We start from the raw sequence: 57,671 nt of genomic DNA on the forward strand, positions 1-57,671 counted from the left end.
GATCGTAGCTTCTTGATTTAGTTCCATCGAATTACGCAACAAAGCCTTGGAAAAGCGCCAAAATCAGCCCGATTTACAAAAAATCATGACAACTGCTATAATTGAGGTTCAAAAAGAGAAATTATTAACCTAACCCACTGTTAAAGATAAAATTTATCAATAATCGTCAAATTTTTTGTCTCATGAAATTTCCAAGGGTAGAAGTTCATGGGTCGTGAAAACATGGGCGTTGTAAGAACAAGCTTCCTGATTGATGAGTCTGGCAACCTTGAGCATGTATTCAACAAGTTCAAAACCAAAGATCACCATGAAGTTGTATTGGACTACCTAAACAGCAAATAACCGTCCATGAACTATTAACTCTTCGACTTGGGGGCAGGCATGATTGGTTACATTCGAGTATCAGATTCACAGAGAGCCGATGGTGAATCTCAAAGAGAAGCTATCAAGGCTTACGCCGCTAAACATGGTATCCAAATATCAGATTGGATCGAAGAGCATGTGTCTGCCACCAAGACAGAACTGGGTGAGCGGAAGTTATATTCCCTCATCACCTCGCAACAAAACATCATCGTATCGGATATCACTCGGCTGGGTCGCCATAAGGTGATGGAGTTGGTCGGCGCTATAGGCCAGATAGCCTCCTACGGTGAACTGCATTTGGCATACAGTGACACCATCATTAACTCAGAAAACGTTGATAATGCAGAAATCATTTTTACTGTTATTGGGCAGTCCTTTGCCAGTGCCGTCGAGGCCCAGAAGCGCTCTGATCGAGCCAAGGCAGGTCATGCTAAACGTAAGGCCAAAGGACTATCATCTGGCCGCCAGAAGGGACAGAAGGTTAGATCCAAGCTTGATGAGCATACTGCGTTCATTTTGAATATGCTTGATTCTGACAAGTCAAAGGCAGAAATTTTAAGGAAGCTTAGTGACAAAGGGGTAGAAGTATCTCGAAGTCGTTTCTACTCTTGGCTGGAAGACCGTGGCCTGCATAACAAGAAAGCAGAGTTTCAGGCTGACATGTTCACTGAGTAGCCAACTCGATGCTGAGTTAGCCCTTAAGCATACTTGGCTAGCTCATTTTTGCCCCGAAGTTGCTTAGATCTTTTACTCATTCGCATCCTGTTAATAAGCTTTTGCCATACTAAAAGTTATCCATTCTTATCATGCGGTTAATCCCCGTGATGTATCACGGGGGTAAATTCCACCTTTCCTTCAGTGTTAACTAGTCTTAAGTTCTTTTTCGATCTGTTTGTAGATGTTTGAGGTAATCTTTAATTTCATCAAAATCGGCTACTACTTCATCGATCGTTGGACAAGGACGTATACCTGCGGCTGTGTCGTGACCAACAAAGTCGATACAGCATTTATCATACGCAAGGTGAATACGCTCTAAATCAACATTAGTAATATCGTCTACTCGATTTAATCTTTGCAGATGCACACCTCTTTCGAACCTATTAACGACTTTATTTAATAGTTTCTCTTCAACCAATCGCTCCCATGCTTCACGCAGAAAACTATAGAAAACCGCAGCAGCTTCTCTAAATTCAGTCTCTGTTCCTGTCTCATCAATCTTTCGAAGTTTTTGGAGCTTAGTAGTTAAAACTCCAATTCGCTTCGATGTAGGAAGCGCATCCCACGGAGGATTGGTTCTTACAAGGCCGGAGTTACTTCTAGATCTTTCTAGGCTGATGCAATTGACCTTATCTTGCTTTAGGCTATCTGAAGCTTCTAGTAGTAGCTTGTAGAATACTATGTCGTGAGTAAACACAATGACTTGGCGTTCTAGTGATTCCTCTACTAATCTTTTTGCGACTTTTGCACTCCATTGATGGCTAAGCGAGTTCACTGGATCATCAAATAGAACAGCAGATCTTCTAGAGTCAGCTTTCATTTCTGATAAAAAGCTCGCAATTGCAATACACCTTTGTTCACCTTCACTAGCAACTTTACCAACAACAGATTCGTTTGAGTTGGCTAGCTCTAATTTAAATTGCTGTTGTCCGGCTTTATTTCTAGTTTTAACTTTGATGTCAAATCTATTAAAACCAAAGGATTTAAGCTCTTTCACAAAAGACTCTTTTAGTGGCTCTATAACACCTTGTGAATAAATCCTAGCTGACAACGTTGATATACTTCTCGTAGCGCACTGACTTGAGATCTCATTTAACTTAGCTACTGTTTTTGACCGTCTTACGTTAGTTATGATGTTTGCTTTGTGTTTGGCAATGTAGGCTCGATCTGTTAATTCGGTCAGTCTTGCTTGTTTCTTAGCCACAAATTCGTTGTTACTGCTTTGCTGTTCAAGTTCTCCGATTTGCGTGAACAGATCTTTATCTATTTCCCGCAATGCTTGGAAATGAGACAAGCTAACTCCGTCTAACGACTCGGGTAGCACGGAACCTGATAAAACAGTCTGCCTGTTTACTAAATTCTGGTTTAATTCCTCAAGCCCAACTTTTAACCCAGGTTTTATTATGTCAAGGTCGTTCAATACACCTTCAAATTGGGCAATATTCAAACTCAAAGACTTAACGGCAACCTTAGCCAGAGTTAGTGCTTTCAGTGCTTCAGCTGTATTTCTTGCAGCCTTATCATTAAGAAAAGCTTCGAGTTCTTGTAATTTGTCGGCCGATGTCTCTTGGATGTCTTGTAAGCAAAACGGACAGGAATCACCTTTTGTTGGAGGGAATTGTTGGCCTTTATTTTCTTTTACCAAGAAGTCTTTTGCTGCTCTCCAAAGGACAGTCCATTGTGTATCACCAATATTATCAAACGGTAGATCACTTAGTGTCTTTTGTCTCAACGCGTCAGATACTCGTTTCTTTTCTTGATAGTCGAGTTCTAAACCTTTTAACACATCGAAATTACTAGAACCGAGTACTTCTATAGGTCTTTTGTAGGACTCAAGTAAAGGGGCAATATAACTACGCTGCTTAATTAAACTCTTTCTGATTTGTTCTGGCGATTTGGCCATGTCACTAACCAGCTCGTCCTGCAATGGTTTTATAGATTCAATTTCTTCCTTAGTTGCGCAGTGCAATTCAATATCAGCTTCATTTGTTAACTCTGAAATTTGATTAAGAAACAATGCAGCTTTACTTTGTGAATTTAACGATGGAATAGCAACAAAACCGTTACCACCCATGACATCTTCACTTATTCTATTTTTTATGCTTTCCACAACCTTTGTAAGCTCTGTGATTAAGTTCAAACCTACTGGTTTATAACCTAAAGCATCTTCATTAGATAAATAGTGGTGTGCTGAAGATGAATCGAATACACGAATAGACTTGGCAGCATTATTGTTTGATGCCCCATTACTCCATGTTAATTCTGTCGGTGTGTCATCAATCTCGAGTGTGAGTAAAGCTTGAGGAGGTTTAGGTGCAGAAGTGAAAACATTACCCGCAATAGGTTTCAATGCTCCCCGAGTCAAACACGCATGTTTTAAAATTGACGTATAGCTCGACTTACCAGCCCCGTTGTCTCCATATACGATAGTTAATCCATCTTTTCTAAAATCTAATTTTTGATCTTCCGCTAACGCAGCAACACCTTCAACTTGAGACAAGCTAATCAGTCGAACCGAATTTTCTTCGGCCATGTAGCCCGATATATCAATCGGTGATAACAACTGCTCATGGTTTGGGTGTTTCGGTTCCAAGCCCTCAACACTCTTCGCAAAATTGAAAATAAAATCGATATGGTTTTGGTTTAGCTCTCCTTCTTCAAGAGCAACCTTTAGTGCTAGATTCCACCATACGGGCTTATCCTTGGACCACTCTACTATTGATTCTACCGCATTCATCATCATTAACCTTAACACGCCAAATAAGAGTCTAGTGTAATAGAGTTCAGTTGCATTCAGGTGTAAAAAATTGGTTTATCGTCTAACAACGTGCGTAAAATCAACAAGTAATAGAATTATTCATAATATTTATTATCTTCTCGAATCATTTCTTTGATAACTCATAGAGCCCAGATGTAAAAAAGCCGAACTCATGAGTCCGGCTTCTTTTTGATTGATATGATCCAAAAGGAGGACTGGCTAATCCAACAAACAAGGTTTCTCCCTAATCCCAATTGTAGTTGATGAGTAAATTTAGCCACTGACTAGAGGTTTTGTAATACCCAAGATAATCCGTTAAATGCTAATTTAGTAAAACTACTAACAAGCTTATGTCCAAAATCTTTACGACCGGAGCATCTTAACTAGCTCGAAAGAAGTTATTCATTTGTCGCAGGTTAGCTAGAGTATTTACTTTCTTAGGTTGCCCTTCACATGAAGCGAACAGATAGTAATCGGCGTTATCTGTGAGTATGAAACGTGGCTTCAAAAACAAAACACCACTATCGAGAAACTGATACACTATAACTTGGAGTAAGCATGTTAAGAGTTACTTGTATGAGATCAAAGTAGATATGGATATTGAGACTTTATTAAGCATTACATCCGATACTCCTGATGAGTTAAGAGCAGCTTTGCTTGAAATGTTGGACGAAGCTGACCGTTACTTTGGTAATCGTGATTCAACGATCGCTTGGCTAACTAAGCCTAATGTTGCTTTTAAGTTCTGTACGCCGGCATCTGTATGTGATGATACTGAGGGGGTAAAATTAGTTATGGAGCAAATTAATCGTTTGAAGTTCGGGTATCTAGCATAGTCTACACAAGACTCATATGATAACTTGCAATATCACCCCAAGGCTAGTTGATCTATGCAAGTAAAAAAACCTTCAAATATTATACTCGAAAAGTACTGATTGATTTTTATGGGAAAAAACGTCAAATATTTAATCTTAATTAACAATGAGTTATAATTTGGGTGTTATAGCTTAACAGCTTTGCCTCATAAATAATCTAAGTTTACTCCTCTTGATATAAGCAAGTTAAAAAACGAATAGAGACGTCGAGTTTAAAGAACCGCATCTTAAATAAAAGAGGCCATAAATTCCGTATGCTGAAAACAGGCCTGTTAATATTTGTCTGATTTTATTGTATGTTTTAGAGAAAGATGGGGCTGGGGAAAAACGCCCGAAGGGCGTATTTAGTTAAAAGATACAGCTATCTTCTAGATTAAAACTCAATGCTTCCAAAAAGGTAGCAAAACTATAAAGCTCATCCCACGACACACTATCAACAATAACAAACTCCTTGCTATAAAGGTTGAACGCTATCCTAGTCGTTGACTCTTCACTATACGCGAAGTACTTCCTTAACGACTCTTCTTCCCAAAATTCCAAATTCGCATCGATAATACCATCCAAAAAATATGGTTCATTTTTTTGCTCACTGCCATATAAGTTAAAGCCATTACACGAGAAGCCGTTTGTTTCCTTTAGGATTGAAAGGTAATCACTATCTAGCTTCAGATTGAACAGCTCTTCAACTTTCCTTTTGCATTGTTCAACATCTGCGTCATTTGCAGAAGGAACGAAAAAACCGACACCGAACATCTGATGTTCTTTTTCATTTTGGAGCTTTAGCATCTCCAACATATCTCTATCTGACATTTTCATCCCTACTTCTTGGGGTAAATAGTGCCATCAGGCACAGGCCACTGAACTTCTACAACACTACCAACTGTGAGGTTTTTTGTCGTTTGTTTTTGATAGGTAGTTAGTGCCGCATGTTCTGGAGCTTTCCTAATCAAAACCAAGTTTGAAAAATCATTTGTACCACTATCATCTAACGGCAGTTTGTGGTGCACTTCAAAAGATGCAGGGACTCGACCAAATGAGAGTTTGTTTATTTCCTCTTGAGGTACATTTAATGCTTTTAGCTTCTTTGTCACTTCGCTGTCTTTGGAGAGTTCTATTAGGAAGTTTTACCTCACTCCGTTGTTGAATTCTTTTCTCAGCTTGTTGAGTTCATCTCTGCTTCTTTTTAGGTAGGAAATGTCGAGCATTTTCATATCATCAAGGGTGATATTCTTACCTTTGTATTTACCAACGAAGCTCGTTAGGTCATCTGCAAATTTACCCGGAATGGCAATTGCAGCCATTGATGCAGCACCGAGCAGTGTAGGGTTTTGGATGAAATTTTTCCCCTCCTCTGTCAATGATTCAATATCATCCGCAAGCATTGAGGCTGGATCTAGCTTAACTGGCTTAATCGCATCAAGCTCAGGATTAGCTAATGCTTCTCCGAGATCGAAACTAGGCACCTCAACTTTTTGTCGGTCACTAATAACTCTTTCTCTGTTTTTAGACCAACGGGCTTCATCTTCTTTTGTATAAGTAAGCTCAACCTTGCGCGCCAAGCGTTGCCGCTCAGCTAGTTCCTTTAGTGTTTCTCCGAGCGTTTGTGTTTTGGGGTTAAACTCTTCATCGAGAAGAGGCTTATACCCCCCACCACTACTCGTCGCTACCTTCTTCTTTTCAATATCGTCGCTATCCATAGATGAGAACTTCTCCCATGAAGCCAAGAGCTCATCATATAGCCGCATTTTTATACTGGTAATACCTTGAGATGCAAACCGTCACTTTCACTATAAAAAAGAACGTATTAACGCACATTACAAACCAAAAGACGCCCCCACAAGGACGTCTTTTCTAACAAGCTTAGGTGTTTCACTGAGCTGATGATGACATTCACTCATAGCCATCCTCAATAAAATAATTTGCTACCGTTCATCTGCCTCATTTCTGCCCCAAAATCAGTTAGAGCAGAATTGATATCAGTGTAGTAACGACAGGAGAAAAAGGGATGAATGTTTCATCCCTTTGTTGACTCTTTGGCAACAGGATTAGTCTCCTGGCTCTGGCTCTGGCTCTGGCTCTGGCTCTGTTGGTTGTGGGATCTCACAGCTTTGAGGCTCAGCCTTGACCGAGTCTAGACTTTTTACGGTAACTAAGAAGCAAGTACTGGTTGTTTCAGGAAGAGTTTGCTCTGTGCTCATATTGCGATCGGCATGCCAATTTTTCAGAACAATGCCCCCTCCGACTAAAGCTGCACAGATAGTAAGAGTTAAAGACAAAGGTAGTTTGTCCCTGAGTAGTGAGAAATTTTTCTGCTCGTCTACCCACTCAATCTGGTGTTGCCAGAAAAACTTATAGTGTGCGTACCAATCGCTAAAGAGTATCTGCTTACTAATGTTGCCGCTGTAGTAGCTAGACTCTATATCAGATAGCTCTTGCTCAAAAGCAGAGGTGTCAGCGCCACTATCTGCTTTCACACGAAAATATAAGTCTCTCAATTTGTTGTAATATTGAGTTAGTTTTACGCCTGTTTCTTCGTATTTATCTTTTTGTGAGTCATACATAGCAATGTACAGGCTGACAATGCCAAGGATGATGAATGTAGCAGATAAAAATTTAGTTGATAGCTCATCTAAGACAAGAGCATAGATACCAAATGCCATGGAGAAAAAGCTGATCAATCCAGGGGTTTTGCTCACAATGTCATAAGTGGCGAAGTGCTTTTTAGCCCCAAAACCGACGTTGTAGCCTGTTGTGGCAATATTCTTTAGTAGCTCATCTTTGTTCATAAATGTCTCATTGAATCGGGACGTGAATACGGTCTTTTGCTACAACGATACCATTTTTAATGGCATAGCATTCAACGATATGCTCACCTTTGAAACTGGTTGATTCATTGCGTCTTTTGTAACCGTCGTCATCTAAAATTTGACCACGAATACAGTCTTTTTTCTGTGCTTCAGCACCACGATTTAGAACTTTCCATTTAAGTTGGTATGGCTCTGGCACTTGGATGTCAGAAACAGTGAACAAGAGCTTTTTATTTACGAGGAGGGGGAGCTTGCGAGCCAGCATGTCCGTTAAAAAGTGCTCCCTATAACCTCTTTGAGACACTTCGCACTCAAGGCTTAGTGGGTAGCGAATGTCAATTGGGAAAAGGTCTTCGATAAATTGCTCTGTATTTCGCCATGTGGAGCGGCTTTCGAAAGCTTCAGCAACTGCTTTAGTGGCTGTTGCTGCGGGGAATGGACAGCCATAAACTTTCTTCCATTTATCGTGAGAAGCATCACCTGCATCAATGGCTTTAAGGCATAATTTGTAAGCTTTTTTGGCCTTACGTTGAAACTGCTTTTTCACTTTTACATGCTGGCCACTACCTAATGCAGCGAAGCGATCTTGCTTGGGGAGCTTTGAGAGGTATTCAAAGAAGTCTCGGCTCATATAGTCATAGTAAAGAAAGCCTTTGTCATCATAGTAGTCTGTAGATTTCAGAAAGTTATGAGCAAGCGTATCGATAAGTAGCCCACCCATACCAACACCATGCTTATTCTTCCAGGCTCGGGCAATCCTGCATAAATTACGCAAGTTGTTGTTCTTTTCTCTACTAAACTCCGTCATAGCTGCGATTTCTTCACGGGGTTTAGTGGTTTTCCAACTTCCGCCATTATAGGTATCAGGATATTTAAAACTGCCGTCATCCTGTTCAAACACTGGCTGAACCTCAATATGAAAGTTTGTATATGTTACTGTAACAACGAGTCTATCTACGCGAACATCAGTTGTCGGGTATCTTGCTTTGATTGCACTACGAACATCACTGAGGAGTTGGGACTGCTTTCCATCTTCATAATGACCCCATTTTCCTTTGGGCATGATATACAGCATATCTAGGTCAGAAATGCCTTTGATAGCTGTCCAGCGTCCATATGAACCTACTTGGAGGCTATTAGCTTTTTTAGATTCAGTATCACGAAATTTCTTGTTGAGGCTGGCTGTGATTTCGTCGTAACGGTTACTGATCTTATCTGAATTATCGACCTTCAAATTCTGCAAGAAATCACGGAACATCTCTGTAATAGCCATATCTCCTCCTTACTTCTTGTCTTTCGGTGGATGAGGGTCGTTTCCATAGCTATTGCCAGCTCTAATCTTTCCATCTCGACCGTGAATCTTGGTATCAGTGCGTTGATTACGGGCAATTTCTTCCGCTCTCTCAATAGCTTCCTTTTGTGTTTTAGTAACTTTCGTCGCTTTGTTGTTTCCTGCGCCTTTAACTGCCCATCCGTCTGGGTGCTTGACAACATGCTGGTTCTTTCTCGTAGACATATAGTTATTCCTTTTTTGATACAGATACAACCTTTTCGTAATTCTCCAGTACGCTGTTTGCAAATCTATATATGCGCACAGAGATAGCCATAAACACAATATATAGTGCTTAAATTAACCATTCAAGCAGTGTGCGTATTATTGCCCTGAACTTGATAGAAAGCTCGCGAACTTCAAACTTTAAAAGCCGATTATTGAGTGGGGAGTCAGTAATTAATGTAATGGATAAGATAATTTGGCCACTCGATTTGAAGGTTTTGCCATACATCTAATAATTCATCATAAGCTAAATTAGCAAAATCACTGACACGTTTTTGTCCAAAAGTGAGTTGGGAGACAAGTGTATATGTAATCACCAAGCGCTCCCATCGGAATGACTATCAACTTATAGTAACGCCTTAGTTTTTATGACAAGTCTGAGCTTAGAAAAACGTCTAATTCAGCCCGATTTACAAAAAATTATGACAACTGCTATAATCGTGGTTCGAAAAGATAAATTATCAACCTAAATCACTGTTAAAGATAGAGTTTGTTAGAAATCGTCAAAAATTGAGTCTAAAAAAATTTCCAAGGGTAGTTTGCTATGGGTAAAGTCTACGATGGTCTTCACCGCATCAGCTTCTTGATCAATGAGGAAGGTGTTATCGAACACGTGTTCAACAAGTTCAAAACCAAAGACCACCATGAAGTGGTTGTGAACTACTTGAAAGAAAACGCGTAAACCTAGCTTTCAATCAAACATCAAAAAGCCCAGCGATCGCTGGGCTTTTTATTGGATTCAATTTCTATTCTTGTATTGGTTCGCTTTCTTCCGTACTTGGTAGCGCGTTCCATACTGCTTTTACAAGCGTCGCCAATGGGATAGCGAAGAAGACCCCCCAGAAGCCCCACAAACCACCAAATACCAACACGGCAACAATGATCGCTACTGGGTGAAGGTTAACCGCTTCAGAGAACAGTACCGGAACCAACACATTACCGTCTAGCGCCTGAATAATGCCGTAGGCAACAAGTAACCAATAGAACTGAGGCGTTAAGCCCCATTGGAACAAGCCGACAATCGCGACCGGAACCGTCACCGCAGCCGCACCGATGTACGGGATAAGCACTGACAAACCCACCGCTACAGCAAGCAATGCAGAGTAGCGCAGGTCAAGAATCGCAAAAGTCACGTAACTCACGCCACCCACGATCAAGATTTCCAGCACCTTACCACGAATATAGTTCGAGATTTGTTCGTTCATCTCGTGCCATACTTTGTTCGCCAGCTTACGGTTCTTCGGTAAGATGCCACTTGCCATGCTGAGCATCTCATCTTTGTCTTTTAGTAAGAAGAACACCAATAATGGAACAAGAATCAAGTAAACCGCTAGCGTTGCTAAACTCACTAGAGAAGCCAGTGAGCCTTTTACGACGCTCTCACCTAAGCCAATCGCTTGGTTCTTCGCGTTAGTCACCACGGTTTCAACAATTTCTAGGTTCGCCAGCTCAGGGTAACGTTGTGGCAAGGTTGCAATGAACTTTTGTAGTCCAGCATACATGTTCGGAATATCGTTGATTAAATTCCCCACCTGAGTCCAAATCGTTGGCACTAAACCAAATACCGCGATCAACATTAAGCCAATAAAAATCAGTATGACAGTAATGACAGAAAACGTACGTGGGATACCCAAACGGCACATCTGCGTTACTGGCCATTCAAGTAAATATGCAAGAACAATGGCCACCAGCAATGGCGCAATCAAATGCCCGAAAAAGTAAATTGTAATAAAGCCGAACAGCAGTATCGCCACGAGGCTCACTGCATGTGGGTCTGAAAAGCGTCGCTTATACCAACGACTTACCATTTCAAGCATCGTACGAAGATTCCTTATTGAATACGGTCAAAGTGAAGTGTTCAGGAGAAGCTTGGCAATCCACTGTGTAGCCTTGGTTACGCAAATACTTCACGATATCGTGCTTAGAGCTTTTATCCACCACTTGAATAACAAGCTGATGATCTTGTTGTGTTTCTTCCGGAAACACCTCAGCAGCGTGACGCTTGGCAAGTAACAGTGCCATAGGGCAGCGTTCCTTACGCAAATCAAGTAATATGGATTCCATTGTATTGCTCTGCACTTGTGATAGGGTTGTATTGTAACGGCTTTTTGCGCTGGTGCTAGCATTTCTCACATGATTTAAGAGTAGACGCGCAGGACTTTTAGATTGACAATTTACGAAACCAATTCGTTTATCTTCGGTCTTATTGCTAGCATATTCATCCCACAAGGATGACCATAAAGTCTGTGCTGATGTTGAATGGATTTCGCCCCTCAAGCACACACTCGGTATTTTGGAGAATCTTTAAACCGTATGTTAAAACGCACTCGCTCGCTAGTTTGTTTATGCCTTGCTGCTGCATTGAGTACACCAACGCCAGTTTATGCCAATAGTCCCGACCTCCCAGATATTGGTACGGCAGCCGGAGGCACTCTAACGATAGATCAAGAGTTGATTTATGGTGACGCCTATATGCGTATGCTTAGAGCCAGCAAACCTATCGTCAATGACCCTGTTATTAACGAGTACATCGACTCACTGGGTCACCGTTTGGTCGCGAATGCCAATGACGTAAAAACCCCATTCCACTTTTTCATGATCCGAGATCGCAACATCAACGCTTTCGCTTTTTTTGGCGGCTACGTTGCCCTGCACTCAGGTCTCTTTCTCCATGCCCGCACTGAAAGTGAGTTAGCCTCCGTTGTTGCTCACGAAATCGCGCACGTTACTCAGCGCCACCTTGCACGAAGCATGGAAGAACAAGCTCGTCGTTCACCAGCAACCATGGCAGCACTTGCTGGCGCTCTTCTGCTTGCGATAGCCTCTCCTGAGGCTGGTATGGCAGCGGTGACGGCAGCAACCGCTGGCAATATGCAAAGCCAAATCAACTACACTCGCTCCAACGAGAAAGAAGCAGACCGCTTTGGTATCGCGACACTGGCAAAAGCGGGCTTTGATGCACAAGCGATGCCACGCTTTTTTGGTCGCCTAGCGGATGAATATCGATACGCGAGCAAGCCGCCACCAATGTTGCTCACTCACCCGTTGCCTGAAGATCGTATTACAGACAGTCGTGCTCGTGCTCGTGCTTACCCACCAATGCGGGTGATGCCTTCTATTGATTACCATTTAACCCGAGCTCGCATCGTCGCACGTTATGCCGGAATTGATGGTCAAGCAGCAATGAGTTGGTTTGACCGAACTCAAAAGAAAGCCTCACCTGATATTGTGCCATCATTTGATTATGGTCGAGCCTTGGTACACCTCGACAACAAACGTTTGAGTGAAGCGGAACCTTTATTGAAAAAGCTCCTTCAGCAAGACCCAGGTAACCCATTTTATCTGGATGCAATGACCGATCTTTATATTGCTCAAAAGCAACCACAAAAAGCAGTGGATATGTTGAGTAGCGCACTCAAACGCAACCCACAAAACAAAGTCCTGACCATCAACTATGCAAACGCATTACTTGAGGCGAAAAAGGACCAAGAAGCGGTGCGTATTCTGCAGCGCTACACACACGATAACCCAGAAGACACTAATGGCTGGCACCTGCTTTCACAAGGCAGTCATGCGCTGGGTAAAAGTGATGAAGAACTCGCCGCACGTGCCGAAATTTTGGCATTGCGAGCCAACTGGAACAAAGCCATCCAGTATTATAGTGAAGCAAGTAAAATTGCTAAGTTAGGTAGCTTACAACAAGCTCGATATGACGCTCGTATCGACCAACTGATGATCCAAAGAGATCGATTCATGGCATTACAATAACGAAATGGAGAAAACCATGTCAGTCGTGATTTATCACAACCCTCGCTGCTCAAAGAGCCGTCAAACACTTGAACTGCTTGAGCAAAATGGCGTAACACCGGAAGTGGTTAAATACCTTGATACACCGCTTAATGTTGAACAACTGAAAGCGCTTTATGCTCAACTTGGTTTCTCTTCCGTACGCGAAATGATGCGTACCAAAGAAGACATCTACAAAGAGCTGGCACTGGGAGAAGCCTCTGTCAGTGATGAGCAACTGTTCGAAGCCATGGCACAAAACCCGAAACTGTTTGAACGCCCAGTAGTAGTTGCAAATGGGAAAGCAAAAATCGGTCGCCCACCAGAACAAGTTTTGGAAATTCTGTAAATGGATTGCCAGATCCTCATTTTGTATTTCAGCCGTCATGGCTCGACAAAGCAACTGGCAAGACAAATAGCAAGAGGAGTCGAGTCGACTCCTCATTGCGAAGCGATTTTACGTACAGTTGAAGAATTGTCACCTCACTCACATACCCCTTCTGATCCAATTGCTACTCTAGATGAGTTGAAGCAGTGCGATGGTCTCGCGTTTGGCAGCCCAGTTTGGTTTGGCAACATGGCAGCGCCGCTCAAGCACTTTTGGGATCAAACCACACCTTTGTGGGTGAATGGCGACCTTATCGATAAGCCAGCTTGTGTGTTTACCTCGTCGTCTTCCATGCATGGCGGTCAAGAAACCACGCTACAAAGCATGATGACCCCATTATTGCATCACGGCATGATGGTATTAGGAATCCCTTATTCAGAGCCAGAACTGCACACCACGCAATCAGGAGGCACACCCTATGGTGCAAGCAGTGTAGGACAAGAGCCAAGTCTCACGGCAGAAGAGATTCGTCTCGCACAACAATTAGGAAAACGACTGGCAACCACAGCGAAAAAGCTCAAAGGAAGTCAGTAAGCTCAAGGATAAGTAAATCGATGTCTGACATTATTGACCAACCACCTCTTAGCACACGCACTCAAACCTATCGCTACATGGCGCTGTTTGGCAATTTGGCGTTATTGGCTTGGGTTGCGATTTGGCAACTGGCGTTGTCCCCTCACCCACATCTAAGCAGCACTACATTGGCGATTGCTTGGTGTATTCCTCTATTGTTACCACTTCCTGGCATTTTAGCGGGCAAACCCTACACACACGCTTGGGCAAACTTCGTTCTGATGCTGTATTTCTTGCATGCGTTGACGATTTTGTATGTTGACAATGGTGAGCGTTGGTTGGCCGCAGTAGAGTTGCTCCTTACCTCACTCGGCTTTGCAGGTAACATTTTGTTTGCCCGAGCACGTGGTAAAGAGTTGGGTCTGAAGTTAAAACGCTTATCTCAAGTCGAAAAAGAAGAAAAAGCGAAGTTCAATAAATAGAAGCGAAACAATTACGGGGACATGGCGCTTCAAGCTGAACCAGCTTCATCACATCTCCAGCCATAGAACCACTAAAAAAAGAGTCGCACTAAGCGACTCTTTTTTGTTTTGAATAAACCTTAACTTAGGTTTTCAACCACATCCGTTTCCAATACTGGCGCGATTTCAGAATTTTGTTCTACTGGCTCGGCTTTCGTGCGAACTGGAGCATTCCATTTGTAGATCAGATCGTACTGCTTTGGCGCTGGTTGTAGTGCAACAGCAGGTGTGATTGATGCCGGCTCAGTTGCCACATTTGTTTCCGTTGCCGTATCGAGCTCAACGACTTGAGCGGTTTGATCTTCTGTTGTTTCCGCTGGCAATTGCGCTGGTTGAGCAACTTCCTCAGGAAGCTGGGCTGGTGCTGACGGCTCTACATTCTCAAGCGGGTCTTCGGTAATCTCAAGTGAACGGATAGAAGACGCTTCTTGTTCAAACGCTTGTTGAGATGCCAACAAGTGAATCGTTAACGTCACTTGATTGCCTTGAATTCGTTTGATTTCAGTACCCGCCACTGAGTTTAGCTTCGTCAATGAGTTCTCAAGATTAAAGAAGTCCACCGCTGATGCGACATCTAATACCTTCACATCAATCGCTTCAGATGATTTGCTTGATACCACAACAGCACTCTTCTTCGCGTAGTAGTCTGCGATACCACCCATCATGGCGGAGATTGCATTTGCACCAGACGCTGAGCCACTGCGAGGTGACTGTTGCGATTGAGCAAGTTGCGCTGGTGATTGGTCATATAGCGTCCAGCGAATTTTATCGCCTTGCACACGCACCACTAGCACAGCATCAACAGGGTAACGCTGACTCGCTTGGCTGATTGGGTCTACAAAGCCCCCCCACAAATCAGACACGTTAACACCCGTAACATCATCAAAGTCCCCCACAGGCATAGTGACTGGTAGGCCTCGAGATTCAGCCGCAGCGCGCAGTGCAGCAGCACTGGTTGAGTCTGAATGCTCCCAAGTGATCGTACGATCATAGCCCTGCTCTTCTACCATCCAAACTAAGATGTTGGCACGGTTTGGAGACCATAATGGTAATTGTGCTTGAGTCAGTAGTGAACGAATCTGACCACTATTAAACAGCATCTTTAAACTGCTTTGACCATCAAGCTGACCATAACCAAGCTGAGAAATGTAGCGAGAACTTGAACCCACTGCTTTCTTTATTACCGGGTTGCTAAGGGAAGATTGGCTACCTGTCGCACGCACAATCACATCTTGCATACCTTGTTGACGAGCGAGCTCTTCGCCGTCTTTTTGCTCACCGTCGATCGCCACTTCGGCACGATAGATATCTACCTGAGTTAATGCATAAACTGGCAGAGACAACCAACCTATCAATAAGAGAGCTAAATAGCGCATAGTTTTCATAATCCTCTGAACAAGAACCCGCATGATAAGCAACTATCAAACCGTGAGCAAGAAGAGTACTGAGTGAATTGTCTGTATTCTGACCAAGTTAAAACACGGAAGTGAAACTAAACATTCGTCGACCTTATAAATCCACACAAAAGTTTGATCTAGGCAACATTGCAATCGATTGCCAGATGATAAGATTCGCCGGATTTGTCTGCGTATCTTTGAAATAGGGAATTATTATGAAAAACGCGTTACAAGGCGCTCAGATGCTCTTTGTCGCTTTTGGTGCTCTCGTATTAGTACCACTTCTTACTGGTCTTGACCCAAACGTTGCTCTGTTTGGTGCTGGTGTCGGTACTCTTCTTTTCCAACTAATAACTAAACGTTCCGTTCCTATCTTCCTTGCCTCTTCTTTTGCGTTTATTGCTCCTATTATGTTCGGTATCCAAACTTGGGGCATCGGTGCGACTATGGGCGGCTTAATGGCGGCGGGTTTGGTTTATGTCGCGCTTGGTGCGATGATCAAAGTGCGTGGTGTCGGCTTCATCCATAAAATTTTACCACCAGTTGTGGTAGGTCCGGTGATTATGGTCATTGGTCTTGGTTTGGCACCAACAGCAGTAAACATGGCGGTAGGTAAAACCGGTGACGGTGCCATCCAACTCGTAAATGGCGATGCTGCAGTTATCATTTCAGCAGTGTCATTGCTAACGACCATAGCACTGAGTGTATTCGCGAAAGGCTTCCTAAAACTGGTGCCTATCGTCGGCGGTATCTTAGCGGGTTACTCTGTTTCGCTTTTCTATGGTGTGGTTGATTTCACTCCAGTAGCTCAAGCTGCTTGGCTAGCCATGCCAAACTTCACGGCGCCAGAGTTTAACATCAACGCTATCTTATTCATGATCCCAGTTGCGATCGCACCAGCGGTAGAGCACGTAGGAGACATGCTGGCTATCTCAAACGTAACGGGTAAAAACTACCTGAAGAAACCTGGTCTTCACCGCACGATTGCGGGTGACGGGGTGGCAACAATTGCGGCTTCTATGGTTGGTGCTCCACCAAATACAACTTACAGCGAAGTAACGGGCGCAGTGATGCTGACTAAAGCCTTTAACCCTGTGATCATGACATGGGCGGCGATCACGGCAATCGTACTTGCCTTAGTGGGTAAGCTCGGAGCCATTCTACAAACGATCCCTGTTCCGGTCATGGGTGGCATCATGATCCTATTGTTCGGTTCTATCGCAACCGTCGGTCTAAACACGCTCATCAAAAACAATGTGGACCTGCACAAATCACGTAACCTAGTGATCGTCGCCGTAACACTGGTATTTGGTATCGGTGGCATGGCTTTCGGTATTGGCGAGTTCAGCCTACAAGGTGTGAGCCTGTGTGGTATCGTGGCTATCATTCTTAACCTTGTGCTACCACACGATCTTGGTGAAAACCACGTGGTGGATAATGCACAGATGGAAGAAGACAACGCGAAGTAATTTATCGTGCGGCTTAATTGATTTGAGTCGCGCGGTTATCACTTTCATATCTAGCTTCTAGCTTCCACATAGCAGAGACAAAAAAGGCTTGGTTTTCACCAAGCCTTTATTTATTCAATTCAGTAAAAGCAATAACGCTTATTTAGTACCGAAGATCTTGTCACCAGCGTCACCTAGACCAGGAACGATGTAACCTTTGTCGTTTAGCTTCTCATCGATTGCAGCAGTGTATAGCTCAACGTCTGGGTGGGCTTTTTCTAGCGCTTCGATACCTTCAGGAGCAGCGACAAGAACAAGTACTTTGATTGCCTGACAACCTTTCTCTTTTAGAAGGTCGATAGTCGCGATCATAGAACCACCTGTTGCAAGCATTGGGTCAACAACTAGAGCAATACGCTCATCGATGTTAGAAGCAAGCTTGTTAAAGTATGGTACTGGCTCTAGTGTTTCTTCATCGCGGTAGATACCAACAACACTGATACGCGCGCTTGGCATGTGCTCTAAAACACCATCCATCATGCCTAGACCTGCACGCAAGATTGGCACTACTGTTACTTTTTTACCCTTGATTTGGTCAACTTCTACAGGACCATTCCAACCTTCAATGGTTACTTTCTCTGTTTCAAAGTCTGCAGTCGCTTCGTAAGTAAGTAGGCTACCGACTTCTGTAGCTAACTCACGAAAACGCTTCGTGCTGATGTCACCTTCTCGCATTAGACCGATTTTATGTTTTACTAGAGGGTGTTTAACTTCAACAACTTTCATTTCCATCTCCGGCTTTATTGGCAATATTTAAACAAACCTTCAGATTATACATGATTTTTGCAGGGATATCAGGATAGATCACTAAAGAAAAAAACCGACGCAAACGTTTGCTATCTGTATTTAACCACTGGTAGAATAGCGCCGTTTTCATATCCAACTTAAAAACCGAGGACTTCCCTGTGAGTGGTAACAACTCTTCTCTTAGCTATAAAGACGCTGGTGTAGATATTGATGCAGGCAACGCGCTTGTAGATCGTATTAAAGGTGCGGTTAAGCGTACTCGTCGCCCTGAAGTGATGGGTGGTATCGGCGGTTTTGGCGCATTGTGTGAACTACCAACTAAATACAAACAGCCTGTACTGGTTTCTGGTACTGACGGTGTAGGTACAAAACTTCGCCTAGCGCTGGATATGAACAAGCACGACACTATTGGCGTTGACCTAGTGGCAATGTGTGTAAACGATCTAATCGTTCAAGGTGCAGAGCCATTATTCTTCCTAGATTACTACGCGACAGGCAAACTGGATGTAGACACAGCGGCAGACGTAGTTTCTGGTATCGCTGATGGCTGTGTTCAAGCAGGCTGTGCACTTATCGGTGGTGAAACCGCTGAAATGCCAGGCATGTACGAAGGCGAAGACTACGACGTTGCAGGCTTCTGTGTTGGCGTAGTGGAAAAAGAAGATGTGATTGATGGTACTAAAGTAGCCGCTGGTGATGCACTTATCGCAGTTGGCTCTAGCGGTCCACATTCGAACGGTTACTCGCTTATCCGTAAGATTCTAGAAGTTTCTGGCGCAGATAAGAACGAAGAGCTAGCAGGTCGCACTATTGGCGAACACCTTCTAGAACCAACTAAGATTTACATCAAATCAGCACTTAAGATGATTGAGAAACACGATATCCACGCGATCTCTCACATCACTGGTGGTGGTTTCTGGGAAAACATTCCACGCGTACTGCCTGAAGGAACCAAAGCCGTTATCGATGGTAACAGCTGGGAATGGCCAATCATCTTCAAATGGTTACAAGAGAAAGGCAACGTTGAAACACACGAGATGTACCGTACGTTCAACTGTGGTGTTGGTCTAGTCGTTGCACTACCAAAAGAGCAAGCGGACGCAGCAGTTGCACTTCTTAAAGAAGAAGGCGAAAACGCATGGGTGATTGGTGAAATTGCTCAAGCAGAAGCCAATGAAGAGCAAGTCGAAATCCAATAACTTGCGAATCAAGCTCAAAAAATAAAAAGAATGGGGATGTTATCCCCAAATAACTTCTAAATACTGGTTCAGCGAGAATGAATTGGTTTGTAGGCGCGACAACGATTTGAAGATCTAGTGGTTCTAAATCAAAAATCGTTAACAAAGTATACAAGCCAATACAGCTCGCCCTTCGGGAGCATGTCACCAATACGATTTCATCGTCAAACAACTTGGAAAAAGCTTACTATTCCACTGCGTTGTTTTCCTTGAACTAGAATTGGTGACAAAGCTCTGAATCCAGCCTTATGAAGTCATTTGGGGATATAGTCCTCATTCTGCTATCTGGAACATCGAAAACCATTCTAATAGTAGGTAATTTAGCAATTACGCACGTCAAACCTACAGTATCAAGGCAGTCTCAATATCATGAAAAACATAGTGGTCCTCATTTCAGGTAACGGCAGTAACCTGCAAGCTATCTTGGAAGCTTGCGAAGACAACATGCCAAATGCACAAGTCGCAGCCGTATTCTCCAACAAAGCTGACGCTTATGGTTTAGAACGTGCAAAGCAGTTTGATGTGAACGACCATTTTGTCGATCCAAAAGCATTTGATTCACGCGAAGACTTTGATGCTGAACTGATGCAGCAAATCGATGAGTACCAACCAGACGTCATTGTGCTCGCAGGCTACATGCGTATTTTGAGCAGCGCGTTTGTTTCCCACTATCTGGGCAAGATGATCAACATCCACCCTTCTCTTCTGCCAAAGTACCCGGGGTTACACACCCACCAGCGCGCGATTGATGCAGGCGACAAAGAACACGGCACCAGTGTTCACTTTGTGACAGAAGAATTAGACGGCGGACCTGTGGTATTGCAAGCAAAAGTGCCAGTATTTGAAGACGACGATGCCGATATTCTAGCCGCTCGCGTTCAAACTCAAGAGCATAAGATCTACCCAATGGTGACTAAGTGGTTAGTAGAAGAGCGCTTAACCATGAAAGATGGCAAAGCATTTCTTGATGGTTTTGAGCTTGGTGAACACGGCTACGCTGACGAGTAATTCTGAATACCAAATTCCAAACGCAAAAAGGCAGCCATCAGGCCGCCTTTTGTTATTTTAAATCTTATAAGCTTGGCTCAATGAAGCCGTTGTCAAACTAGAAACCAAAACTAACAACCTAAAAAGTCCCTGACACCACTTTAGCAATACAACACTCGGATAGTAGATTCTGAATCTGACTCGTTCCTCGTCGTTCAGAATGACGCTGCAGGCAAAGAAAAATCAATTCCACTTCAATCATTTACGTCATTCCAGCGAGCCTTAGCGAGACTAGGAATCTATTATCAATACGCTAGGAAGTAAAAATGCTCATCTGTACCCGCCTTCGGTTTAAGACGCATAAAAATAAAGCTCGCGATTAAGCGAGCTTTATCTAGATGTTCATTGTCAAAAACCATCACTCCAGCGGCTCAGTTGGTGCTTGGTTACCTGGCTTCGGTGCAGCAAATGGAACATCTTCCAGAGCTTTGGCATTGTTCAATACCAATTCCCCAACGTGAAACAAACCGTACTCGCCCGGCTTCATGCGATGCCATGTTTCATTGCCAGTAAGCGGCTGAGTTGCAATCACAGAAACCACATCATTTGGTGTCGTCTCTTCTTGGAAGTTGATTTCTACATCTTCATCCAACAGAGCGGCCTTGCCAAATGGAGCTCGACGGGTAATCCAATACAAATGGTTGGTACAGTAAGTCATCACAAACTCACCGTCGCTGAGCAGCATATTGAACACGCCTTTCTCTTTTAGCTTGTCGCAACATTCAGCGACATAGATAAAGACCGCTTCCATATCCTGAGGAGGCTCAGGATACTTATCTTCCATCTGCTTTAATAGCCAGCAAAATGCCATTTCACTGTCAGTTTGCCCTACCGGACGGTGACGCCCTGTGTACAAATCTTGGTAATCGGTCAGCTGACCATTGTGTGCAAAAGTCCAGTAACGCCCCCAAAGCTCACGCGTAAACGGATGGGTGTTTTCCAGATTCACACCACCTCGGTTAGCTTGGCGAATATGACTCACTACTGCGCGACTTTTTATCGGGTAGTTTTGCACTAATTCAGCAATCTTTGAGTCACAACTTGGGTTTGGATCTTTGAAAGTGCGGAATCCCTTTCCTTCATAAAAAGTGATTCCCCAACCATCACGATGCGGACCAGTACGACCACCGCGCTGCATCAATCCAGTAAAACTGAAACAAATATCGGTTGGAACATTTGCGCTCATGCCGAGCAATTCACACATGGTTTAACGAACTCCTTACCTTAAAACACAACTAAGCCATCATTCAGCTTAGTTGTAAATCTTATTCCATCTCTTTTTCGATCAATTGAATAATGATGTGAATGATCTTGATGTGTACTTCTTGGATACGGTCTGCATAACCGAAATGCGGTACGCGGATCTCGATGTCTGCAAGACCGGCCATCTTACCGCCATCTTTACCCGTTAGCGCAATCGTCTTCATGCCTTTTGCTTGGGCTGCTTCAATCGCTTTTAAGATGTTACCTGAGTTACCAGAAGTCGATAGACCGAACAGAACATCACCTTTGCGACCCACTGCTTCTACGTAACGTGAGAAGACAAAGTCATAGCCAAAGTCGTTACTTACGCAAGAAAGGTGGCTTGGATCTGAAATAGCGATGCCAGCATAACCTGGACGGTTTTCACGGTAGCGACCTGTTAGCTCTTCTGCAAAGTGCATTGAGTCACAGTGCGAACCACCGTTACCACACGACAGCACTTTACCGTCTTGCTTGAAAGAATCAGCAATCATTTTCGCTGCTGCTTCGATTTGCGCGATGTTGTGATCATCACTTAAAAACTTGTTCAGAACTTCAGCAGCTTCGTTTAATTCACTTCTAATCAGATCTTGGTACATAAGACGTTCTCTTTATTATTTCGGCCAAAACAGTGAGGTTGAGCCTCTCGCTTAGCAAATTGTGCTGATGAGGCAATTGCCTTGCACATTTCATTACTCTGAGTTTACCCACAAACGAGAATTAGTGTCGATAGCGAACCACAAGATTTGGATTCTTCACGGTAATAAACTTGCTAACTTGCTTATGAAATCATCACCCAACTCTCAACTTTAGAATTTTAACTCTACTTAGATCACTTTTTGCTCAATGTTGTGTTTTACATTTCTTTAATATTTTGATTACACTTATGAGAACTGGTTAGACCTCTTACCAAAATACAGACGTACAACATAATTAAAGTCTGAGAAGGAAAAAACATATGGACATCTTGCTCTCAATCGTAGCGATGACAGTTGTGTTAGGCATTACGCTTTACCACAGAATGTCACTCGTGAAATCCGTCAGCCTGCTAACAGCTGCCATGCTAGCACTGACTATCGCAGGCTCAGTTGGTTTTATTGGCTGGGTACTTTACGTTCTTGCCGTTGCAGTGTTCGCGGTTTCTAGCATTCGCCAATCCCTCATTAGCCGCAAAGCACTTGCTCTGTTTAAGAAAGTCCTACCTGCTATGTCTCAAACCGAAAAAGAAGCATTAGACGCAGGTACAGTGTGGTGGGAAGCAGAACTATTTAAGGGCAAACCTGAATGGCAAAAACTTCATGCCATCAAAGCTCCTAAATTAAGTAAAGAAGAGCAAGACTTCTTAGACGGTCCTGTAAACGAAGTGTGCGCCATGGTTAGTGACTTTCAGGTAACACACGAACTTGCAAATTTACCACCAGAAGTGTGGCAATACCTTAAGGACAATAAGTTTTTCGCCATGATCATCAAGAAGAAATACGGCGGTCTTGAGTTCTCTGCATACGCTCAATCTTTGGTATTACAAAAACTAACCGGCGTTTCTGGCGTTTTGTCATCTACAGTTGGTGTTCCAAACTCGTTAGGTCCTGGTGAACTACTGCAACACTACGGCACTGAAGAGCAGAAAAACCACTACTTACCCCGTCTTGCTGAAGGTAAAGAAATCCCATGTTTCGCATTAACGAGCCCAGAAGCAGGTTCCGATGCAGGCTCAATCCCAGATTACGGCATTGTATGTAAAGGCGAATGGGAAGGCGAAGAAGTGCTTGGTATGCGCTTAACATGGAACAAGCGCTACATCACTCTTGCTCCTGTCGCAACGGTACTTGGTCTTGCTTTTAAACTGCGTGATCCTGATGGCTTGCTAGGCGACCAAAAAGAGTTGGGCATCACCTGTGCGCTTATTCCAACGGACCTAAAAGGCGTTGAGATCGGCAATCGTCACTTCCCGCTTAATGTACCATTCCAAAACGGTCCAACCCGCGGTAAAGACATTTTCGTTCCGATAGATTTCATTATTGGTGGCGAGAAAATGGCAGGTCAAGGCTGGCGTATGCTGGTTGAATGTCTGTCAGTTGGTCGAGGTATAACACTGCCTTCTAACTCAACAGGTGGCATCAAAACTGCCGCGATGGCGACAGGCGCTTACTCGCGTATTCGTCGTCAGTTCAAACAACCTATCGGTCATATGGAAGGCGTAGAAGAACCATTAGCACGCCTAGGTGGTAATGCTTACGTTATGGATGCGGCAAGCAACTTAACTGTAGCTGGTATTGACCTTGGTGAAAAACCTTCGGTTATCTCGGCTATCGTGAAATATCACTGTACTCACCGTGGGCAGCAAAGCATCATCGACGCGATGGACATCGTAGGTGGTAAAGGTATCTGTATGGGTCCTTCTAACTTCCTAGCGCGTGGTTACCAAGGTGCGCCAATCGCGGTAACGGTAGAAGGTGCAAACATCTTAACTCGTTCAATGATCATCTTTGGTCAAGGTGCGATTCGTTGTCACCCGTATGTTCTTGAAGAGATGAACGCGGCTTACTCTGACGCAGGCGATGCGGTTGAGAAATTCGACAAAGCGCTAGCGGGTCATGTCAGCTTCACGATGAGTAATCTCGTTCGCAGTATCTGGTTTGGTCTAAGTGATGGTCTGGGTTCCTCATCACCAACTAAAGATGCAACTAAGCGTTACTACCAGCAATTGAACCGTTACAGTGCAAACCTTGCTCTGCTATCGGATATCTCAATGGCGGTGCTAGGTGGCTCATTGAAACGTAAAGAGCGTCTGTCTGCACGTCTTGGCGACATTCTAAGTCAGCTGTACCTTGGCTCTGCAACCCTAAAACGCTTTGAGCAAGATGGTCGTCCGGTTGAAGACCTACCGCTAGTACACTGGGGCTTACAAGACAGCTTGAAGCAGACTGAAGCAGCGATTGATGAGTTCCTAGCGAACTTCCCTAATAAAGTGATCGGTCGCGCACTGCGTGTATTGATCATGCCATTTGGTCGTGTACGTAAAGCGCCAAGTGATAAGCTAGACAGCAAAGTAGCTCGTATTCTACAAACACCAAGTGCAACACGCTCACGCATTGGTCGTGGTCAGTACCTAGAACCAACTGAGCACAATGCAGCAGGTAAAATTGAGCTAGCACTGTCTGTGATTCTTCAAGCTGAGCCTGTGTTCGACAAGGTATGTAAAGCGCAAGGCAAACGCCGCCCATTCCTACGTTTGGATATGATCGCTCAAGAAGGTTTAGAGCAAGGTGTAATCACTCAAGAAGAAGCGGATCTGTTGAGAGAAGCAGAGCAGCATCGTCTAGACACCATCAACGTAGACGACTTTGAGCCAGAGCTATTAGCCGCAAAGCCGCTTTACCCTCAGATGGAGCACGTCGCTTAAGCAGGTAATCACTTAAACGAAAAATAGAAAAGCAAAACGGGAGCTAAGGCTCCCGTTTTTTATTGAATCTCTGCTTCGCACAACACGGCGCTCGCAAAGTCCTAGAACGCTGGTAGCAGATTCTTAGTCTCGCTGGAGCTCGCTAGAATGACGGTTTACTTTGAGTTATCAAGTGACTGCACGCACAGTGTTCCTAGGTTTTCGTCATTCTGAACAGTGAGGAACGAACGTGATTCAGAATCTACTTACCAAGAGAGCCTAGCTAGACAGATAAAAGATCCGGTTTGGAAAAACATCCACCAAACACTCTGACTCCGTAATAGATGTAGGAAGCCCTAAAGTTCGACATGCCGTGTTCGAGACATATTTGACGCAGAAGCCTATCCGCTTGCTCTCGACTGCTTTGCGGCAATACTTCCTCCCTCATGAGCTGGTACAACGCGTCATGCACCAAAGACGCCTTGAGGATGTTTTGAGTATCAATCGCTGGGCCACTCGCTCCATCCCATGAGTAACCTTTCTTAATCGTCAGCACCCCTTGCTCGGATAGGCTGAGAAACGGGCTGTCAAAAGGCTGCGCGAGGGCGATACCGGTTTCAATCTGTTCTTCGGAATGAAGGTTATATTTGTACGTCCGACGTTTTTTGTACTTCATAAACACCTCCTAGTCACCAAGCGGCTTGTAAGACACTATACCTAGAGCTTGTCTGCGAGTTTCTTGAGGTAGTTTTTTGCCAACTCATTGTTGTCGCGACTCAGCCATTTTATACAGTCAAACAGCTCCCAAATCAGACCTTGGTCTCCACTTGTATAAACGGGAAAATCTTCGTGCTTTGGGGCTGGCTCATCGGTTACTAACTCATCGATGATATCAGCTTTATCGAATAGAACTTTGAAGGGTCTTGAAAGTTGGAAAGGTTCATTAAGATCCAAGCAATGAATCTCTGCACTGGTCAGATCGTTAAAGATGTACTTTTTAAAGCAAGCATTCTCATTGTGATCGCCTTCAAGACGATAGAAGATCTCTTTGCCTTCCTCAAACAGAGCAAAGCAAGGTGTGACATTTTTATGGAAGTTATTTTTGGTAAACACGATAACATCCGCATCCGATACACGATCCCCTTTTCCTGAAGACAATGAGCCAAGCAATACTGCGGCTACCACCTCTTCTTCGTGCACAAAAGCGTTGCATGCAGATTCCACTAGCGCTCTTTGCAAAGGTAAATGATCTAGATTTAATAATTTGATTGTCACAGCTAAAGTCCTCAATTTAAACGCAGCACACAATGTAAATATCAGTTTTTAAACCAAAGTACACCCAAGTGACTTCAAGATGCAGGATTCAGAGCGTTGTCATTGATTCGGTGCAGCCATTGGTTTAATAAAAAAGCGAGTTCATGACACACTCTCAAAGGACACTCTTTACAAATAGTAAGGGCCTTGGCTTGTATACTTTGTTGCCGATTCTTGATTTAGAGTCAAGATCTTTAAATCGCCGCAGCGTCTACACATCAACTCATTCTCGCTGAACCGAGTATCTGAGGTTACTTGGGTATAAAACTCTAGTAAAACGATTTAACAAAAACGGAGCCAATCGGCTCCGTTCTATAATCTCATTTCTTTGCCCTACTTCTTAGGGACTTCCAATTGCATCTCTGGCATAGCTTGACGTTTAGCTTTTACCTTGCTCCATATGATCCAGAATAGCACCACTAGAATCAGTGCGATGACGTTTCCGATACCTATGATGATCATGCTGCGCTTACGTTCCGCTTCGCGCTCAGCAATGATGCGTTTTTCCATTTCAATACGACGCTGCTCAGCGAGTTCCGCCTCTTTCGCGACACGAGCCGCTTCAAGATCCACCTCTTCAACAACACTAAATGACTGTTCTTTGATTGGGAAGACTAATGAACGCTTAGTCGCTAAGTCAGTTGCAAACACCTCACCGTGCCATGAGTATTTACCTAGCTCTGGATCATTGTCCATTTTGAGCGTGGTTTTCGTGCCATCAGCCGACACTTGACCTTGGCTATAACTGATAAAACCGTCGGGCGCTTCCTGCTCAATGTTCACCGCAATAGAGCCCGGAGTGATCATGCCTTGTTCACCACTGACCACCAGCTGATGCGGTTGGTCTGCATGACGTGATTGAATAAAGGTGCGCGTAATTGGCGATGGATAGACCAACACGATTTGTTCTTGCGCTCTCAGGAAAACCCCGTTACCTGATGTAATGCGTGCGCGGTACTTACCCGGCTCAACATCAATTGGTAGCTGAACCGTAAATACACCATCACCTGCTTTTTCATCCAAACCACGACCATCATCGGCAAACTCACCGATCACCATAGGTACTGGACGCGCTTCTTTGATCAGTTCGTCTTCATTCTCAACAAATTTGGTGAAGGTGACGCGCAGATTGACGCGGTCTAGAAAATCTCTCAATACCAACGGTTGATCGTCTGAGGTTAAACGCGCGGTGAACTTAAGCGCCTCACTGTGGTAAAGGCGATTAGGGAACACATCGGTACTCAGCTTGAGATGTGAAATCAGACGGATGTTGTTTTTAGGAGTGACCTTACCCACAGCCTGCCAAGGACCTGGCATTGGATTATCAATCGATATGATGTCCAGAGAAGGCTCTTGGTACCAACGCACATTGTCGTAGGTACCCCATGCATAATATTTTTTGCCATCAGGACGGACAAGAACAACGGGCTGAGAGCTCTGTTCGCGATAAACCAGAAAGGTAATTTGTTCGATGGTTGGGTCGACACGAAATCGGTTATCTAACAAAGACATGGCGGACTCGCTCGCAGAAAACGCGAAACAACTCCAGAACGCTAAAATAGCGACTGACAAAGCCCTCAACATAGTCTCTCCTATTACTGCCAAATACTGTCGTTCACCAGTTCCAATCTTTTCTGGTGTGCTTCTACTTCATCGGCAGTTGCACGCAAAACCTTTAGCGCTTTTCTTCCTTCAACACGACGAATACCTTCTGCACCGCCGTCACTCTTGTTAGAGTTGAATTCTAGGCTTGTTTGTCCACCAGTCATCAGTAGGTAAACGTCAGCTAGAATCTCCGCATCGAGCAATGCCCCGTGGAGCGTACGGTGTGAGTTATCAATGCCGTAACGTTCACACAAAACGTCGAGGTTGTTTCGTTTGCCTGGGAAGATTTTCTTCGCCATGGCAAGGGTATCAGTCACCTTACAGAAGTCATCCGTTTTACCGATCGTCGGATCGAGCATTTCAAACTCGTAATCCATAAAGCCGGTATCGAAGGGCGCGTTGTGGGCAACCAACTCGGCACCTTTGATGAAATCTAAAAACTCTTGGTGGACATTTGCATAGTCCGGCTTGTCGACAAGAAACTCATCGGTGATACCGTGTACTTCAATTGCATCTGGCTGAATGTCACGGTCCGGTTTTAGGTAAACGTGGAAGTGACGACCAGTTAGCTTACGGTTGATGATTTCCACGGCACCGATCTCGATAATGCGGTGACCCATGTAGTGCGGACCACCTTCGAGGTTCATACCCGTGGTTTCGGTATCGAGTACGACAATACGATTATGTTCAGAATTGCTGCTGGTATTCATAAGGTTATGTGTGTCAGACTATGCTTTATTAAATGTTTCGGCTAATAGTACCAAAAATATGACCAAACACGTTGAGATTTTCACTGATGGATCTTGTTTAGGCAATCCTGGTCCAGGTGGTTACGGCATTGTTCTGCGTTACAAACAAACAGAAAAGACGCTAGCAAAAGGCTACACATTGACGACCAACAACCGTATGGAAATGTTGGCAGCAGTAGTGGCACTTCAAACGTTAAAAGAGCCATGCCAAGTAACGTTAACAACGGATAGCCAGTACGTGCGCCAAGGCATTACGCAATGGATACACAACTGGAAAAAACGTGGCTGGAAGACCGCAGATAAAAAGCCGGTAAAGAACGCCGATCTATGGCAAGCACTCGATAAAGAAACCGCTCGCCACCAAGTAGATTGGCACTGGGTGAAAGGTCATGCGGGTCACCGTGAAAACGAAATCTGTGATGAGCTAGCACGCGCAGCCGCAGAAAACCCAACCGAAGAAGATACAGGGTACCAAGCGTCTTAGTTTTTACCGCTTGAGACCTTTTTCACTGCACTGCCCTCTCTGTTCATCACGCCCAGTGGTGTTAACTTTCTCTTCAAGCGCCAATGCGGCTTGATCGGTTTGAGAGGGTACGTTCGTTTACGAGCAACGATATAGTACAAACTTCCTGCCGGTGATGCCCAATCGCCTAAGCTATTCTCTAGCCACGTCCACATAGTTTTGTAACGCGTCATAGGAAACAGCGCGTAACGGTCACAATGAATCACTTGATAGTTCAATACACCTAACCAGTCTTTGATACGGTTGGCGGTGAACATACGTCCGCTCCATGGTAAGTTGTTTCTGCGCCAAGGCAGCAAACTTGCTACACCAGTTAGACTGATCGGATTAAACCCCGTAATAATAAGATAACCATCATCCATCATGACGCGGTCAACTTCACGTAGCAATCGATGGGGATCACTTGCATAGTCAAGCTGATGAGCCAGCACAACAACATCAAAGCTTTTCTCTAAAAAGGGTAATTCGTAACCATCTGCGATGACATTATGCAACGGGTTCTGGATATCTACGTTGACTTGGTGTTGAATGTTACAACTACAGCTGGTTAGCTCACAGCTCAAGCCACCCAATTTCAACATGTGGTAACCGAACAGCTTCGGACACCACTCATCAAGGCGGGTTTGGATTGACTCAAGTACCCATGGACCATTGTTCATTTCTGACCAAGTCGACGGGTGCTGTAAAGTTTTGTTGCTGAGTGCTGGTTTCATTAACCACCTGACTATTAAAAGGGTGACGGAGAACGAATCGTGTTAGAGATCAAAAGCATACCCGCATTTAATGATAATTACATCTGGCTGATACAAAATAGCGACAAGCGTTGTGCGGTGGTCGATCCGGGCGATGCTAAGCCAGTGTTAGAATATTTGCAGGCTAACGAGTTAACTTTAGAAGCGATCTTAATTACGCACCACCACAACGATCACATTGGTGGCGTTCCAGATTTAGTTCATGCTTTTCCACATGTTTCTGTGGTAGGTCCAAAAGCGGAGCCTATTCCAACTTTAACCAATGCGATGGAAGAAGGCGACAAACTAGAGTTGTTTGGCGAAATCTTTATGGTACTTGGCTTACCAGGTCACACTCTGGGTCACATTGGCTATGTCGGTGACGGTAAGCTTTTCTGCGGCGATGTATTGTTCTCAGCTGGTTGCGGTCGCATTTTTGAAGGCACACCAGAGCAGATGTTCGAATCCCTAAGTAAGCTTTCCAAGCTTCCTGAAGAAACCGAGGTATTCTCCGCTCATGAATACACCGCAAGTAACGTAGCATTTGCCCTTGCCGTTGAGCCGGATAATGAACACTTGCGCCAGTACCGCGACGACGTAAATCGCCTACGTGGGCTGAACATTCCAACTCTCCCGACAACGCTGCGTAAAGAGAAACTCATTAACCCATTCCTTCGTGCGACCAACGCGGAAGTTATTCAATCCGTCGCAAACCGTATTGAAAATAGCGATCCATGCTCGGTTTTTACAGCTCTACGTGAGTGGAAGAACGAATTTTAACCAATTTCTGCTTGTAAACTTGCTCGACGCAAGTATTATCGTGAGCTGATTTTCATAGAAGCGCCTCTGGCGCTTCTATTGCGTTTAGGGGCTGATATAAAGCAGTTTGTATTTCACCCAAACGCATACAGTAGCGGCTATGTGCCCTACTTTTAGTTAGTGTTACAAGATGTCTATTATCTTGCGACTGCCACGCACCTTAGCTGCGCGACAGGCAGGAGAAGATAAACAGGCCCTAAATAGGCTGAATCCATGCGTTTAAAGTACAGTTGGGCGTTGGCGTTATTACTTTCTGGCTGTCAATTGACTCAGTCAGATTCAACAAACACTCCAGCACCAGAAACCAATAAGTCCGAGCAAGCAGTAAAACAAGATGCGGCTCAAACGGACTCCGAGAAAAAGCAATCAATAGCAAAGAAATCTGCTAAAGAGACCCCAAAAGCCCTTTCTCCTCAGGAACAAAAAGATGTATGGCGACGTATCGGCATGCAACTTGAGATGGACATCCCAGACAACAAGAAAATTGCTTACTACCGCACATGGTATTTGAAGCACCCTAGCCACCTGCGCACCGTTTCAGAACGTGCACAGCCGTTTTTGTACATGATTACAAAACGCATCGAAGAACGTGGATTGCCAATGGAGTTGGCGCTTCTGCCTGTGGTAGAGAGCTCGTTTGATGCGTTTGCATACTCGCACGGCAGCGCAGCAGGGCTTTGGCAGTTCGTGCCTGGTACGGGCAAAATGATGGGACTAGAGCAAAACTACTGGTACGACGGTCGTCGCGACGTGTACGCGTCAACTAATGCTGCACTCGATTACCTAGAGCAACAAAGCAAGCGCTTTGATGGTAACTGGGATCATGCTATCGCGGCGTACAACAGTGGTGGTGGTCGTGTATCAAGTGCCATTCGTAAGAACAAAAAGCTTGGTAAGCCAACAGACTTCTTCTCTTTGGATCTTCCAAAGGAGACAAGCAGTTACGTTCCTAAGCTCCTTGCTCTTGCCGACATCGTCGCTAACCAAGATAAGTACGGCATCGAGATCCCACCGATCCCAAACAAACCAGTACTGACACTTGTTGATCCGAAAGAGCAACTCGATCTTGCGATTGCTGCTGATTACGCAGGCATTGGCGTAAAAGAGCTACAAGGTTACAACCCTGCTTACAACCAATGGTCTACCGCCCCAGAAGGACCACATCAACTTCTTATTCCTATTGAGAAAAAGGATCAGTTCCTTGCCCAAGTGAAAAAGAACCGTGGTAAAGGGGTTAAAGTAGCACGCTACAAAGTGAAGTCTGGTGACTCACTCAGCGTGCTCGCTCAAAAGTACGGCACGACTACGAAAGTTATCCAACGTGCTAATGGTTTATCAAACAACAATATCCGCGTTGGTCAGTACCTGATGATCCCAACGTCAACAAAAGACGATTCTAAGTACGCTTTAAGTGCTGAAAATCGCCTCAACAAAATGCAATCTCAAGCTCGTGGTCAATACAAATTGACGCACACCGTCCAATCTGGCGAGAGCTTGTGGTCTATCGCGCGTGAGAACAAGGTCTCTCATAAATCCCTAGCGAAATGGAACGGTATGGGACCAAAAGACACACTGCGCGTCGGTCAAAAACTGGTGATTTGGAAGAACTCAGACAAAGGTGCAGTAATTCGCACTGTGTTCTACAACGTACGCTCAGGCGACACCATCAGTGGTATTGCAAGCAAGTTTAAGGTGAAGAGTAACGACATCGTGAAATGGAATTCTCTTCAAAAGCAGAAGTACCTGAAACCAGGTCAGAAGCTTAAGTTGTATGTTGACGTAACTAAGGTAAGTGTATGAACCCATCGAGTAACCCACTTGTAATGTTGTTGGATATTTTCCGATCTCCAACATCGTGCTTCTTGGCGCTGTATCAGCGTGGAGGCTGGGGGTGGCAACCGTTCATCTTCTTGATGATCAGCCCATTCCTGTTTTGGGGAGCCTATTTCTCGAATGTGGATTTCACTTGGTTGAGTGAACAATTAACCGCTCAGTTCCAACAGATCGATCCTAAACAGATTGAACTGTTGGAGCCGAACACGCTGATGGCAAGTGCCATTATCAATGACGTGTTTAACCGTTTTGCAACGCTACTTCTACTGTCGCTTTGGTTCCTTCTAGCGACAAAAGCGAGCAAACAACAATACGGTTACTGGAAATGGTTTGCCGCTTCAAGCGCAATTCTATTCCCTGCTGTACTGGGTGACATCGCCAGCTACGCGAGCCTACTTTTGAAACACGGTGAAGTGATGACTTACGCTGCAGACCTAAACAGTCTTAACGGCCTGTTGAAACTGCCGTTAACCAACGAATGGTCACATTTTGCAAGCTCACTACCGCTATTGCTGCCTTGGTACATTGTATTAGGTTATGGCGTGGTTCTAACTTGGACTGAGTTTGAACGCGGACAGGCTCTTGTGATTTCGAGCCTGCCTTGGATTGCATTCTACGTGATTTGGGCACTGTACATCGTTGTTACTTAAGTCCTCAAGCGAACTTAACGCTGTCAGCGCTCATCGTTGAGCATAAATGACACCAACAGTGGATTATGATCGGAAGCGTCGCTCTGCGGCGCTTTCGCATTTTTGAGGGTCAGACCACGATAAAAGACATGGTCAAGTGGCAATCCCGTAATGAATTGAGTTCGGTCATCTTGGTTAAACTTAGCCTCTTGAAGATGCGCTTTTTGTAACGCCTTTTTCATCGCAGCGACACGTTCTTCACTCCAGCTATTAAAATCCCCAGCAAACAGAATTGGGCCTTGGTGCTCCTTCAATACCATCTCTAACGCAGACAACTGCGATGTGTATTCTTCTGTGCCCACGGTAAAGTTAATTGCATGAATGTTCACGACCGCCAAAGTTTGACCATTGCTCAGTTGATATTTGCTGTACAGCGCAGATTTCGGCAAACGCAGCCACGGCTCTTTCGATGTATACGCACAAGCTCGGATTGGCGCTTGCTGAGCAATGCTAATCACACCAGCACCGCTGCCCAATGCTTTGAACGCACTGACTTGATTGCTCACCCAATGCCCTTCTACCAACCAATTCTTAAACTCATCCGTTAAGCTCGCTTCTTGTAGAAGCAACAGTTGTTTATTGGCAGAAAACGCATCCAATGCTTGTTGCCAGTTATCACGGTTCTGTTTATAGATATTCCACACCAAGACATTTAATTCACCGTCCTTATCGAGCGCTTGCGGTTTATCAAACTCCATACAACGGATGTTTTGAGTAATATTCGCCCCTGTTTGAGTAATAATTTGCGGCTGTTCTGGCACGGTGAAAATGACCTGAAAGCTCACAAACCCAGCGATAATGAGAAAAACTAACGCAAAAGCAAAACGCTGATACATAAACCTACCTAAACACAAAAATGTCACATATATACCCGAGTGGCTTCAAGATGCAGAATTCAGAACGTTGCCGCTTCTACAAACCAAGTCACTTTCGCTGAACTACGCATCTCGAGGTTACTTGGGTATAAAATGCGAATAATAAAAAAGGAGCCATGCGCGGCTCCCTTTTAGCTTACTCAAATTTTCACCACATAATGAAGTGAAATCTTAATTCTATCTCGACGGAGTTAGATTGCGTCTTCGTCTTCTTCACCTGTACGGATACGTACTACGCGTTCTACGTCGGTCACGAAAATCTTACCATCACCAATCTTGCCCGTTTGCGCTGTTTCGATGATAGTTTCTACGCACTTGTCTGCAACGTCTTCAGTCACAACGATTTCTAGCTTCACTTTAGGCAGAAAATCCACCATGTACTCTGCACCACGGTACAACTCAGTGTGCCCTTTTTGGCGACCAAAGCCTTTCACTTCAGAGACGGTCATCCCTGTAATGCCTACTTCAGCCAATGCTTCTCGAACATCATCCAATTTGAATGGCTTGATAATCGCTTCAATCTTTTTCATGTTCATCCCTTAAGCTTCAATCGTTTGCGCATATTATCGGTTAGCGTCCCACAACATTCAATCCTTGTTATTACCAAGCGACTGAAAATCCTGACGCTGATGGAGTTTATTTGACAAAGAACGCAACAAAATACAAGGTGACTGAGACCATACGTTGTGTTCGTCAATAGTAAAAAGCCAGAGCAAAAACTCTGGCTTAACGTAACTTATTGTTCGTACCTATTTTAAGCTCGCATAGTATGCCGCCAGGTTCGCAATATCCTCGTCAGAGAGCAAGTTCGCTTGTGCTTGCATCACAGGCGCAAGACCGCCGGTACGTTGACCCGCTTTATACGCTTTGATCGAGCTTTCAATGTATTGCTCGTTCTGCCCTTTCAGATTTGGATAACCCGGAATCACCGCGATACCATCCGCGCCATGACAAGCGGCACACACAGCAGCTTTCGCTTGTCCTGCTGCTGCATCTCCAGCAGCCAGTGCTTGCCCACTCAACATGGTTAGCGCCACCATTGCGCCCATGATTGTTTTCTTCATTGCTTCACCTAATCGTTTTTATTTAAGTACCTGTTTTTTATATTCGATATTGTGGCATGAATTACAACGACTTGCGCCAGATAAGTTCACAGTCTTGACCACTGAAAGTCTGATCAACAAACAAGTCTCCAACGGCGACTACCTGATTTTGGTACATCAAAATCGGAATTTGACGACGTAGCCAACTTGGCACATTGTACTCTTGAAACAACTTTTTCAGCTTACGACTGTGATTCCGCGTGGTTGGGTGCGCAGAAAGCCCCTCTGGATTAAACGTCACTCTGAGCAGATCTGGCTGAGACGGTAACGCTATTGTCGCGTTATCTGAGCTTGTGCTTAGCGTCAACTCTCCTAAATGTTCAGGCAGTACCAATCGTGTGTCGAGCTGAATTTCGCTGTGCCATGTTGTGACATCGACACTTTCTTTCACCCAGTAAAGACGATGTTGAAAGCGGCGCACTTCGCCTTGTTTGAGCTTGAGCTTTGGGTTGGCATCTTGTTGCGCCAAAGCGACTTCATTCCAAATTAGATTGAGTTGCACCTGCGTCGGCATGTTGACTGCAAGTTTTGCTAGCCACATTCGGATAAGCCTTGCCCGCGCGAGTTCACTGTGTTCATTGAGTGCTTCAATACTCACGCTGAGATCAGTTTGCAAAACACGCTCAAATGCCGCTCCTAGCAGTTCATCCAACAAGGCTTCTTGTTGCGCGCATAAACTCGCACTGCGCTGAACGGCTTGATGGACACTCGGCCAACGTTCAGATAACTCAGGCACAATTCGATGACGGAGGAAGTTACGGTCGTAACGAATATCTTGGTTACTTTCGTCTTCTACCCAGTCCAGTTTTCGCTCTCTGGCTGCCGCTTCGATTTGCTCTCGCTTAACGGTCAGCAATGGACGAACTAATATGCCACCAGCAAACGGCATGCTTTCAGCCATTGCTGATAACCCCTTTGGTCCACTGCCTCGTTTAAGTGCTAACAAGAAGGTTTCCACTTGGTCATCGGCATGTTGCCCTGTCAGCAATAAGTCACCCATTTGGATATGCTTTTCTAAGGCTTGGTAACGAGCTTCACGTGCCAACAACTCGATACTTTCACCGCTGTTGATGTCTAACTCAACCCGTTCAACCGTGCATGGAATGTTCACATGTTTTGCCCATAGCAAGCATTTGTCTGCCCAATCATCGGCATTCGAACTTAAACCATGATGAACGTATACCGCCTGACACCTGAGTAACTTAGATTCAGTTGAGTTCACTTGCTGATAACGACTGAGTAGCTCAAGTAGCAGACGCGAATCAACCCCGCCGCTAAACGCCAAGACAATCTTTGTATCTGGTTGAAAATAGCGGTCGAGAACTTGAGCAAAATGCGAGTAAAGCGATTCCATAAGCCATCCGATAGAAACAAAAAAGGGTTAGGCATATGCCCAACCCTTTCTATTTTATCTGTTATCTTGCGAGATATCAGCTAGCGCTTAGCAGTAACCGTAGTTCATTAGACGTTGGTAACGACGCTCTAGTAGCGTTTCGTGGTCTAGTTGCTCAAGGTCTTCTAGCTGACGAAGCAAGTTAGCTTTCATGTTTGCAGCCATTTGAGCGTGGTCGCGGTGCGCGCCACCTAGCGGCTCTTCAATGATTTCGTCAATAAGCTCAAGCTCTTTTAGGCGCGGAGCTGTTAGACCCATTGCTTCTGCTGCTTGAGGCGCTTTGTCTGAATCACGCCATAGAATTGAAGCACAACCTTCCGGAGAGATTACTGAATACGTTGAGTACTGAAGCATGTTTACGTAGTCACCAACACCAATAGCAAGTGCACCACCAGAACCGCCTTCACCAACAACGTTACAGATTACTGGTACTTTAAGACCAGACATCACTTTAAGGTTCTTCGCGATAGCTTCTGATTGACCACGCTCTTCAGCACCAACACCTGGGTATGCACCTGCTGTGTCGATGAAAGTGATGATTGGCATGTTGAAACGCTCAGCCATTTCCATCAAACGCAGTGCTTTACGGTAACCTTCAGGCTTTGGCATACCAAAGTTACGTTTTACTTTTTCTTTAGTTTCACGACCTTTTTGGTGACCAATGATCATCACAGGACGACCTTCAAGACGTGCAATACCACCAACGATCGCTTTGTCGTCTGCGAACGCGCGGTCACCCGCAAGCTCATCAAACTCTTCGAATACGTGCTGAATATAGTCTAACGTGTATGGACGTAAAGGGTGACGAGCCAGTTGAGCTGTTTCCCATGCACCTAGGTCGCTGAAGGTTTTCTTCTTAAGCTCTAGGCTCTTCTTCTCAAGCTGTTCGATTTCTTTATCAAGGTCAATTGCAGAATCACCACCGTGACGAGATACGTCACGTAGCGCTTCAATTTTCGCTTCTAGTTCTGCAATTGGCTTTTCAAATTCAAGAAAGTTTAGGCTCATCTATGAATCCTTTTTGACTCAGCGTCTTACGTATTGCGCTGAATTTTTTAGTTAAATTCGAGTTCTACTTGGCTCTTACCAAGTAACTGTTTTAAATCGTCTAGTAATGTATCACTTGGCGTTACTCGCCATTCGGTGCCCAATGTTAACCGCGCTCTGGCGTCGGCACGCTGGTAGTATACATTGACAGGTACGGTTCCGGCTTTGTGCGGTTCTAAAATACGAGTAAATTGCTCAAAGAATTTATCGTTAATCTGTTTAGCATCAATTGATACTGACAAACCACGTGCATATTTCTCACGCGCAGTACCCAGATCCATAACTTCACGCGCCGACATTTTAAGGCCACCGTTGAAGTCATCAAAGCTGACCTGTCCAGAAACAACCAAAATTTTATCTTTTTCGAGAAGTTCTGCATACCTATCAAGCGCATCCGAGAACAACATCACCTCCATTCGACCACTTCGGTCGTCCAGAGTCATGATACCGATTCGTGTACCGCGCTTGGTTGTCATTACACGAGCTGCAATCACCAAACCCGCGACTGTCACGGATTGATCACGACGAGTTGGGGTTGCGTCTTTTAGTCGACAACTAACGTACTTATTTAGTTCCTTTATGTATGCGTTAACTGGGTGCCCGGTCAAATATAAACCGAGCGTCTCACGTTCACCCTCTAACCATACTTTCTCTGGCCATGCTGGCACCTGAGTATATTTGTGTTCCACCTCTTCCGGAGCATCGGTCAATACACCGAACATATCCGTTTGACCAAATGCTTCCGCTTGGTGGTGTTGGCTTGCCGCTTTCACCGCGTCATTAAGCGATGCCATTAGTGCCGCACGGTGTGGACCCAGTCTATCGAGTGCGCCTGCGTAAATCAGCTTTTCGATGACACGTTTGTTGACCTTTTTCAGGTCGATTCGCGCACAAAAATCAAATAGGTCGATGAAGTGACCGCCTTTGTTGCGCGCTTCCAAGATCGCATCGATTGGACCTTCACCCACACCTTTAATCGCGCCGATGCCATAAACAATCGCGCCATTCTCGTCTACGTTAAAGCGGTACAAGCCGGCATTGATGTCAGGCGGAAGCACGGTGAGCTTCATGCGGAAACATTCGTCAACTAAGCCAACCACTTTCTCAGTGTTATCCATATCGGCAGTCATTACCGCTGCCATGAATTCCGCTGGATAGTGCATCTTCAGCCATAGCGTTTGGTACGAAACCAGTGCGTAGGCTGCCGAGTGAGATTTGTTAAAGCCGTAACCCGCGAACTTCTCTACCAAGTCGAAGATCTTCATCGCCAACTCGCCATCGACGCCGTTGGCAATTGCCCCCTCTTCGAAGGTAGCACGCTGTTTCGCCATCTCTTCCGGTTTTTTCTTACCCATCGCACGACGAAGCATGTCCGCACCACCAAGGGTGTAGCCAGACAGTACCTGTGCGATCTGCATTACCTGTTCTTGATACAGGATGATGCCGTAAGTCGGATCCAGAATCTCTTTAAGCGATTCGTGTTGCCACTTTTCATCAGGATAAGAGATCGCCTCACGACCGTGCTTACGGTCGATAAAGTTATCTACCATGCCCGACTGAAGCGGCCCTGGGCGGAACAGTGCCACCAATGCGATGATGTCTTCAAAACAGTCCGGTTGCAGACGTTTAATCAGCTCTTTCATACCGCGCGATTCAAGCTGGAATACCGCAGTGGTTTCTGAGTTTTGCAGCAAACGGAATGACGCCGCATCATCCAGTGGAATCGATTCGATGCGAACAGGATCTTTGCCTTCACGTTCTAGACGCGGGTTAATCAGACCCAACGCCCAGTCGATGATGGTTAAGGTACGCAGACCCAAGAAGTCAAACTTAACCAGACCAGCGGTTTCAACGTCGTTCTTATCGAACTGAGTAACTGGGAAGTGACCTTCCGAGTCAGCATAAATCGGGGCGAAGTCTGTAATTGTGGTTGGTGAGATTACAACACCACCCGCGTGCTTACCGGCGTTACGTGTACAACCTTCTAGGATGCGACACATATCGATCAGTTCTTTAACTTCTTCGTCAGCATCATACAACTCAGGCAGTGCTGGCTCAGCTTTAAACGCTTTCTCCAGAGTCATACCCGGATCAGGCGGTACCAGTTTGGAGATGCGGTCTACAAAACCAAACGGATGCCCCAGTACACGACCTACGTCGCGAATTACCGCTTTTGCCGCCATGGTACCGAAGGTGATGATCTGTGATACCGCATCACGACCGTACATTTCTGCTACGTGATCAATTACTTGGTCACGTTTATCCATACAGAAGTCGACGTCAAAATCGGGCATGGATACACGTTCTGGGTTCAAGAAACGTTCGAATAGAAGGTCATATTCTAACGGATCAAGATCGGTGATTTTTAATGCGTATGCCACCAAAGAACCAGCACCCGAACCACGACCCGGACCTACCGGAATCGCGTTGTCTTTCGACCACTGAATGAACTCCATTACGATCAAGAAGTAACCTGGGAATCCCATTTGGTTGATTACGTCGAGTTCGATTTGTAGACGATCATCGTATTCAGGACGACGTTGCTTGCGCTCTTCCTCATCTGGGAATAGGAACTCTAGACGCTCTTCCAGCCCTTCACGAGACTTCATGACCAAGAAATCAGTCTCTTCCATACCCTCGGTTGGGAAAGCTGGGAGGAAGTATTCGCCAAGACGTACTGTGACGTTACAGCGCTTGGCAATTTCGACACTGTTTTCTAGTGCTTCCGGAATGTCGGCAAACAGCTCGCACATTTCCTCTTCAGTACGCAGGTATTGTTCTGGGCTGTAATTCTTTGGACGGCGCGGATCTTCTAGTGTGTAACCGTCATGGATCGCAACGCGAATTTCATGAGCGTCAAATAAATCTTCGCTGAGAAAGACTACTTCGTTGGTAGCGACTACTGGCAATTGTGTTTCTTCTGCCAATTCGATGGCAAAGTGCAGGTAAGTCTCTTCGTCGGAACGACCAGTACGAACCAGCTCTAAATAGAAACGGTCTGGGAAATATTCTTGGTAGAACGCTACACAGCTTTCCACCACTTTGCGGTTACCCTTAAGTAACGCTTTACCAATTTCACCATTTTTCGCGCCAGATAATACGATCACACCTTCTGACAGCTCGGCTAACCAAGCTTTATCAATCACAGGTTGGTGTTGTACGTGACCACGAAGGTAGGCTTTAGAGATCAATAAGGTCAGGTTTTTGTAACCTTCGTTATCTGCAGCCAATAGGGTCAGTTGCGTCAGTTCCTCACCAAACTCATCCGATTGCATTTTGAAATCTGCGCCGATGATTGGTTTCACACCACTGCCGTGCGCAGTGCCGTAGTACTTCACCAAACCACACAGGTTAGTGAAATCGGTCAACGCCATTGCAGGCATGCCGAGCTCGGCGACTTTCTTAACGAGCGGTGGAACTTTGTTGATACCATCCACCATAGAGAAATCACTGTGGATTCGAAGGTGAATGAACTTAGGATCTGACATTAACAGGTACCGTAAAACTAAATCTTGTTTGGGATTCTAACCTAAAGCGGGCATGGTTTATAACACCGATATGCCCGTTATACCACTTTGGCTTATTCTTCGATGCCGAGCGCTTTCTTTACTGGTTTGAAGCTCTTACGATGCTCACTGATCACACCGTGTTGTTCAATTGCTTCAAAGTGCGCTTTGGTTGGGTAACCTTTGTGCTTAGCAAAACCAAATTGTGGGTATTGCTTGTCTAACTCTTCCATTTCTTGGTCACGAACAACTTTCGCAATGATAGAAGCAGCACTGATTTCAGCAACACGCAAATCACCCTTCACGACGGCTTGCGAGTCCATCGGAAGTTGCGGGCAACGGTTGCCGTCGATAAGAGCTAAGTCTGGCTGCACTTCCAATCCAGCGATCGCACGTTGCATAGCAACCATCGTCGCTTGCAGGATGTTTAGCTCGTCAATTTCTTCTGGAGAGCAGCGCCCTACTGACCAAGCCAACGCTTTCTCTTTGATTTCTGGCAGCAACGCCATGCGTTTTTTCTCGCTCAGTTTTTTAGAATCGTTCAAACCCTCAATTGGGTTATTCGGATCTAAGATCACTGCCGCAGTCACGACATCGCCAACCAAAGGACCGCGTCCTACCTCATCAACACCGGCAACCAATTGATAGCCTTGTGGATATTCAAACGGTGGTAGTTCAACTTTGGTTTTGGTCGCTTTTGGTTTAACAGCCATGATAAATCTCTATTTTTCAATCAGTTTTAGAACCGCATTTGCGGCTTGTTGGTCCGCATCTTTACGGATCCAGTGGTGCATTTCGGTGAACTTATCCAACATTTCTTGGTTGTCACTTTCTAGCAAGCGAGACACTTCGTTGAATAAATTATCCGGTGTGCAATCCTCTTGCAGATATTCTTTGACCAATTCGGTATCAGCCAAAATATTCGGTAGCGATACGTATTTAGTCTTCAGCAAGCGTTTAGCAAGAAATGCCGTCATAGCGTTCACACGGTAACCCACCACCATCGGACGCTTAAGTAACATGCATTCTAAGGCCACGGTACCGGAAGCCAACATCACCGTGTCTGAAGCCGTAATTACGTTACGCGCTGTATCATCCACCAACTTAAAGTCCAATTCTGGAGCGTATTCTTTCCACGCTTGTTCGAATTGCTCACGACGTTTTTGATTTACTAACGCAACGACAAAACCAAGATCTGGGAATTTCTGATGGAGTTTTTTACACGTTTCAATGAAGGGTTGAGAGAGCATTTTCAGCTCACTACCACGACTCCCCGGAAGCACCGCTAGCCATTGCTTATCTTGTTCTAGACCCAATAGCTCGCGAGCAGGCGCTTTGTCTGATTGCAGTGGAATCGCATCTGCAAGAGTATGACCAATGAATTCACAAGGTACATTGAATTTGTCGTAGAACGCTTTTTCAAACGGAAGGAATGCCAGCACTAGATTGGTTGCTGCTTCAATTTTGAAAATACGCTTCTGACGCCAAGCCCAAACTGAAGGGCTCACGTAATGCACGGTTTTTATCCCTGCATTTTTCAAATCCAGTTCAACACGCAAGTTAAAATCTGGTGCATCGATACCAATAAAGACATCTGGCGGGTTATCAGTAAAGTACTTAACAAGCTCAGCTTTGACTTTTAGCAGTCTTGGTAAGCGTCCTAGAACTTCTACTAAGCCCATTACAGCAAGCTCTTCCATATCGAAGAGAGACTCACAACCTTGAGCGATCATCTTTGGACCGCCAATACCAACGAACTCCGCGTCAGGGTATTGTTGTTTCACCGCTTTGATAAAGCCTTCACCTAGCGTGTCGCCAGACAGTTCTCCGGCAATGATGCCGATACGTAATGGTCTTTCCATATCTACTTCGCTATTTTTCCTGTGCGCTATGGATAACGGTTTACACTTTCTCTCACACAAACCGTTATCCATAAAACACAAAAAGACCGCAGCCCTGCTTGGGCGCGATCTTTTCTATTTAACCGCTCACTCGTTGATTAACGAATGATGCCACGTTCCGTCGTTTCCAGAATGTCTGAGAAACGTTTCACTGCTGGCCACTCTTGTGCCATTTCAGCTAGGATTGGTTTTACTTCTTCCAGAGTCTTACCTGAACGGTAGATTTCTTTATACGCTTTCTGTAGTGCACGAATCTCTGGTTTTTCAAAACCATTACGCTTCAAGCCAACCAAGTTCAAACCAAATGGCGTCGCATGGTTACCTTGCGCGAGTACGTAAGCTGGTACGTCTTGAACAACGGCAGAACAGCCGCCAACGTAAGCATAAGCACCAACAGTACAGAACGGATGAATCGCAGAAAGTGCCATAACACCAGCATGATTATCAACCGTTACGTGACCACCAAGGATCGCGTTGTTGCCAATGTGAGTGTGGTTACCTACGATAACATCGTGTGCGATGTGAGCGTTAACACACAGCAGGTTATCATCACCAATCACTGTTGTTGCTTTATCTTGAACCGTACCACGGTGAATTTGAACCGCTTCACGAATCACGTTGCGGTCACCAATAACCACTGTTGTATCTTCGCCACCGTACTTCTTGTCTTGGTTCTCTTCACCAATCACAGCATGTGGGAAAATGCGGTTATCTTTACCAATTTTGGTGTGGCCTTTGATCACTACGTGAGACATCACTTCAGTGCCTTCACCAATCTCCACCGTAGAGGTGATGTAAGTGAAAGGACCAACGGTCACGTTAGCGCCAATTTTCGCGCCTTCTTCTACCACCGCTGCAGGGTGGATTTTAGCGGTTTCATGAATCATATTAAAACTCTCGACGAGCACACTTCAGCTCAGCTGAACATACCACTTCGCCGTCAACTTTTGCTACACCGCTAAATGCAGCAATGCCACGGCGCTCTTTCAGAAATTCTACTTCAATAATCATTTGATCGCCTGGTACTACTGGCTTACGGAACTTAGCACCGTCTACACTTGCGAAGTAGTACAGTTCGTTTTCCGTTGGTGCACCAAATGATTTAAATGCAAGTAGGCCTGTCGCCTGAGCCATCGCTTCCAAGATCAATACGCCTGGGAATACTGGTAGCTGTGGAAAGTGACCTGTAAACTGAGGTTCGTTAACCGACACGTTTTTAATTGCGTGAAGGTACTTCTCTTCTTGGAAGTCAATCACACGGTCGATCAATAAGAATGGGTAGCGATGAGGTAGTAGCTCTTGAATTTCAGAGATGTTCATCGTTTTCTTTTCAGTAGTCAAAGTCGTCTTCCTATATCAATTCTCAACAACCAAGATGGCAAGGCAGCGGCAAATGCCACTTATTCAGGAATTGCCTGCAAAGTGTATACCAGCTTGGTGATAAATCTACTTATAGCGCGTCATTATAGAAGAAAAAGACCCGCATTTCGCGAGTCTTTGTTCAGAATGTGGAACTAAGATTCTTCTTTCTGTTCCAGCTGCTTTTCAACAGCTTTCAGGCGTTTGTTCATCTCGTCAATACGGTGAACTCGAGTCGCCGTTTTACGCCACTCTCGGTTGGTTTGCAGCGGAATGCCTGATGAGTACAGACCTTTCTCTTCGATACTGCGCATCACCATGCCCATACCGGTGATAGCTACGCCATCTGCAATCGTGATGTGACCATTAAGAACCGACGCGCCGCCGATCTGACAGTACTTACCAATTTTCGTACTGCCCGCCACAATAGTACCACCTGGCATCACGGTACCATATCCGATCTGCACGTTATGAGCGATTTGAAGTTGGTTATCAAGAACTACGTTGTCTTCGATGATGGTGTCTTCTAGCGCACCACGGTCAATAGTGGTACATGCACCGATCTCGACACGGTTACCGATACGCACAGAACCCAGTTGAGGGATCTTGATCCATTCGCCTTTGTCATTTGCATAACCGAAACCATCAGAGCCAATGACTGTACCAGATTGAACTAGACAATCATCACCCAACGATACTTCATGATAGATCGTCACATTAGCCCAAAGCTTAGTATTGTTACCTAGCTTTGCGTTTTTACCGATAAAGCAACCAGCGCCAACACTTACGTTGTCGCCTAGTTCTACACCCGTTTCAATCACTGCGTTAGCACCGATTGTCACGTTAGTACCCATCTTTACATCCGCTGCGATCACTGCACTTGGTGCAATCTCATCAGCGGGCTTTGGCGTGGTGTCCATCGCTTGAACAACACGAGCGAAAGCAATGTAAGGGTCAGCAACAACCAGAGCGTTACCCGCGCACTGGTCTTTGTGTTCTGGTTTCACCATTACCACAGTTGCTTGGCACTCAGATAGGTGTTTCGCGTATTTTGGGTTAGACAAGAAGGTCACATCGCCTTCTTGTGCTTTATCCATTGGAGCTACGCGGTTTACAACGAGAGACTCGTCACCAAATAGCTCACCCCCGGTAATTGTTGCCAACTCGGCTAATGTCAATTTCTTCATAACTTCTTATTTTAGAGCTTTAATTACGTCTTCAGAGATGTTGTATTCTGGCTTACCGTACTGAAGCGAAGAGATATCGATAACTAGGTCGTAACCTTTTTTCTCTGCTACTTTCTTCACTGCGTCTTGGATAGTTTTGAATAGTTTTGCTTTCTCTTCAGCTTCGCGACGTGCACTTGCTTTCTCAAGCGCTTGTGCTTTCACTTTGTATTCGCTGTCTAGTTTAGCGATATCAATACGCAGTTTTTCGATCTCTTCTTGACCTAGAAGCTCGCCGTCACGCTGCAGCTTTTCAATCTTTGTCTTAGCTTGCGCTTGGATTGATTTCAGCTCATCAGCTTTGCTCTTAAAGTCTTTCTGCATTTTTTGTAGAACCACTTCACGTTGAGGAAGTGCTTGGAAAACTTGAGCAGTGTTGATGTAGCCAATTTTCTGAGCAGCTTCTGCCGCGTTTGCAAACATTGAAGAGCTAAGTACAAGAAGGCCAATGCCTGCCGCTTTGATCATTTTATTCAAAATATTTTCCTCTTTAGAAGGTTCTACCGATAGTGAACGTGAAGAACTCTTCATCGTCGCCATCAAATTTCTTAATTGGTTTCGCTAGTGAGAATACTAGTGGTCCCATTGGAGACATCCATTGCAACGCCGCACCATAAGATGAACGGTAGTTGGTTGGATCTGAGTAATCGTAGTAGTAACGGTCGCCGTATTCAGCACCAGAACTGCGGTAATCGAATTCCGTATCCCAAACACTTGCCATATCAAAGAAGATACTGGTACGAATTTGGTTACGAACTTCATCCGAAGCAAATGGGGTTGGTACGATCAACTCGATACTTGCAAGCGCTACCGCGTTACCACCAACAGAATCATCTGTTGCGGTGTCAGCACCGTTGTTTGAGCCTGAGTAATCACGGTAAACCGCTTTCGGACCTACTGAGTTAGAGCCGAAACCACGTAGTGTTGTAAAACCACCTGCGTAGTAGTTTTCGTAGAATGGGAACAAGTTATCGTTGCCATCCGTTTGACCATAACCGTTACCATAACCTAGACGACCACGGAACAAGAGCGTGAACTCATGCTTCTTGGTTAATGGCACGTATTGACGAACATCATACTGCATCTTGAAGTATTGAACGTCAGAGCCAGGTACGGTCATCTTGTAGAATGCACGTTGGTGGTTACCTGCTGTCGGGAAGTAACCACGGTTCAGGTTGTTACGTGTCCACGAGATGTTGAAGTCAAAGTCATTAGTATTCAATGCGCCGCTAGAATCAATGTTGTCAGCTTGCGCTTGTAGGAACTGTTCTACCTGTAGGTAAGGTGACAAGTTACCGATCTTGTTGTGGGTGTAACCAACACCGAACTCAAAGCGGTTCAGTTCGTCAAATGGGAAGCCCCATGTCAAACTTGCACCATAGCTTTGGTTGGTATAGTCAACGATACCCGCTTCAGATGCTTCGAACTCATCGTAGAAGATCTTACCACCCAAACTTACACCATCTAGGTTCCAGTATGGGTCACGGTAGTCCAAGCTCACGTTTTTCTGGTAGTCGTTCATCATCGCGTTAATACCAACACGGTTACCACTACCAATAAAGTTGTCTTGTTGTAGACCAACTTGGAAGCTCACGCCTGATTCAGTACCGTAACCTACACCGAAGTTTACGCTGCCTGAGTTAGCCTCTTTTACGGTATATACAAGATCAACTTGGTCATCGCTGCCAGGTACACGGACCGTTTGAACCTCTACATTTTCGAAATAGCCAAGACGGTTTAGACGCGTTTTACCCGTTTCGATAGATTTCGAGTTTAGCCAGCTACCTTCCATCTGACGCATTTCACGACGCAATACTTCATCTTTCGTCGAGTTGTTACCCGTAAAGCGAATATCTCGTACATAAATACGGTTGCCTGGGTCAACGTTCACAATCAAAGAAACTTGCTTGTTCTCGTCATCAAACTCAGGGATGGTATTGACTTGTGGGTAAGCGTAACCAGATTCACCAAGTACGCGCTTAATGCCTTCTTCCATCGAAGTCACACGAGAACCATTGTATGTCTCGTTATCTTCAAATGGCACAAGCTTTTCGAATTCCGCCTCTTCACCAATCAGGTTGCCACGGAATTTTACGTCCTTAACGGTGTAAACGTCGCCTTCTTCAAGACCAAGTGTAATGTATACGCCTTTTTTGTCAGGAGAAATCGCCACTTGTGTCGAATCAACGTTAAATTTCAGGTAACCACGGTCTAGGTAGTAAGACTTCAGAGCTTCGATATCACCAGCAAGCACTTGCTTTTGGTATTTTTCGTCCGCTAGGAAGTTCCACCATGGCACATCAACATTTAGGTTGAAACGAGAAAGAAGTTCTTCGTCAGAAAAGACTTCATTGCCGATAAAGTTGATTTGTTGAATTTTCGCCGAAACACCTTCGGTGAAGACGAATTTCAAGTCAGAACGGTTACGAGGCAATGGAGTAACAACCGCTTTTACCGTTGCGTTGTATTTACCAACACTGTAGTAAAAGTCTTCCAAACCTTTTTCGATGTTGCTTAGCGTTGTACGGTCAAGCGCTTCACCTTCACGAACACCAGAAGCATTCAGGTTTTCTTGTAGCTGCTCGTCCTTGATTGCTTTGTTACCCGAGAATGAGATGCTCGCAATAGTTGGACGTTCTTTCACTTGAACAACCAGAACATCACCATCACGCAGTACTTTTACATCTTCGAAGTTACCCGATGCGTACAATGCACGAATGATCTCTGCAACATCGCCTTGGTCAACGGTGTCACCGACACGTACAGGCATTTTCAGCAACGCGGCACCTAGTGCGACGCGCTGCAATCCATCGATTTCAATATCTTTAACTACAAAGTTCTCTGCTCCATTTGCAGATACACTGGTCGCCAGTAAACTTGCAAACAGAATTCGCTTAATCGCCATACTTGTTCTAATTATTCCTTGCTACTACTTTTGTCTCTGAACTATCACAGACGAGTAAAATCATTAAATAGCGCTAACGCCATGAGCGAGAAGATAATCGCACCACCAATTCGATACCCCATTTCCTGTACTTTCTCAGGAACTGGGCGTCGGATGACCGCTTCAATTGCGAAAAATAGCAGATGACCACCATCCAACATTGGTAAAGGAACGAGGTTAATAATACCTAGGTTAACACTAATTAGTGCCAGAAAACCTAAAAAGTAAACCAGACCGTAGTCTGCTGTCGCCCCTGCTCCTTTGGCAATCGAGATTGGTCCACTCAAATTGTTCAGACCAACATCACCTACAATCAGTTTCTTAAGCATACTGATTGTAAGTCCAATAACTTGACCAGTTTTGTCAATCGCTTTGCCAATAGACTCGAATACACCAAACTGTAATTCGAAGCGATAACTTTCTGGCCATTCTGCGACTTCAGGTGCGATACCCGCAAAGCCAACGACTTGTTTGTTAGCTAGCTCACGACTACCCGGTGTCAGTGTGAATGATTGCTCCTCACCTTGACGCAACACCGTCAGTTCCATTGGCGTATCTGGGTTAGAACGAATGGCTTCTACCACTTCATCCCATTTAGAAATCTTATTTCCATTAATCGCAATGATCTTATCGCCAGCTAGCAGACCTGCTTTCTCTGCAGCACCACCTTCGCTTACTTGCGCTAACTCCGTAAAAATCTCTGGAGTATATGGCTTGAAGCCCAACGATTGCATCGCTGATTGTGTTTCTGGATCAAACTTCCAATCACGGATATCAAGTGTCTTCGTGACTTCTGAACCCACTTCGTTTGCAGAAGAGAGTGTCACTGTCATCGAATCATCACCAATATGAGAAACTAATCCCATGTTGACTGATTCCCAGTCCGGAGTTTTGATGCCTGAGATAGATTTTAGTTCCATCCCTGATTCAATTCCTGCTTCTGCAATGATTGAATTGGGCGTAACTTCACCAATTACGGGTTTAACCGCTGGAACACCGATCAGGAAAACCAGCCAGTAAGCCACAATGGCAAAAAGGAAGTTAAAAATAGGACCTGCCGCCACGATGGACGTGCGTTTCCACAAAGGCTTTTGGTCGAAAGCTAAGTGCTTTTCATGCTCTGGGACTTCATCAACACGGCTATCCACCATTTTGACGTAGCCACCCAGAGGGATCATAGAGATGCTGTATTCTGTTCCATCTTTGCCTACCTTGCTCCAGATAGACTTGCCAAAACCGATGGAAAACTTTTCAACTTTTACACCACAACGACGCGCGACCCAAAAGTGACCATACTCGTGCACGGCAACTAAAATGCCCAATGCAACGATAAAAGAAACCAAATTCCACAAGATACCAGTCATTAGCTACGCTCGCGTAAAAAGTCTAAGGCGATAGTTCGTGACATTCTATCTAGCTCTATCAAGCTTTCCAAGCTATTCACATTCTCAGTTGTATGGCTTGCAGTGATTTTGTTCAAAACTGATTCATTGATGCGAGCGATATCTGTGAAACCAAGGCGGTTATTTAAGAAGGCATCAACAGCAACTTCGTTCGCTGCATTCAATGCCGTTGTTGCATGTTGCCCTTCGTAACAAGCATCAATCGCTAGCTTTAAACAAGGGTAACGAGCAAAATCAGGCTGAAGGAAAGTTAATTCTCCAACTTGAGTAAAATCGAGTGGTTTCACCCCAGCATCCACACGCGATGGGTAAGACATTGTCAATGCGATTGGTGTTGCCATGTCAGGCTCCCCCATTTGCGCTAACACAGAGCCATCACGATATTGCACCATAGAATGAATAACCGACTGAGGGTGAATGATCACTTTCAACTGCTCACGAGCAGCATTAAATAACCACTTCGCTTCAATGTATTCGAGACCTTTGTTCATCATGGTTGCAGAATCAACCGAGATTTTTGGTCCCATTGACCAGTTCGGATGAGCAATAGCTTGCGCTGGGGTTACGTTTTCTAACTCTGCAATATCGGTATAGCGGAATGGACCGCCTGATCCGGTAAGAAGAATCGAAGAAATACCATGCTCTTCAAGATTGCAACGACCCAAGTTGGTTTGAACTTGTTGCGGAAGACATTGGAAAATAGCATTGTGTTCACTGTCGACGGGAAGCAGCTCTGCACCATGTTCTGCAACCGCATCAATAAACAGTTGGCCTGACATCACTAGCGCTTCTTTGTTCGCTAACAGCACTCGCTTGCCCGCTTTTACCGCTGCCATCGTTGGCAACAGGCCCGCGGCACCGACGATTGCTGCCATTACGCTATCCACTTCCTCTAACGCAGACACATGGCAAAGCGCATCAATACCACCTAACACTTCTGTGCTTGGAGAAACTGAAGCTAGCTCACTTTGTAGAGCCACAGCCGCCGCTTTATCCGCCATTACCGCGTACTTAGGTTGCCATTTACGACAAAGTGCGACCATCTTTTCAACGTTCGTGCTTGCCGCTAATGCGACGATAGAAAACAGCTCAGGGTTTTGTTCAACCACTTTTAGTGTGCTTGCACCAATTGAGCCTGTTGCACCAAGAATCGTTAACTTTTGCATGATGTAAGACCGTTAGAAAAATTCAGGAGCGACGATGCCGCTCCCGATAAATTAGAATACGTAGTAAAGAAGAGCAAATACTGGGAATGCAGCAGTTAGGCTGTCGATACGGTCAAGAATGCCACCGTGTCCCGGAATGATGTTGCTGCTGTCCTTGATACCTGAAACACGTTTGAACATGCTTTCGACTAAGTCACCAAGAACAGATATCACAACAGTAATCAGAGTAATCATCACCATATGAAGTGGGCTGGTGAATTGGATATCGAACCAACCTGCGAATAACCATCCGACAACTAATGCTGCGATGATGCCGCCAACCAAACCTTCAATTGTCTTATTCGGGCTCACATGAGGCGCCATTTTGCGTTTACCCATGCTTTTACCAGCAAAGTAAGCGCCGCTGTCTGCAGCCCATACCAAGAAGCAAACGTACAGCACAAGTTTTGCGCCGTGGTATGGATCTACTGAAATATCAGAAGCTCTAAGAATGATCACACTCCAAAGAAAAGGGATCAATGTTAGAAAACCGAATACATGACGAAGAGCTTTGCTACCTTGCCATAAATTGGTGGTTTTAGGGTAAGTGATTGCCATCCCACTTGCGATAATCCACCATACAAAGCCAAGCGATAATACTGCGTAGTGTGGCATTGCTAGTTGATTTAAGCTGGTTGCGTCTGGCGAAATGAATAGAAAACTTAGTCCGGTTACAACGGCTGCCGGAACAAGCGCAGCAATACGTGAATTGCTTTCTGTAAACTGGGTCCACTCCCAAAAGCCTAATAGCGTTACCGCAGTCAAAGCGATAATGAAGCCAATTAGGGGTAATTTAAAAATACCTAAAATAACCAGGGGAGCTAAAATTAGTGCTGTTATTATTCTCTGTTTCAAACTAACTAGTCCTTATTGAGCAGCCATTAATGCCTTTACTTGTTCACCAGTACAACCAAAACGACGCTCTCGGTTAATAAACCAAGTCACAGCCTCTACTAAGCTGTCTTCGTCAAACTCTGGCCAGTACTCGGGAGTAAAGTACATTTCTGCATACGCCATTTGCCACAGCATAAAGTTACTGATGCGGCACTCACCACTCGTACGAATCAATAGATCCACTTCAGGTAAGTCTGACATCGTCAAATGCTGGGAAATTAACTGCTCGTTGATATCCTCTACACGGATCTCACCGTTGCGAGCTTTGAGCGCTAACGTTTTTGCCGCCTCTGTGATGTCCCATTTACCGCCATAGTTAGCAGCAATGTTGATCACCATCCCCGTGTTGTTCGCCGTCAGTGCTTCTGCTTCGACAATTTTACCTTGTAAGCGCTCGCTAAAACGACTGGTATCGCCAATAACGCGCAAGCGTAAATTGTTTTTATGCAGCTTTTTTACTTCGCTCGATAAAACAGAAATGAACAGCTCCATCAGTAGCCCCACCTCTTCTTCAGGTCGACGCCAATTTTCGCTGCTAAAAGCGAATAAGGTCATGGCTTTAATGCCGAGTTTAGAAGCGGCTGCAACGGTCTTACGAACGGCACTAACGCCTTTTTTATGACCGAATACGCGAGGTTTTCCTTTGGACTTAGCCCAACGACCATTACCGTCCATGATGATGGCAATATGCTTAGGGAGGGAATCAGAGAAGGCTTGAGAATTTTGCATAGGGAGTTAATTGAGTTCCATCAGTTGGATAGACTAACACAAAAAAACGCTGCACTGTGAGCACAGCGTTTTCCAACAGTGATGTGGGTGGGAGTATTAAACTTCCATCAACTCTTTTTCTTTTGCAGCAAGAACTTCGTCGATCTTCTTAACTGCAACGTCTGTCAGTTTTTGGATCTCGTCTTGTGCTTTGCGATCTTCGTCTTCAGAGATTTCTTTATCTTTTAGAAGACCTTTTAGGTCGCTGTTTGCGTCACGACGGATGTTACGAACTGCAACACGTGCGCCTTCAGCTTCACCACGAACGATCTTAACTAGGTCTTTACGACGCTCTTCTGTTAGCGGTGGAAGTGGAACACGGATGATTGTGCCAGCAGACATTGGGTTTAGACCAAGATCTGACATCATGATTGCTTTCTCAACTTTTTGAGTAAGCTCTTTGTCGAAAACTGTGATTGCTAGAGTACGAGCGTCTTCAGCAACAACGTTTGCTACTTGGTTAAGAGGAGTAGCAGCACCGTAGTACTCTACAGAGATACCAGATAGTAGGCTTGGGTGCGCGCGGCCAGTACGAACTTTAGAAAGGTTGTTCTTTAGCGCTTCAACGCTTTTGTCCATGCGCTCTTGCGCGTCTTTATTGATTTCGTTAATCACGGTTTCACCTTAAAAATGTCATCTTTCCTGAAGAAAGCCTAAAAGGGTTGAGCAAAGCGAAACGCCATCCAACCTAGCGTGGATGGCGTTTAGGATTATGCGTCAGCGTTGATCAGCGTGCCTTCAGCTTCACCCATAACCACGCGACGTAGTGCGCCTGGCTTGTTCATGTTAAATACACGGATTGGCATTTTGTGGTCACGAGCTAGAGTGAACGCTGCCAAGTCCATTACTTTCAGCTCTTTATCCAGAACTTCTGCGTAAGATAGCTTATCATACAGCTCTGCGTCTGGGTTTGCTACTGGGTCTGCAGTAAATACGCCATCAACTTTCGTTGCTTTTAGAACTACGTCAGCTTCAATTTCGATACCACGTAGACACGCCGCTGAATCTGTTGTGAAGAATGGGTTACCAGTACCTGCAGAGAAGATTACCACTCGGCCTTGACGAAGTTCGCGGATAGCGTCTGCCCAATTGTAGTCGTCACACACACCTTTTAGAGGAATTGCAGACATTACACGAGCGTTTACGTATGCACGGTGAAGTGCGTCACGCATTGCCAAACCGTTCATTACCGTTGCAAGCATACCCATGTGGTCGCCTACTACGCGGTTCATACCAGCTTCCGCAAGACCAGCGCCACGGAACAGGTTACCACCACCGATTACCACACCAACTTGAACACCCAGTTCAACCAGCTCTTTAACCTCTTGAGCCATACGGTCAAGAACCGCTGGGTCAATACCGAAACCTTCTTCGCCTTGAAGAGCTTCACCACTCAGTTTTAATAGAATACGTTGATATGCTGGTTTAGGGTTCGTAGTCATGGAGTTTACCTTCCAAAAGAGAGTTGTCGATTAACAGTCATGAATAGACACAAGTTTGCTGATGACTATTCATCACGGCTAATTTTTTGCCGCTCTTTTCGTAAAAAGACCGCAGCCAAGGCCACGGTCTAATCTTTGCACAAATCTCTAAGGATTAACCTTTTTGAGCTAGTGCTACTTCTTCAGCGAAGCTCATTTCAGCCGCTTTCTCGATACCTTCACCTACTTCTAGACGAACGAAAGTCGATACTGATGCACCTTTCTCTTTTAGCATTTCGCCAACAGATTTCTTAGGTTCCATGATGAAAGCTTGACCAGTTAGAGAGATTTCGCCAGTGAATTTCTTCATGCGGCCGATAACCATTTTCTCAGCGATCTCTTGTGGCTTGCCTTCGTTCATAGCGATTTCAACTTGAACTTCTTTCTCTTTAGCAACTACGTCAGCTGGAACGTCTTCTGGGTTAACGAACTCTGGCTTAGAAGCAGCAACGTGCATTGCAACGTGCTTAAGAGTTTCTGCGTCGCCTTCACCAGCAACAACAACACCGATTTTCTCACCGTGACGGTAAGAAGCGATAGCAGTACCTTCTACGTATGCAACGCGACGGATGTTGATGTTTTCGCCGATTTTAGCAACTAGAGCTACGCGCTCTTCTTCGAACTTAGCAACTAGCTCTTCAGCAGTAGCTTTAGTCGCTAGAGCGTCAAGTGCTACTTTGTCTGCGAATGCAGTGAAGTTACCGTCTTTAGCAACGAAGTCAGTTTGGCAGTTAACTTCAAGAAGAACAGCAACGCCGTTTTCTTCTTTGATGATGATTGCGCCTTCAGCTGCAACGTTACCAGCTTTTTTAGCTGCTTTCGCTGCGCCTGATTTACGCATGTTTTCAATTGCTAGTTCGATGTCAGCGTTTGCTTCTACAAGCGCTTTCTTACATTCCATCATGCCAGCGCCAGTGCGCTCGCGAAGTTCTTTAACTAGAGCAGCAGTTACAGTTGCCATTCTCTATTCCTCGTTTGATTCGAAATAAGGTAAAAAACAGGGGCCTACATTGTCGGCCCCCATTGCTAACTATAACTCAGTCTATGCTACAACAAGGTTTCACATAGACTAAGTGTGACACAGAGCCGCTATTATTCAGCTTCTACGAAACCGTCTTTTTCAGCAACTGCTGCAACGTCTTTGTTGCGACCTTCAGTTACTGCAGATGCAGCAGCGTTTAGGTATAGTTGAACTGCGCGGATCGCGTCGTCGTTACCTGGGATGATGTAGTCAACGCCGTCTGGGTTAGAGTTAGTATCTACCACAGCGTATACTGGAATACCTAGGTTGTTAGCTTCTTTAATTGCAATGTGCTCGTGATCAGCGTCGATTACGAATAGAGCGTCTGGTAGACCGCCCATATCTTTGATACCACCAAGAGATTTCTCTAGCTTCTCCATTTCACGAGTGCGCATTAGAGCTTCTTTCTTAGTTAGCTTGTCGAAAGTACCGTCTTGAGACTGTGCTTCGAAATCTTTTAGACGCTTGATAGACTGACGAACTGTTTTGTAGTTCGTTAGCATGCCGCCCAACCAACGGTTGTTTACGTAGTATTGGTTGCTTGCGATTGCAGCTTCTTTAACAGCTTCAGATGCAGCGCGCTTAGTACCTACGAAAAGAACTTTACCTTTTTTCTCGCCAATTTTAGCAAGCTCAGCTAGAGCTTCATTGAACATTGGTACAGTTTTTTCTAGGTTGATGATGTGAACGCGGTTACGAGCACCAAAGATGAATGGCTTCATTTTTGGGTTCCAGTAACGAGTTTGGTGACCGAAGTGAACACCAGCTTTCAGCATATCGCGCATTGATACAGTTGCCATTTTAAAATCCTCTATGGGGTTAGGCCTCCACATCCCCCATAATTCCGACCAAGCTTCTGCTCAGCACCCCGGAACATGTGACGGAATGTGTGTGATTTAAAGATAAAAAGTTAATCGGAAGAAGCCTGCTTCGCCACTTCTCTAACGAAAAGTAAAGAGAACAGTCCTCGATTCCGGCGCGCTTTATACCATATTTTAGCCCAACATGGCTAGTAAAAATTGTTTCTTACCATTCTAATTTACCTATCACAGTCCCCCTACTCTCTCTTTAATTACATAACTAAACTACAAGTAAGAATGACTCATATTCTTAACTGGCTTGGGTTAGCCACTCGATATCTGATAGAATGCGCGCATTCGCACGTTTGCGTGCTTACGAATAAGTAGAGAAAGCCAATGTCAATCAAGATTAAAACTGCTGAAGAAATCGAACGCATGCGCATTGCGGGCAAGCTAGCCGCAGAAGTTCTAGAAATGATCGAACCGCACATCAAAGCAGGTGTGACAACAGAAGAGCTAAACCAAATCTGTCACGATTACGCTCTAGAGAGAGGCGCTTACTCTGCACCGCTTGATTACCATGGATTCCCTAAATCAATCTGTACGTCGATCAACCACATCGTTTGTCACGGTATACCGGCAACCCAAGATGAAAAGGGTGCTAACGGTCAAATGAAACCTGCGGTCCTAAAAGACGGTGACATCATCAACGTTGATATCACAGTGATTGTTCCAAACGATGAAAACGCAGACCTAAGCGTTCGTCCACAAGGCTACCACGGAGATACGTCTAAGATGTTCCTAGTTGGTGATGTTTCACCAGCAAACAAGCGTCTATGTATGGTTGCACAAGAGTCACTTTACATCGGTATGCGTCAAGTTAAGCCTGGTGCAACTGTTGGTGACATCGGTACTGCAATCGAGAAGTACATTAAAGAAAACAACAAGAACAACCCACGTAACAAGTTCTCTATTGTTAAAGACTTCTGTGGTCACGGCATCGGTGATGAGTTCCACGAAGAGCCACAAGTGGTTCACTACAAGAACAAAGACCGCCGTGTACTAAAAGAAGGCATGTGCTTTACGATTGAACCAATGATAAACGCGGGTAAATTTGGCTGTACTGTTGACGCGCAAGACGATTGGACAGTTTACACCGGCGACGGTAAAAACTCAGCGCAGTGGGAACACACTATCGTGGTAACTAAAGAAGGTTGTGAAGTGCTTACACTTCGTAGCGACGATACCATTCCACGTATGATGAAAAACGTTTAATCGCCCATCACTTTCCCTATCCCCGCTCATGCGGGGATATTTTTTATCTGCTTCAAATTTGTTAGATTGCTAATAGTTTAGCTTGCACGGATAGCAAATATGACCCTTCAGTCTCCTCTTACGTTTACCGATGAACAAATCAATATCGGAGAACTTAAGCAAGAACTTGAAAAATTCAGTTCATACCAAAAAGAAGAATTTCTACAGCACCACCCTGTGACCAACCTTGTTTTGTCACGAGCCGAGTACATGGACTTACTCCTCAATCGTTTGTGGCAACACTTTGGTTTTAAAGACATCCATAATATTTCTCTGGTCGCGGTAGGTGGTTATGGTCGTGGTGAATTGCACCCCCTTTCCGAC

General features: G+C 44.9%; 55 protein-coding genes and 2 pseudogenes (1 of these 57 running past the window's edge). 18 read left to right on the forward strand and 39 right to left on the reverse strand.

From position 1 onward, the window contains the following. Window positions 1-201: 201 nt before the first annotated feature. Both AACR11_RS09975 and AACR11_RS09980 read left to right on the forward strand, forming a co-directional pair. A pseudogene (locus AACR11_RS09975) lies at window positions 202-342 on the forward strand (thioredoxin-dependent thiol peroxidase); the annotation flags it as partial. A gap of 39 nt (window positions 343-381) precedes the next feature. Next, window positions 382-1,038: a recombinase family protein gene (locus AACR11_RS09980; protein ID WP_017817771.1), complete on the forward strand. Its 657-nt coding sequence runs from the start codon at window positions 382-384 to the stop codon at window positions 1,036-1,038. A 196-nt stretch (window positions 1,039-1,234) separates the two neighbouring features. Here the strand turns inward: AACR11_RS09980 and AACR11_RS09985 are convergent, their stop codons facing one another. Further along, window positions 1,235-3,823 (reverse strand): AAA family ATPase, encoded by a 2,589-nt coding sequence (locus AACR11_RS09985; RefSeq protein ID WP_223295736.1) that lies wholly within the window; start codon window positions 3,821-3,823, stop codon window positions 1,235-1,237. 608 nt (window positions 3,824-4,431) lie between these two features. Between AACR11_RS09985 and AACR11_RS09990 the strand changes: the two genes are divergently transcribed. Beyond that, window positions 4,432-4,674 carry an antitoxin Xre/MbcA/ParS toxin-binding domain-containing protein gene (locus tag AACR11_RS09990; RefSeq protein ID WP_017817768.1) on the forward strand — a complete coding sequence of 81 codons (243 nt, stop codon included), beginning with the start codon at window positions 4,432-4,434 and terminating at the stop codon, window positions 4,672-4,674. 387 nt (window positions 4,675-5,061) lie between these two features. Here AACR11_RS09990 and AACR11_RS09995 read toward each other — a convergent pair whose 3' ends face one another. From AACR11_RS09995 to AACR11_RS10020, 6 genes are all read right to left on the reverse strand, one after another. Continuing rightward, complete coding sequence (locus AACR11_RS09995) at window positions 5,062-5,529, reverse strand: YrhA family protein (RefSeq protein WP_017817767.1); 468 nt, start codon at window positions 5,527-5,529, stop codon at window positions 5,062-5,064. 2 nt (window positions 5,530-5,531) lie between these two features. After that, window positions 5,532-5,804, reverse strand: a complete 273-nt coding sequence (locus AACR11_RS10000) for an HNH endonuclease (RefSeq protein WP_223295737.1) — start codon at window positions 5,802-5,804, stop codon at window positions 5,532-5,534. 33 nt (window positions 5,805-5,837) lie between these two features. Beyond that, entirely contained in the window at window positions 5,838-6,410 is a 573-nt protein-coding gene (locus AACR11_RS10005) for a hypothetical protein (RefSeq protein ID WP_223295738.1), read from the reverse strand. A gap of 348 nt (window positions 6,411-6,758) precedes the next feature. Next, entirely contained in the window at window positions 6,759-7,499 is a 741-nt protein-coding gene (locus AACR11_RS10010) for an SLATT domain-containing protein (protein ID WP_079324705.1), read from the reverse strand. Window positions 7,500-7,506: 7 nt separating this feature from the next. Continuing rightward, window positions 7,507-8,793, reverse strand: coding sequence for an SMODS domain-containing nucleotidyltransferase (locus AACR11_RS10015; RefSeq protein WP_079324707.1), 1,287 nt, complete (start codon window positions 8,791-8,793; stop codon window positions 7,507-7,509). Between the two features lie 9 nt (window positions 8,794-8,802). After that, window positions 8,803-9,036: a DUF2188 domain-containing protein gene (locus AACR11_RS10020; protein WP_068713745.1), complete on the reverse strand. Its 234-nt coding sequence runs from the start codon at window positions 9,034-9,036 to the stop codon at window positions 8,803-8,805. Window positions 9,037-9,619: 583 nt separating this feature from the next. On the opposite strand from AACR11_RS10020, the pseudogene AACR11_RS10025 reads away from it, so the two are divergent. Continuing rightward, window positions 9,620-9,757: pseudogene (locus AACR11_RS10025) on the forward strand (thioredoxin-dependent thiol peroxidase); the annotation flags it as partial. A gap of 64 nt (window positions 9,758-9,821) precedes the next feature. Here the strand turns inward: AACR11_RS10025 and AACR11_RS10030 are convergent. Further along, complete coding sequence (locus AACR11_RS10030; RefSeq protein ID WP_005445339.1) at window positions 9,822-10,892, reverse strand: AI-2E family transporter; 1,071 nt, start codon at window positions 10,890-10,892, stop codon at window positions 9,822-9,824. Beyond that, window positions 10,885-11,139: a sulfurtransferase TusA family protein gene (locus tag AACR11_RS10035; protein WP_009700286.1), complete on the reverse strand. Its 255-nt coding sequence runs from the start codon at window positions 11,137-11,139 to the stop codon at window positions 10,885-10,887. Before AACR11_RS10035 ends, AACR11_RS10030 begins: the two co-directional genes overlap by 8 nt. 249 nt (window positions 11,140-11,388) lie before the next feature. On the opposite strand from AACR11_RS10035, the gene AACR11_RS10040 reads away from it, so the two are divergent. Genes AACR11_RS10040 through AACR11_RS10055 form a run of 4 tightly spaced genes read left to right on the forward strand, consistent with a single transcriptional unit; the run spans window position 11,389 to window position 14,244 of the window. Then, complete coding sequence (locus AACR11_RS10040) at window positions 11,389-12,843, forward strand: beta-barrel assembly-enhancing protease (RefSeq protein WP_005445335.1); 1,455 nt, start codon at window positions 11,389-11,391, stop codon at window positions 12,841-12,843. Window positions 12,844-12,859: 16 nt separating this feature from the next. Continuing rightward, window positions 12,860-13,210, forward strand: a complete 351-nt coding sequence (gene arsC / locus AACR11_RS10045) for an arsenate reductase (glutaredoxin) (protein WP_005445333.1) — start codon at window positions 12,860-12,862, stop codon at window positions 13,208-13,210. Then, window positions 13,211-13,783, forward strand: a complete 573-nt coding sequence (wrbA, locus tag AACR11_RS10050) for an NAD(P)H:quinone oxidoreductase (protein WP_005445329.1) — start codon at window positions 13,211-13,213, stop codon at window positions 13,781-13,783. Window positions 13,784-13,803: 20 nt separating this feature from the next. Then, window positions 13,804-14,244: a DUF2069 domain-containing protein gene (locus AACR11_RS10055; protein ID WP_029789640.1), complete on the forward strand. Its 441-nt coding sequence runs from the start codon at window positions 13,804-13,806 to the stop codon at window positions 14,242-14,244. Between the two features lie 119 nt (window positions 14,245-14,363). Here the strand turns inward: AACR11_RS10055 and AACR11_RS10060 are convergent, their stop codons facing one another. Next, window positions 14,364-15,659 (reverse strand): DUF2066 domain-containing protein, encoded by a 1,296-nt coding sequence (locus AACR11_RS10060; protein ID WP_029789639.1) that lies wholly within the window; start codon window positions 15,657-15,659, stop codon window positions 14,364-14,366. Between the two features lie 236 nt (window positions 15,660-15,895). Here AACR11_RS10060 and AACR11_RS10065 point away from each other — a divergent pair, with 236 nt between their 5' ends. Next, window positions 15,896-17,149 (forward strand): uracil-xanthine permease family protein, encoded by a 1,254-nt coding sequence (locus AACR11_RS10065; protein WP_005433047.1) that lies wholly within the window; start codon window positions 15,896-15,898, stop codon window positions 17,147-17,149. Window positions 17,150-17,287: 138 nt separating this feature from the next. Here the strand turns inward: AACR11_RS10065 and upp are convergent, their stop codons facing one another. Then, window positions 17,288-17,914, reverse strand: a complete 627-nt coding sequence (gene upp, locus AACR11_RS10070; protein WP_005445324.1) for a uracil phosphoribosyltransferase — start codon at window positions 17,912-17,914, stop codon at window positions 17,288-17,290. A 179-nt stretch (window positions 17,915-18,093) separates the two neighbouring features. On the opposite strand from upp, the gene purM reads away from it, so the two are divergent. Together purM and purN are read left to right on the forward strand one after the other, a co-directional pair. Beyond that, window positions 18,094-19,134: a phosphoribosylformylglycinamidine cyclo-ligase gene (gene purM, locus AACR11_RS10075; protein WP_029789638.1), complete on the forward strand. Its 1,041-nt coding sequence runs from the start codon at window positions 18,094-18,096 to the stop codon at window positions 19,132-19,134. Window positions 19,135-19,542: 408 nt separating this feature from the next. Further along, window positions 19,543-20,181, forward strand: coding sequence for a phosphoribosylglycinamide formyltransferase (gene purN / locus AACR11_RS10080; RefSeq protein ID WP_009698624.1), 639 nt, complete (start codon window positions 19,543-19,545; stop codon window positions 20,179-20,181). Between the two features lie 397 nt (window positions 20,182-20,578). Here purN and AACR11_RS10085 read toward each other — a convergent pair whose 3' ends face one another. Together AACR11_RS10085 and lpcA are read right to left on the reverse strand one after the other, a co-directional pair. Next, window positions 20,579-21,424 (reverse strand): class II glutamine amidotransferase, encoded by an 846-nt coding sequence (locus tag AACR11_RS10085; protein ID WP_005445320.1) that lies wholly within the window; start codon window positions 21,422-21,424, stop codon window positions 20,579-20,581. 61 nt (window positions 21,425-21,485) lie between these two features. Then, window positions 21,486-22,061, reverse strand: a complete 576-nt coding sequence (gene lpcA, locus AACR11_RS10090; RefSeq protein WP_005436835.1) for a D-sedoheptulose 7-phosphate isomerase — start codon at window positions 22,059-22,061, stop codon at window positions 21,486-21,488. A gap of 359 nt (window positions 22,062-22,420) precedes the next feature. Between lpcA and fadE the strand changes: the two genes are divergently transcribed. After that, entirely contained in the window at window positions 22,421-24,865 is a 2,445-nt protein-coding gene (fadE, locus tag AACR11_RS10095) for an acyl-CoA dehydrogenase FadE (RefSeq protein WP_079324711.1), read from the forward strand. Between the two features lie 262 nt (window positions 24,866-25,127). Here fadE and AACR11_RS10100 read toward each other — a convergent pair whose 3' ends face one another. From AACR11_RS10100 to dnaQ, 4 genes are all read right to left on the reverse strand, one after another. Next, window positions 25,128-25,520: a DUF1353 domain-containing protein gene (locus AACR11_RS10100; RefSeq protein WP_017189238.1), complete on the reverse strand. Its 393-nt coding sequence runs from the start codon at window positions 25,518-25,520 to the stop codon at window positions 25,128-25,130. Window positions 25,521-25,561: 41 nt separating this feature from the next. Further along, window positions 25,562-26,068 (reverse strand): nucleotidyltransferase domain-containing protein, encoded by a 507-nt coding sequence (locus AACR11_RS10105; RefSeq protein WP_005446134.1) that lies wholly within the window; start codon window positions 26,066-26,068, stop codon window positions 25,562-25,564. Between the two features lie 423 nt (window positions 26,069-26,491). After that, window positions 26,492-27,742 (reverse strand): TIGR03503 family protein, encoded by a 1,251-nt coding sequence (locus AACR11_RS10110; RefSeq protein WP_009698629.1) that lies wholly within the window; start codon window positions 27,740-27,742, stop codon window positions 26,492-26,494. An 11-nt stretch (window positions 27,743-27,753) separates the two neighbouring features. After that, window positions 27,754-28,473: a DNA polymerase III subunit epsilon gene (gene dnaQ, locus AACR11_RS10115; protein WP_029789635.1), complete on the reverse strand. Its 720-nt coding sequence runs from the start codon at window positions 28,471-28,473 to the stop codon at window positions 27,754-27,756. Between the two features lie 58 nt (window positions 28,474-28,531). On the opposite strand from dnaQ, the gene rnhA reads away from it, so the two are divergent. Continuing rightward, a complete protein-coding gene (gene rnhA, locus AACR11_RS10120; RefSeq protein ID WP_005446139.1) occupies window positions 28,532-28,996 on the forward strand; it encodes a ribonuclease HI in 465 nt (154 codons plus the stop codon). On the opposite strand, the gene AACR11_RS10125 is transcribed toward rnhA, so the two are convergent. Beyond that, a complete protein-coding gene (locus AACR11_RS10125; protein ID WP_005446141.1) occupies window positions 28,993-29,748 on the reverse strand; it encodes a class I SAM-dependent methyltransferase in 756 nt (251 codons plus the stop codon). The two genes, rnhA and AACR11_RS10125, sit on opposite strands and share 4 nt — an antisense overlap. A 39-nt stretch (window positions 29,749-29,787) precedes the next feature. Here AACR11_RS10125 and gloB point away from each other — a divergent pair, with 39 nt between their 5' ends. From gloB to AACR11_RS10140, 3 genes are all read left to right on the forward strand, one after another. Beyond that, window positions 29,788-30,546: a hydroxyacylglutathione hydrolase gene (gloB, locus tag AACR11_RS10130; protein ID WP_009703865.1), complete on the forward strand. Its 759-nt coding sequence runs from the start codon at window positions 29,788-29,790 to the stop codon at window positions 30,544-30,546. 252 nt (window positions 30,547-30,798) lie between these two features. Then, window positions 30,799-32,385 carry a lytic transglycosylase gene (locus tag AACR11_RS10135; RefSeq protein ID WP_005446145.1) on the forward strand — a complete coding sequence of 529 codons (1,587 nt, stop codon included), beginning with the start codon at window positions 30,799-30,801 and terminating at the stop codon, window positions 32,383-32,385. Further along, complete coding sequence (locus AACR11_RS10140; protein WP_029789634.1) at window positions 32,382-33,068, forward strand: YIP1 family protein; 687 nt, start codon at window positions 32,382-32,384, stop codon at window positions 33,066-33,068. The genes AACR11_RS10135 and AACR11_RS10140 overlap by 4 nt, the downstream gene beginning before the upstream one ends. Window positions 33,069-33,091: 23 nt before the next feature. Here AACR11_RS10140 and AACR11_RS10145 read toward each other — a convergent pair whose 3' ends face one another. The 21 genes from AACR11_RS10145 to rpsB all read right to left on the reverse strand — a co-directional run bounded on the left by AACR11_RS10145 (window position 33,092) and on the right by rpsB (window position 56,033). Further along, window positions 33,092-33,943, reverse strand: a complete 852-nt coding sequence (locus AACR11_RS10145) for an endonuclease/exonuclease/phosphatase family protein (RefSeq protein ID WP_029789633.1) — start codon at window positions 33,941-33,943, stop codon at window positions 33,092-33,094. Window positions 33,944-34,173: 230 nt separating this feature from the next. Then, window positions 34,174-34,512 (reverse strand): nitrogen regulatory protein P-II, encoded by a 339-nt coding sequence (gene glnB / locus AACR11_RS10150; RefSeq protein WP_005436810.1) that lies wholly within the window; start codon window positions 34,510-34,512, stop codon window positions 34,174-34,176. A 219-nt stretch (window positions 34,513-34,731) separates the two neighbouring features. Beyond that, window positions 34,732-35,046 carry a c-type cytochrome gene (locus AACR11_RS10155; RefSeq protein ID WP_005446152.1) on the reverse strand — a complete coding sequence of 105 codons (315 nt, stop codon included), beginning with the start codon at window positions 35,044-35,046 and terminating at the stop codon, window positions 34,732-34,734. Between the two features lie 61 nt (window positions 35,047-35,107). Then, the gene (gene tilS / locus AACR11_RS10160) at window positions 35,108-36,439 is read right to left on the reverse strand and encodes a tRNA lysidine(34) synthetase TilS (RefSeq protein ID WP_029789632.1); all 1,332 of its coding nucleotides are present in this window, start codon (window positions 36,437-36,439) and stop codon (window positions 35,108-35,110) included. Window positions 36,440-36,526: 87 nt separating this feature from the next. Then, window positions 36,527-37,486 carry an acetyl-CoA carboxylase carboxyl transferase subunit alpha gene (gene accA / locus AACR11_RS10165; protein ID WP_029789631.1) on the reverse strand — a complete coding sequence of 320 codons (960 nt, stop codon included), beginning with the start codon at window positions 37,484-37,486 and terminating at the stop codon, window positions 36,527-36,529. A gap of 47 nt (window positions 37,487-37,533) precedes the next feature. Beyond that, window positions 37,534-41,013 (reverse strand): DNA polymerase III subunit alpha, encoded by a 3,480-nt coding sequence (gene dnaE, locus AACR11_RS10170; RefSeq protein ID WP_005446158.1) that lies wholly within the window; start codon window positions 41,011-41,013, stop codon window positions 37,534-37,536. A 92-nt stretch (window positions 41,014-41,105) separates the two neighbouring features. Next, window positions 41,106-41,744 (reverse strand): ribonuclease HII, encoded by a 639-nt coding sequence (rnhB, locus tag AACR11_RS10175; RefSeq protein WP_005446160.1) that lies wholly within the window; start codon window positions 41,742-41,744, stop codon window positions 41,106-41,108. 9 nt (window positions 41,745-41,753) lie between these two features. Then, window positions 41,754-42,893, reverse strand: coding sequence for a lipid-A-disaccharide synthase (gene lpxB, locus AACR11_RS10180; RefSeq protein ID WP_029789630.1), 1,140 nt, complete (start codon window positions 42,891-42,893; stop codon window positions 41,754-41,756). 137 nt (window positions 42,894-43,030) lie between these two features. Then, on the reverse strand, window positions 43,031-43,819 hold the full coding sequence (gene lpxA / locus AACR11_RS10185; protein ID WP_029789629.1) for an acyl-ACP--UDP-N-acetylglucosamine O-acyltransferase: 789 nt from the start codon (window positions 43,817-43,819) through the stop codon (window positions 43,031-43,033). A 1-nt stretch (window position 43,820) separates the two neighbouring features. Then, the gene (fabZ, locus tag AACR11_RS10190; RefSeq protein ID WP_005430234.1) at window positions 43,821-44,273 is read right to left on the reverse strand and encodes a 3-hydroxyacyl-ACP dehydratase FabZ; all 453 of its coding nucleotides are present in this window, start codon (window positions 44,271-44,273) and stop codon (window positions 43,821-43,823) included. Window positions 44,274-44,446: 173 nt separating this feature from the next. Beyond that, window positions 44,447-45,478: a UDP-3-O-(3-hydroxymyristoyl)glucosamine N-acyltransferase gene (lpxD, locus tag AACR11_RS10195; protein WP_005446166.1), complete on the reverse strand. Its 1,032-nt coding sequence runs from the start codon at window positions 45,476-45,478 to the stop codon at window positions 44,447-44,449. A gap of 6 nt (window positions 45,479-45,484) precedes the next feature. Continuing rightward, complete coding sequence (locus AACR11_RS10200) at window positions 45,485-45,994, reverse strand: OmpH family outer membrane protein (RefSeq protein WP_005446168.1); 510 nt, start codon at window positions 45,992-45,994, stop codon at window positions 45,485-45,487. 13 nt (window positions 45,995-46,007) lie between these two features. After that, window positions 46,008-48,422, reverse strand: a complete 2,415-nt coding sequence (bamA, locus tag AACR11_RS10205) for an outer membrane protein assembly factor BamA (RefSeq protein WP_005446169.1) — start codon at window positions 48,420-48,422, stop codon at window positions 46,008-46,010. Window positions 48,423-48,466: 44 nt separating this feature from the next. Further along, window positions 48,467-49,825, reverse strand: coding sequence for a sigma E protease regulator RseP (gene rseP / locus AACR11_RS10210; RefSeq protein WP_009698640.1), 1,359 nt, complete (start codon window positions 49,823-49,825; stop codon window positions 48,467-48,469). Beyond that, entirely contained in the window at window positions 49,825-51,030 is a 1,206-nt protein-coding gene (ispC, locus tag AACR11_RS10215) for a 1-deoxy-D-xylulose-5-phosphate reductoisomerase (RefSeq protein WP_029789627.1), read from the reverse strand. Before ispC ends, rseP begins: the two co-directional genes overlap by 1 nt. Window positions 51,031-51,081: 51 nt before the next feature. Beyond that, a complete protein-coding gene (locus tag AACR11_RS10220; RefSeq protein ID WP_005446172.1) occupies window positions 51,082-51,924 on the reverse strand; it encodes a phosphatidate cytidylyltransferase in 843 nt (280 codons plus the stop codon). Between the two features lie 12 nt (window positions 51,925-51,936). Continuing rightward, window positions 51,937-52,692: an isoprenyl transferase gene (locus tag AACR11_RS10225; protein ID WP_005446173.1), complete on the reverse strand. Its 756-nt coding sequence runs from the start codon at window positions 52,690-52,692 to the stop codon at window positions 51,937-51,939. Between the two features lie 96 nt (window positions 52,693-52,788). After that, window positions 52,789-53,346 (reverse strand): ribosome recycling factor, encoded by a 558-nt coding sequence (gene frr, locus AACR11_RS10230; protein WP_005446175.1) that lies wholly within the window; start codon window positions 53,344-53,346, stop codon window positions 52,789-52,791. Window positions 53,347-53,441: 95 nt separating this feature from the next. Next, on the reverse strand, window positions 53,442-54,173 hold the full coding sequence (pyrH, locus tag AACR11_RS10235; RefSeq protein WP_005446177.1) for a UMP kinase: 732 nt from the start codon (window positions 54,171-54,173) through the stop codon (window positions 53,442-53,444). A 154-nt stretch (window positions 54,174-54,327) separates the two neighbouring features. Further along, window positions 54,328-55,173 (reverse strand): translation elongation factor Ts, encoded by an 846-nt coding sequence (gene tsf / locus AACR11_RS10240; RefSeq protein WP_005446179.1) that lies wholly within the window; start codon window positions 55,171-55,173, stop codon window positions 54,328-54,330. Window positions 55,174-55,304: 131 nt separating this feature from the next. Further along, entirely contained in the window at window positions 55,305-56,033 is a 729-nt protein-coding gene (rpsB, locus tag AACR11_RS10245; protein ID WP_005446181.1) for a 30S ribosomal protein S2, read from the reverse strand. Between the two features lie 396 nt (window positions 56,034-56,429). Between rpsB and map the strand changes: the two genes are divergently transcribed. Further along, window positions 56,430-57,308: a type I methionyl aminopeptidase gene (map, locus tag AACR11_RS10250; protein WP_005446183.1), complete on the forward strand. Its 879-nt coding sequence runs from the start codon at window positions 56,430-56,432 to the stop codon at window positions 57,306-57,308. A 99-nt stretch (window positions 57,309-57,407) separates the two neighbouring features. Then, window positions 57,408-57,671: the 5' end (the start) of a bifunctional uridylyltransferase/uridylyl-removing protein GlnD gene (gene glnD, locus AACR11_RS10255; protein ID WP_009701987.1), read on the forward strand. The gene runs 2,361 nt beyond the window's last position; the window shows 264 of its 2,625 coding nt (coding positions 1-264); the start codon lies at window positions 57,408-57,410; its stop codon lies beyond the right edge, outside the window.

The organism is Vibrio sp. L85 (genome assembly GCF_963871815.1).
In the GTDB taxonomy this organism is placed as follows: Bacteria; Pseudomonadota; Gammaproteobacteria; order Enterobacterales; family Vibrionaceae; genus Vibrio; species Vibrio harveyi.

Excerpts from the sequence above, each read along its gene's own strand:
- AACR11_RS10015 (WP_079324707.1), bottom strand. The coding sequence starts at position 8,793 with ATGGCTATTACAGAGATGTTCCGTGATTTCTTGCAGAATTTGAAGGTC.
- dnaQ (WP_029789635.1), bottom strand. The coding sequence starts at position 28,473 with ATGAATACCAGCAGCAATTCTGAACATAATCGTATTGTCGTACTCGAT.
- AACR11_RS09980 (WP_017817771.1), top strand. The coding sequence starts at position 382 with ATGATTGGTTACATTCGAGTATCAGATTCACAGAGAGCCGATGGTGAA.
- purN (WP_009698624.1), top strand. The coding sequence starts at position 19,543 with ATGAAAAACATAGTGGTCCTCATTTCAGGTAACGGCAGTAACCTGCAA.
- pyrH (WP_005446177.1), bottom strand. The coding sequence starts at position 54,173 with ATGACTACGAACCCTAAACCAGCATATCAACGTATTCTATTAAAACTG.
- AACR11_RS10035 (WP_009700286.1), bottom strand. The coding sequence starts at position 11,139 with ATGGAATCCATATTACTTGATTTGCGTAAGGAACGCTGCCCTATGGCA.
- tsf (WP_005446179.1), bottom strand. The coding sequence starts at position 55,173 with ATGGCAACTGTAACTGCTGCTCTAGTTAAAGAACTTCGCGAGCGCACT.
- AACR11_RS10020 (WP_068713745.1), bottom strand. The coding sequence starts at position 9,036 with ATGTCTACGAGAAAGAACCAGCATGTTGTCAAGCACCCAGACGGATGG.
- glnB (WP_005436810.1), bottom strand. The coding sequence starts at position 34,512 with ATGAAAAAGATTGAAGCGATTATCAAGCCATTCAAATTGGATGATGTT.
- AACR11_RS10155 (WP_005446152.1), bottom strand. The coding sequence starts at position 35,046 with ATGAAGAAAACAATCATGGGCGCAATGGTGGCGCTAACCATGTTGAGT.
- AACR11_RS09990 (WP_017817768.1), top strand. The coding sequence starts at position 4,432 with ATGGATATTGAGACTTTATTAAGCATTACATCCGATACTCCTGATGAG.
- AACR11_RS10140 (WP_029789634.1), top strand. The coding sequence starts at position 32,382 with ATGAACCCATCGAGTAACCCACTTGTAATGTTGTTGGATATTTTCCGA.
- map (WP_005446183.1), top strand. The coding sequence starts at position 56,430 with ATGTCAATCAAGATTAAAACTGCTGAAGAAATCGAACGCATGCGCATT.
- AACR11_RS09985 (WP_223295736.1), bottom strand. The coding sequence starts at position 3,823 with ATGATGATGAATGCGGTAGAATCAATAGTAGAGTGGTCCAAGGATAAG.
- AACR11_RS10030 (WP_005445339.1), bottom strand. The coding sequence starts at position 10,892 with ATGCTTGAAATGGTAAGTCGTTGGTATAAGCGACGCTTTTCAGACCCA.
- AACR11_RS10110 (WP_009698629.1), bottom strand. The coding sequence starts at position 27,742 with ATGTTGAGGGCTTTGTCAGTCGCTATTTTAGCGTTCTGGAGTTGTTTC.
- lpxB (WP_029789630.1), bottom strand. The coding sequence starts at position 42,893 with ATGGAAAGACCATTACGTATCGGCATCATTGCCGGAGAACTGTCTGGC.
- AACR11_RS10125 (WP_005446141.1), bottom strand. The coding sequence starts at position 29,748 with ATGAAACCAGCACTCAGCAACAAAACTTTACAGCACCCGTCGACTTGG.
- wrbA (WP_005445329.1), top strand. The coding sequence starts at position 13,211 with ATGGATTGCCAGATCCTCATTTTGTATTTCAGCCGTCATGGCTCGACA.
- lpxD (WP_005446166.1), bottom strand. The coding sequence starts at position 45,478 with ATGAAGAAATTGACATTAGCCGAGTTGGCAACAATTACCGGGGGTGAG.
- rnhB (WP_005446160.1), bottom strand. The coding sequence starts at position 41,744 with ATGGCTGTTAAACCAAAAGCGACCAAAACCAAAGTTGAACTACCACCG.
- AACR11_RS10040 (WP_005445335.1), top strand. The coding sequence starts at position 11,389 with ATGTTAAAACGCACTCGCTCGCTAGTTTGTTTATGCCTTGCTGCTGCA.
- AACR11_RS10065 (WP_005433047.1), top strand. The coding sequence starts at position 15,896 with ATGAAAAACGCGTTACAAGGCGCTCAGATGCTCTTTGTCGCTTTTGGT.
- AACR11_RS10085 (WP_005445320.1), bottom strand. The coding sequence starts at position 21,424 with ATGTGTGAATTGCTCGGCATGAGCGCAAATGTTCCAACCGATATTTGT.
- arsC (WP_005445333.1), top strand. The coding sequence starts at position 12,860 with ATGTCAGTCGTGATTTATCACAACCCTCGCTGCTCAAAGAGCCGTCAA.
- fadE (WP_079324711.1), top strand. The coding sequence starts at position 22,421 with ATGGACATCTTGCTCTCAATCGTAGCGATGACAGTTGTGTTAGGCATT.
- AACR11_RS10005 (WP_223295738.1), bottom strand. The coding sequence starts at position 6,410 with ATGGATAGCGACGATATTGAAAAGAAGAAGGTAGCGACGAGTAGTGGT.
- AACR11_RS10055 (WP_029789640.1), top strand. The coding sequence starts at position 13,804 with ATGTCTGACATTATTGACCAACCACCTCTTAGCACACGCACTCAAACC.
- bamA (WP_005446169.1), bottom strand. The coding sequence starts at position 48,422 with ATGGCGATTAAGCGAATTCTGTTTGCAAGTTTACTGGCGACCAGTGTA.
- rseP (WP_009698640.1), bottom strand. The coding sequence starts at position 49,825 with ATGACTGGTATCTTGTGGAATTTGGTTTCTTTTATCGTTGCATTGGGC.
- lpxA (WP_029789629.1), bottom strand. The coding sequence starts at position 43,819 with ATGATTCATGAAACCGCTAAAATCCACCCTGCAGCGGTGGTAGAAGAA.
- rpsB (WP_005446181.1), bottom strand. The coding sequence starts at position 56,033 with ATGGCAACTGTATCAATGCGCGATATGCTGAAAGCTGGTGTTCACTTC.
- AACR11_RS10010 (WP_079324705.1), bottom strand. The coding sequence starts at position 7,499 with ATGAACAAAGATGAGCTACTAAAGAATATTGCCACAACAGGCTACAAC.
- AACR11_RS09995 (WP_017817767.1), bottom strand. The coding sequence starts at position 5,529 with ATGAAAATGTCAGATAGAGATATGTTGGAGATGCTAAAGCTCCAAAAT.
- AACR11_RS10225 (WP_005446173.1), bottom strand. The coding sequence starts at position 52,692 with ATGCAAAATTCTCAAGCCTTCTCTGATTCCCTCCCTAAGCATATTGCC.
- accA (WP_029789631.1), bottom strand. The coding sequence starts at position 37,486 with ATGAGCCTAAACTTTCTTGAATTTGAAAAGCCAATTGCAGAACTAGAA.
- AACR11_RS10060 (WP_029789639.1), bottom strand. The coding sequence starts at position 15,659 with ATGCGCTATTTAGCTCTCTTATTGATAGGTTGGTTGTCTCTGCCAGTT.
- dnaE (WP_005446158.1), bottom strand. The coding sequence starts at position 41,013 with ATGTCAGATCCTAAGTTCATTCACCTTCGAATCCACAGTGATTTCTCT.
- upp (WP_005445324.1), bottom strand. The coding sequence starts at position 17,914 with ATGAAAGTTGTTGAAGTTAAACACCCTCTAGTAAAACATAAAATCGGT.
- AACR11_RS10145 (WP_029789633.1), bottom strand. The coding sequence starts at position 33,943 with ATGTATCAGCGTTTTGCTTTTGCGTTAGTTTTTCTCATTATCGCTGGG.
- ispC (WP_029789627.1), bottom strand. The coding sequence starts at position 51,030 with ATGCAAAAGTTAACGATTCTTGGTGCAACAGGCTCAATTGGTGCAAGC.
- AACR11_RS10135 (WP_005446145.1), top strand. The coding sequence starts at position 30,799 with ATGCGTTTAAAGTACAGTTGGGCGTTGGCGTTATTACTTTCTGGCTGT.
- lpcA (WP_005436835.1), bottom strand. The coding sequence starts at position 22,061 with ATGTACCAAGATCTGATTAGAAGTGAATTAAACGAAGCTGCTGAAGTT.
- rnhA (WP_005446139.1), top strand. The coding sequence starts at position 28,532 with ATGACCAAACACGTTGAGATTTTCACTGATGGATCTTGTTTAGGCAAT.
- tilS (WP_029789632.1), bottom strand. The coding sequence starts at position 36,439 with ATGGAATCGCTTTACTCGCATTTTGCTCAAGTTCTCGACCGCTATTTT.
- AACR11_RS10100 (WP_017189238.1), bottom strand. The coding sequence starts at position 25,520 with ATGAAGTACAAAAAACGTCGGACGTACAAATATAACCTTCATTCCGAA.